At 54.8% G+C, this 57,671-nt stretch carries 49 protein-coding genes (1 of these 49 only partly in view); 21 read left to right on the forward strand and 28 right to left on the reverse strand.

Translation table 11 applies throughout. The features are described from left to right. Nucleotides 1-482 precede the first annotated feature (482 nt). Nucleotides 483-806: a DUF6482 family protein gene (locus JQR90_RS19780; RefSeq protein ID WP_010798896.1), complete on the reverse strand. Its 324-nt coding sequence runs from the start codon at nucleotides 804-806 to the stop codon at nucleotides 483-485. Between the two features lie 337 nt (nucleotides 807-1,143). On the opposite strand from JQR90_RS19780, the gene hemB reads away from it, so the two are divergent. Continuing rightward, nucleotides 1,144-2,118, forward strand: a complete 975-nt coding sequence (gene hemB / locus JQR90_RS19785) for a porphobilinogen synthase (protein WP_010798897.1) — start codon at nucleotides 1,144-1,146, stop codon at nucleotides 2,116-2,118. A 47-nt stretch (nucleotides 2,119-2,165) separates the two neighbouring features. On the opposite strand, the gene JQR90_RS19790 is transcribed toward hemB, so the two are convergent. Genes JQR90_RS19790 through JQR90_RS19805 form a run of 4 tightly spaced genes read right to left on the reverse strand, consistent with a single transcriptional unit; the run spans nucleotide 2,166 to nucleotide 5,903 of the window. Further along, a complete protein-coding gene (locus JQR90_RS19790; protein WP_010798898.1) occupies nucleotides 2,166-2,933 on the reverse strand; it encodes a heme ABC transporter ATP-binding protein in 768 nt (255 codons plus the stop codon). After that, nucleotides 2,933-3,910 carry a FecCD family ABC transporter permease gene (locus tag JQR90_RS19795; RefSeq protein WP_167670402.1) on the reverse strand — a complete coding sequence of 326 codons (978 nt, stop codon included), beginning with the start codon at nucleotides 3,908-3,910 and terminating at the stop codon, nucleotides 2,933-2,935. Before JQR90_RS19795 ends, JQR90_RS19790 begins: the two co-directional genes overlap by 1 nt. Before the next feature lie 50 nt (nucleotides 3,911-3,960). Continuing rightward, nucleotides 3,961-4,875 (reverse strand): heme/hemin ABC transporter substrate-binding protein, encoded by a 915-nt coding sequence (locus JQR90_RS19800; protein WP_051370265.1) that lies wholly within the window; start codon nucleotides 4,873-4,875, stop codon nucleotides 3,961-3,963. Continuing rightward, the gene (locus JQR90_RS19805; RefSeq protein WP_010798901.1) at nucleotides 4,845-5,903 is read right to left on the reverse strand and encodes a hemin-degrading factor; all 1,059 of its coding nucleotides are present in this window, start codon (nucleotides 5,901-5,903) and stop codon (nucleotides 4,845-4,847) included. Before JQR90_RS19805 ends, JQR90_RS19800 begins: the two co-directional genes overlap by 31 nt. Before the next feature lie 183 nt (nucleotides 5,904-6,086). Between JQR90_RS19805 and JQR90_RS19810 the strand changes: the two genes are divergently transcribed. Together JQR90_RS19810 and JQR90_RS19815 are read left to right on the forward strand one after the other, a co-directional pair. Continuing rightward, nucleotides 6,087-8,300 carry a TonB-dependent hemoglobin/transferrin/lactoferrin family receptor gene (locus JQR90_RS19810; protein WP_073449916.1) on the forward strand — a complete coding sequence of 738 codons (2,214 nt, stop codon included), beginning with the start codon at nucleotides 6,087-6,089 and terminating at the stop codon, nucleotides 8,298-8,300. Nucleotides 8,301-8,463: 163 nt separating this feature from the next. After that, nucleotides 8,464-8,676 carry a hypothetical protein gene (locus JQR90_RS19815; RefSeq protein WP_010798903.1) on the forward strand — a complete coding sequence of 71 codons (213 nt, stop codon included), beginning with the start codon at nucleotides 8,464-8,466 and terminating at the stop codon, nucleotides 8,674-8,676. Between the two features lie 43 nt (nucleotides 8,677-8,719). Here the strand turns inward: JQR90_RS19815 and JQR90_RS19820 are convergent, their stop codons facing one another. Then, entirely contained in the window at nucleotides 8,720-10,978 is a 2,259-nt protein-coding gene (locus JQR90_RS19820) for a xanthine dehydrogenase family protein molybdopterin-binding subunit (protein WP_010798904.1), read from the reverse strand. A gap of 188 nt (nucleotides 10,979-11,166) precedes the next feature. On the opposite strand from JQR90_RS19820, the gene JQR90_RS19825 reads away from it, so the two are divergent. Continuing rightward, the gene (locus tag JQR90_RS19825; protein ID WP_010798905.1) at nucleotides 11,167-11,940 is read left to right on the forward strand and encodes an SDR family NAD(P)-dependent oxidoreductase; all 774 of its coding nucleotides are present in this window, start codon (nucleotides 11,167-11,169) and stop codon (nucleotides 11,938-11,940) included. Between the two features lie 117 nt (nucleotides 11,941-12,057). Here the strand turns inward: JQR90_RS19825 and JQR90_RS19830 are convergent, their stop codons facing one another. From JQR90_RS19830 to JQR90_RS19850, 5 genes are all read right to left on the reverse strand, one after another. Continuing rightward, on the reverse strand, nucleotides 12,058-12,975 hold the full coding sequence (locus tag JQR90_RS19830; RefSeq protein ID WP_010798906.1) for an alpha/beta hydrolase: 918 nt from the start codon (nucleotides 12,973-12,975) through the stop codon (nucleotides 12,058-12,060). 50 nt (nucleotides 12,976-13,025) lie between these two features. Further along, nucleotides 13,026-15,260: a TonB-dependent siderophore receptor gene (locus tag JQR90_RS19835; RefSeq protein WP_010798907.1), complete on the reverse strand. Its 2,235-nt coding sequence runs from the start codon at nucleotides 15,258-15,260 to the stop codon at nucleotides 13,026-13,028. Between the two features lie 148 nt (nucleotides 15,261-15,408). Then, nucleotides 15,409-16,764: a sensor histidine kinase gene (locus JQR90_RS19840; RefSeq protein ID WP_010798908.1), complete on the reverse strand. Its 1,356-nt coding sequence runs from the start codon at nucleotides 16,762-16,764 to the stop codon at nucleotides 15,409-15,411. Then, entirely contained in the window at nucleotides 16,764-17,465 is a 702-nt protein-coding gene (locus JQR90_RS19845) for a response regulator transcription factor (protein WP_010798909.1), read from the reverse strand. The genes JQR90_RS19840 and JQR90_RS19845 overlap by 1 nt, the downstream gene beginning before the upstream one ends. A gap of 73 nt (nucleotides 17,466-17,538) precedes the next feature. Then, nucleotides 17,539-18,006 carry an MEKHLA domain-containing protein gene (locus JQR90_RS19850; protein ID WP_083603107.1) on the reverse strand — a complete coding sequence of 156 codons (468 nt, stop codon included), beginning with the start codon at nucleotides 18,004-18,006 and terminating at the stop codon, nucleotides 17,539-17,541. 385 nt (nucleotides 18,007-18,391) lie between these two features. Between JQR90_RS19850 and quiC the strand changes: the two genes are divergently transcribed. Beyond that, nucleotides 18,392-20,302: a 3-dehydroshikimate dehydratase QuiC gene (gene quiC / locus JQR90_RS19855; protein ID WP_010798911.1), complete on the forward strand. Its 1,911-nt coding sequence runs from the start codon at nucleotides 18,392-18,394 to the stop codon at nucleotides 20,300-20,302. A gap of 94 nt (nucleotides 20,303-20,396) precedes the next feature. After that, nucleotides 20,397-21,071, forward strand: coding sequence for a TetR/AcrR family transcriptional regulator (locus JQR90_RS19860; protein ID WP_019364568.1), 675 nt, complete (start codon nucleotides 20,397-20,399; stop codon nucleotides 21,069-21,071). 57 nt (nucleotides 21,072-21,128) lie between these two features. Here JQR90_RS19860 and JQR90_RS19865 read toward each other — a convergent pair whose 3' ends face one another. The 8 genes from JQR90_RS19865 to JQR90_RS19900 all read right to left on the reverse strand — a co-directional run bounded on the left by JQR90_RS19865 (nucleotide 21,129) and on the right by JQR90_RS19900 (nucleotide 28,100). Next, a complete protein-coding gene (locus JQR90_RS19865) occupies nucleotides 21,129-22,139 on the reverse strand; it encodes a TRAP transporter substrate-binding protein (RefSeq protein WP_010798913.1) in 1,011 nt (336 codons plus the stop codon). Between the two features lie 50 nt (nucleotides 22,140-22,189). Beyond that, the gene (locus JQR90_RS19870) at nucleotides 22,190-23,470 is read right to left on the reverse strand and encodes a TRAP transporter large permease subunit (protein ID WP_010798914.1); all 1,281 of its coding nucleotides are present in this window, start codon (nucleotides 23,468-23,470) and stop codon (nucleotides 22,190-22,192) included. Then, the gene (locus tag JQR90_RS19875) at nucleotides 23,470-24,018 is read right to left on the reverse strand and encodes a TRAP transporter small permease (RefSeq protein WP_010798915.1); all 549 of its coding nucleotides are present in this window, start codon (nucleotides 24,016-24,018) and stop codon (nucleotides 23,470-23,472) included. Before JQR90_RS19875 ends, JQR90_RS19870 begins: the two co-directional genes overlap by 1 nt. A 95-nt stretch (nucleotides 24,019-24,113) precedes the next feature. Then, nucleotides 24,114-25,442, reverse strand: coding sequence for an MFS transporter (locus tag JQR90_RS19880; protein WP_010798916.1), 1,329 nt, complete (start codon nucleotides 25,440-25,442; stop codon nucleotides 24,114-24,116). Nucleotides 25,443-25,483: 41 nt separating this feature from the next. Next, nucleotides 25,484-26,344 (reverse strand): shikimate dehydrogenase, encoded by an 861-nt coding sequence (locus JQR90_RS19885; protein WP_010798917.1) that lies wholly within the window; start codon nucleotides 26,342-26,344, stop codon nucleotides 25,484-25,486. Between the two features lie 5 nt (nucleotides 26,345-26,349). After that, nucleotides 26,350-26,796: a type II 3-dehydroquinate dehydratase gene (gene aroQ / locus JQR90_RS19890; RefSeq protein ID WP_010798918.1), complete on the reverse strand. Its 447-nt coding sequence runs from the start codon at nucleotides 26,794-26,796 to the stop codon at nucleotides 26,350-26,352. Nucleotides 26,797-27,172: 376 nt separating this feature from the next. Next, on the reverse strand, nucleotides 27,173-27,661 hold the full coding sequence (locus JQR90_RS19895; protein WP_010798919.1) for a DMT family transporter: 489 nt from the start codon (nucleotides 27,659-27,661) through the stop codon (nucleotides 27,173-27,175). Between the two features lie 10 nt (nucleotides 27,662-27,671). Continuing rightward, the gene (locus JQR90_RS19900; RefSeq protein ID WP_010798920.1) at nucleotides 27,672-28,100 is read right to left on the reverse strand and encodes a DMT family transporter; all 429 of its coding nucleotides are present in this window, start codon (nucleotides 28,098-28,100) and stop codon (nucleotides 27,672-27,674) included. 86 nt (nucleotides 28,101-28,186) lie between these two features. Between JQR90_RS19900 and JQR90_RS19905 the strand changes: the two genes are divergently transcribed. Next, nucleotides 28,187-29,134: a LysR family transcriptional regulator gene (locus tag JQR90_RS19905; protein WP_073449922.1), complete on the forward strand. Its 948-nt coding sequence runs from the start codon at nucleotides 28,187-28,189 to the stop codon at nucleotides 29,132-29,134. A 476-nt stretch (nucleotides 29,135-29,610) separates the two neighbouring features. On the opposite strand, the gene mqo is transcribed toward JQR90_RS19905, so the two are convergent. Beyond that, the gene (gene mqo / locus JQR90_RS19910; protein ID WP_010798923.1) at nucleotides 29,611-31,242 is read right to left on the reverse strand and encodes a malate dehydrogenase (quinone); all 1,632 of its coding nucleotides are present in this window, start codon (nucleotides 31,240-31,242) and stop codon (nucleotides 29,611-29,613) included. Nucleotides 31,243-32,023: 781 nt separating this feature from the next. Here mqo and JQR90_RS19915 point away from each other — a divergent pair. The 6 genes from JQR90_RS19915 to JQR90_RS19940 all read left to right on the forward strand — a co-directional run bounded on the left by JQR90_RS19915 (nucleotide 32,024) and on the right by JQR90_RS19940 (nucleotide 39,302). Further along, complete coding sequence (locus tag JQR90_RS19915) at nucleotides 32,024-33,178, forward strand: mandelate racemase family protein (protein WP_037031186.1); 1,155 nt, start codon at nucleotides 32,024-32,026, stop codon at nucleotides 33,176-33,178. A 67-nt stretch (nucleotides 33,179-33,245) separates the two neighbouring features. Then, nucleotides 33,246-33,509, forward strand: coding sequence for a hypothetical protein (locus JQR90_RS19920; RefSeq protein WP_010798925.1), 264 nt, complete (start codon nucleotides 33,246-33,248; stop codon nucleotides 33,507-33,509). A gap of 153 nt (nucleotides 33,510-33,662) precedes the next feature. Beyond that, nucleotides 33,663-34,397, forward strand: a complete 735-nt coding sequence (locus JQR90_RS19925) for an oligogalacturonate-specific porin KdgM family protein (RefSeq protein WP_010798926.1) — start codon at nucleotides 33,663-33,665, stop codon at nucleotides 34,395-34,397. A 184-nt stretch (nucleotides 34,398-34,581) separates the two neighbouring features. Next, on the forward strand, nucleotides 34,582-36,144 hold the full coding sequence (locus JQR90_RS19930; protein ID WP_122043879.1) for an MFS transporter: 1,563 nt from the start codon (nucleotides 34,582-34,584) through the stop codon (nucleotides 36,142-36,144). A gap of 133 nt (nucleotides 36,145-36,277) precedes the next feature. After that, nucleotides 36,278-38,008: a sodium:solute symporter family transporter gene (locus JQR90_RS19935; protein WP_010798928.1), complete on the forward strand. Its 1,731-nt coding sequence runs from the start codon at nucleotides 36,278-36,280 to the stop codon at nucleotides 38,006-38,008. 127 nt (nucleotides 38,009-38,135) lie between these two features. After that, the gene (locus JQR90_RS19940; protein ID WP_010798929.1) at nucleotides 38,136-39,302 is read left to right on the forward strand and encodes an oligogalacturonate lyase family protein; all 1,167 of its coding nucleotides are present in this window, start codon (nucleotides 38,136-38,138) and stop codon (nucleotides 39,300-39,302) included. A gap of 41 nt (nucleotides 39,303-39,343) precedes the next feature. Here JQR90_RS19940 and JQR90_RS19945 read toward each other — a convergent pair whose 3' ends face one another. Further along, on the reverse strand, nucleotides 39,344-40,078 hold the full coding sequence (locus JQR90_RS19945) for a FadR/GntR family transcriptional regulator (RefSeq protein ID WP_019364554.1): 735 nt from the start codon (nucleotides 40,076-40,078) through the stop codon (nucleotides 39,344-39,346). A gap of 332 nt (nucleotides 40,079-40,410) precedes the next feature. Between JQR90_RS19945 and JQR90_RS19950 the strand changes: the two genes are divergently transcribed. Continuing rightward, on the forward strand, nucleotides 40,411-41,382 hold the full coding sequence (locus tag JQR90_RS19950) for a dienelactone hydrolase family protein (protein WP_434140906.1): 972 nt from the start codon (nucleotides 40,411-40,413) through the stop codon (nucleotides 41,380-41,382). A gap of 40 nt (nucleotides 41,383-41,422) precedes the next feature. Here JQR90_RS19950 and JQR90_RS19955 read toward each other — a convergent pair whose 3' ends face one another. The 7 genes from JQR90_RS19955 to JQR90_RS19985 form a co-directional block, all read right to left on the reverse strand. Continuing rightward, nucleotides 41,423-41,986, reverse strand: coding sequence for a DedA family protein (locus tag JQR90_RS19955; protein ID WP_010798932.1), 564 nt, complete (start codon nucleotides 41,984-41,986; stop codon nucleotides 41,423-41,425). A gap of 338 nt (nucleotides 41,987-42,324) precedes the next feature. Next, the gene (locus tag JQR90_RS19960; protein ID WP_010798933.1) at nucleotides 42,325-42,960 is read right to left on the reverse strand and encodes a DUF6348 family protein; all 636 of its coding nucleotides are present in this window, start codon (nucleotides 42,958-42,960) and stop codon (nucleotides 42,325-42,327) included. A gap of 257 nt (nucleotides 42,961-43,217) precedes the next feature. Then, nucleotides 43,218-44,942: a ubiquinone-dependent pyruvate dehydrogenase gene (gene poxB / locus JQR90_RS19965; RefSeq protein ID WP_010798934.1), complete on the reverse strand. Its 1,725-nt coding sequence runs from the start codon at nucleotides 44,940-44,942 to the stop codon at nucleotides 43,218-43,220. 214 nt (nucleotides 44,943-45,156) lie between these two features. Then, complete coding sequence (locus JQR90_RS19970; protein ID WP_434140908.1) at nucleotides 45,157-45,402, reverse strand: hypothetical protein; 246 nt, start codon at nucleotides 45,400-45,402, stop codon at nucleotides 45,157-45,159. Nucleotides 45,403-45,518: 116 nt separating this feature from the next. Then, nucleotides 45,519-46,433: a DUF2242 domain-containing protein gene (locus JQR90_RS19975; protein WP_010798936.1), complete on the reverse strand. Its 915-nt coding sequence runs from the start codon at nucleotides 46,431-46,433 to the stop codon at nucleotides 45,519-45,521. Between the two features lie 152 nt (nucleotides 46,434-46,585). After that, on the reverse strand, nucleotides 46,586-48,550 hold the full coding sequence (locus JQR90_RS19980) for a DNA topoisomerase III (RefSeq protein WP_010798937.1): 1,965 nt from the start codon (nucleotides 48,548-48,550) through the stop codon (nucleotides 46,586-46,588). 173 nt (nucleotides 48,551-48,723) lie between these two features. Then, nucleotides 48,724-48,981: a hypothetical protein gene (locus tag JQR90_RS19985; protein ID WP_010798938.1), complete on the reverse strand. Its 258-nt coding sequence runs from the start codon at nucleotides 48,979-48,981 to the stop codon at nucleotides 48,724-48,726. A gap of 334 nt (nucleotides 48,982-49,315) precedes the next feature. Here JQR90_RS19985 and JQR90_RS19990 point away from each other — a divergent pair, with 334 nt between their 5' ends. The 7 genes from JQR90_RS19990 to JQR90_RS20020 form a co-directional block, all read left to right on the forward strand. After that, entirely contained in the window at nucleotides 49,316-50,332 is a 1,017-nt protein-coding gene (locus JQR90_RS19990; protein ID WP_010798939.1) for a zinc-binding alcohol dehydrogenase family protein, read from the forward strand. Between the two features lie 192 nt (nucleotides 50,333-50,524). Further along, nucleotides 50,525-51,352 carry a M48 family metallopeptidase gene (locus tag JQR90_RS19995; RefSeq protein ID WP_010798940.1) on the forward strand — a complete coding sequence of 276 codons (828 nt, stop codon included), beginning with the start codon at nucleotides 50,525-50,527 and terminating at the stop codon, nucleotides 51,350-51,352. Between the two features lie 216 nt (nucleotides 51,353-51,568). Beyond that, a complete protein-coding gene (locus JQR90_RS20000) occupies nucleotides 51,569-52,279 on the forward strand; it encodes a response regulator transcription factor (RefSeq protein WP_010798941.1) in 711 nt (236 codons plus the stop codon). After that, nucleotides 52,276-53,628 carry a sensor histidine kinase gene (locus JQR90_RS20005; protein ID WP_010798942.1) on the forward strand — a complete coding sequence of 451 codons (1,353 nt, stop codon included), beginning with the start codon at nucleotides 52,276-52,278 and terminating at the stop codon, nucleotides 53,626-53,628. Before JQR90_RS20000 ends, JQR90_RS20005 begins: the two co-directional genes overlap by 4 nt. Before the next feature lie 95 nt (nucleotides 53,629-53,723). Further along, nucleotides 53,724-55,940 carry a TonB-dependent siderophore receptor gene (locus JQR90_RS20010; RefSeq protein WP_010798943.1) on the forward strand — a complete coding sequence of 739 codons (2,217 nt, stop codon included), beginning with the start codon at nucleotides 53,724-53,726 and terminating at the stop codon, nucleotides 55,938-55,940. Nucleotides 55,941-56,006: 66 nt separating this feature from the next. Next, entirely contained in the window at nucleotides 56,007-56,927 is a 921-nt protein-coding gene (locus tag JQR90_RS20015; RefSeq protein WP_019364542.1) for an ABC transporter substrate-binding protein, read from the forward strand. Beyond that, nucleotides 56,924-57,671, forward strand: partial view of a FecCD family ABC transporter permease gene (locus JQR90_RS20020; RefSeq protein ID WP_010798945.1) — the 5' portion only. Its footprint extends 257 nt past the window's final position; the window shows 748 of its 1,005 coding nt (coding positions 1-748); its start codon is at nucleotides 56,924-56,926; the stop codon falls past the right edge of the window. The genes JQR90_RS20015 and JQR90_RS20020 overlap by 4 nt, the downstream gene beginning before the upstream one ends.

Consider the following 57,671-nt stretch of genomic DNA (forward strand, 5'->3'; position numbering starts at 1 on the left):
AGATAAGCTATAGCCCTGTCCAGACTGGGCAGATCCCGAACTCGCAAAGCCTGTCGACTACATGCAGCAAGCGGTGCAAGACGTGCTCAAGAAACATAGTTCGAAGAGTGGATTGACAAGTGCTTGCACACTCGCATCAGCTGAGCAGCTCTGTATGGTTACGCGGCTCGCCGCTACCTTTGAATTTCACACTCTGGAAAATCATTACGAGCGCGCTCATAAGCACACGTACGGGCGTTTTAAGAGCCGCTAACAAAACCTGATCAAGTGAGCGCAGGCAGAGGGTCTAAAATAGGCAATTTCAGCGAGTATCAGGCGTGTGCTTGCCTATACCAGCTAACCAGAAATGGGTTTTGTTAGCGGCTCTTAACCCTATGCGTGTATTTAAGAGGGTGATGCTAAGGCCGTAAAGAACTGTTTGGCTGGTGGTGTCCGTCGCTAGGATGGAACGACAGAGCCTGAATACATCAGGCTCAGCAGTCCTAGTTGTTTCTTTGGCCCATGGAGTTGCCATGCAGGGGAATGGGCTGCTTGGAAGCCTGGGGCGTGCTGTCTTGCCCGACCATCTCTTCGTAGACTGCAGGCTGAACCAGGAATAGCTGAACGTCTCCCTTCAGATTGACCAGTGTTTTTCGGCCTTCTTCGACCGAGGCGATATGCAGCGTTTCACCGTGATCGTTCACAACGGGATGGGATTCATTATTCATTAACGCATGTATGACGAAAGAGCCGCCCTCCATGGAAACGAAATGGATTTCCTTAACATCTCCGTCCTTCACATGCTTGGTCAATTCTGCCACTTTCATGAAGGTTCTCCAGTGCTGGGGTTGTTGTTCAAATAAGCGTTTCGCTATCGTTCTTTGAAAGGTGGTGGGTGGGCGAGTTCAATAGAGGAACGTCCGTCTTGTGATATCTGCACGGCCTTGTGGTGCCTATCATCTACCTTGCTACGATGAAAACGATGCGCGGCAACATGACGCGCTGAAGGGGCGACATAAAACGTCTGTTCAGTAGTATGCTAATGAAATGACGATCCGCTGAGTCCTTCGGCTCGACTTTCAGAATCCTTCCTATTGCCGTGGCCATCCCTCCGCTCGTCAGACGTCGAATCTGCTACAGATTTTGTTTATTGCGAGGTTTCAAGTGCCCAGTTCTTTCCCTCTTTCTCGCCCACGCCGTCTTCGCCGGTCCGATCAGCTTCGCTCGATGTTTCAGGAAACTGAGCTGAGCCTCAATGATCTAGTACTGCCGATCTTCGTCGAGGAAGAAATCGATGATTTCGTTCCGATCAAAGCCATGCCGGGTGTCATGCGTATCCCCGAATCCAGGCTGGCCAGCGAAATCGAGCGTTATGCTCGCGCTGGTATCAAGTCGGTCATGACCTTTGGCGTGTCTCATCACCTGTCTCATGATGGAAGCGATACATGGCATGAGGACGGTCTGGTTTCACGTATGACACGCATCTGCAAGGACGCGGTACCGGAAATGATCGTCATGTCCGATACCTGTTTCTGCGAGTACACCAGTCACGGTCATTGTGGCATCGTTCATGATGACCACATCGACAACGATGCCACGCTGATCAACCTGGGCAAGCAAGCCGTTGCTGCCGCGCAGGCCGGTGCAGACTTCATTGCGCCGTCGGCGGCCATGGATGGACAGGTGCACGCGATTCGCAGCGCTTTGGATGAAGCAGGCTTTATCAATACCTCGATCATGTCCTACTCCACCAAGTTTGCGTCGGCGATGTATGGCCCGTTCCGCGAAGCCGGTGGCAGCGCACTCAAAGGCAATCGCAATGCCTACCAGATGAATCCCATGAACCGCCGCGAAGCGATCCGTGAATCCCTGATGGATGAACAGGAAGGCGCGGACGCGCTGATGGTAAAACCCGCTGGTGCTTACCTGGATATCATTCGGGACATTCGTGAAGCCTCCAGGCTACCGCTGGGCGCCTATCAGGTCAGCGGTGAATACGCCATGATCAAGTTTGCGGCAGCCGCAGGGGCGATTGACGAACACCGTGTGGTACGGGAAAGCCTAGGCTCGATCAAGCGTGCCGGTGCCGATCTGATCTTTACCTATTTCGCCATGGATCTGGCCAAAGACGGTATCTAACACTGCGAATAGCGAGCCGGCACTCCTTTCGCCGGCTCCGCTCAAGGCTACAGGTAGATCACCAGCGGATGGCCATGCACTGGGTGCTCTTGAATCAAGACGTCCAGATCAAACACTGCCTTGAGGCGATCGGGGCATAAGACTTCTTCAGGGCTGCCCAAGCCCTCCATTTGACCATGCTTGAGCAGAAGCAGCCTGTCGCAGTAGCGGGCCGCCAGGTTCATGTCGTGCAGCACGACGGCTACGGCTAACCCTTGATTGGCCATCTGCCTGATCACCTTCAGAATGCTGTGCTGATGATGGGGGTCGAGGGCTGACGTCGGCTCATCCAGTAAGAGCACCTTGTCAGAGGTGGCAGGCCATAGCTGCGCGAGTATGCGGGCCAAATGGGTTCGCTGGCGCTCCCCGCCGGACAGGGTCGTATAGTGGCGTTGCGCAAGCTCGGCCAGGTCGCAAAGATCAAGTACCGTATCGACGATTCGGGTATCGGTATGGAGGCCTGTTGCATGGGGTAGTCTGCCGAAACCTGCAACTTGTCTTACCGTAAACGCAAAACTTAACGTCGAGGTTTGAGGCAGTACAGCCAGATTAAGAGCCCTCGCCTCGGGCGACCATGCTGTTAGGGGCGTTGCTCCAAGCATGATATTGCCTGAGGTCGGTCGTATGTCTCCACATAACGCGCCAAAGAGTGTGCTTTTCCCCGCGCCGTTGGGACCGATAACTCCCAGGATTTCGCCGCTGCGCAGTTCCAGATCAATGTCACGAATACGCCACCCGGTAGCATGCTGAACGCTTAATTCTGTTGCCTTGAGCATTACATGGCCCGTCGCAACAGCAGGAACAAAAAGAAGGGCGCCCCGATAAGAGCAGTCACGATCCCTATTGGCAATTCGGCGGGCGCCAGCAACAGGCGTGCAATGATATCGGCCAGAAGCAACAGGCTGGCGCCACCAAACAGTGCGCTGGGTAAGAGTACCCGATGGTCAGGCCCTGTAATCAAGCGGAGCAGGTGGGGCACGACCAGTCCTACGAAGCCGATCAGGCCTGCTGCTGCGACTGCGGCACCTACACCTAAAGCAGTACACAGGATCAGCTCGCCCTTGAGTCGCTCTACATCGATACCCAAGTGTCGTGCCTCGGACTCTCCAAGAAGCAACGCATTCAGGGCGTCGGCACGCCGGGGCAACCATAGCGCTACGGCCAGGCCAATCCCCACCAGCGGCCATAGCCGGGCATAGCTGGCACCGTTCAGACTCCCCAGATTCCAGGACGTCAGCAGGCGCAGCGTGGTGTCATCAGCCAGATAAGTGAGCAGGCCTATGGCAGCGCCTGCCATGGCCGTTAACGCAATACCTGCCAGGAGCATGGTGGCGACGTGTGCCTGACCGTGCCGGCAACCCAGCCGGTAAACGATGGCAGTAATCACCAGGCCGCCCATGAAGGCAAACAATGACAGCAGATAAGGCTGGAGCCCAATCGGCAGGATGAAGAGGTATTCGCCACCGACAATTGCCAGGGCTGCGCCCAACGCCGCTCCACTGGACACTCCAATCAGGCCAGGGTCTGCAAGGGGATTGCGGAAAAGCCCCTGCATGGCAACGCCCGTCAATGCCAGCACCGCACCAACCATCAGGCCCATTAGGGTGCGAGGCAAACGAATCTGTCCAACTACCAGTAGAGCCTGGTCACTGGCGGTAACAGGTAGACCGGAAAGATGAGCCAGCGCGCGCAACGTTTCGCCCAGGGGGAGGCGAAGCGGCCCCAGCGCCAGTGACAGCCACAGGCTGAGCAGGGTCAAGCCGATCAGCCCTATAAGCAATAACCGAGGCGATGCGCGCAGGCTCATGGTTGTCCGGCTGCCGGCTCTGGAAGATCTTGCAGGTAAAACTGTCCGGCTAGGTGCTCCGCTACTTCCGGCAGACGAGGTCCCAGTCCGCCTACCAGTACGGTGGCATCAATAGGCAGTAGGTTTCCTTCACGCACGGCCTGACTTTGCTCTAGGGCAGGATTCTGCTTTAACAGCGCCTGCGCAGCAGTAGCGCCCTCAAGGCGGCGGTCGGCAATAATGATATACGCCGGGTCAAGCCCAGCCAGCACTTCGCTGGAGAGCGCCTTGTATCCTGGCTGCGTCGCCAGGTTGATACCTCCTGCCTGCTTGATCAGCCAATCGCCGAGTGTACCGGGCCCTGCGATCAACGGCCGATCTCCCGTGCCTCCAATCAGTAGTAGCACGCCAGGGCTGGCGTGATGCGCCTGAGCTGCATGAATGCGGGATTCCAGGCTGTGCAACGCATCACTGTAGCGGGCAAATTGCCTTTGGGCCTCTTCCGGTCTCCCCAGCCAGGTACCCAGTGCTTCCAGGGTACGGTGCAGGGTGTCCAGACTGGCTTCGGCCGACAAGGTCTCTACTCGCACTCCTGTTCTGCGCAGTTGATCAAGCACGGGAGGCGGCCCCATCTCTTCGCTGCCTACCAGTATGTCTGGCCGCAAAGTAAGAATGCCTTCAGCGCTGAGCTGGCGTTGATAACCTATCCTGGGCAGTGCTTGAAGCGATTCGGGGTGCTGGCTTGTAGTGTCTACGCCAACCAGTCGGGATTGACCGCCCAGTACGGCGATCCATTCAGTCAGCGAGCCGCCTGCACTGACCCAGCGTTGGGGCTGCTCGGCAGATAAAACGACCACGGCGGTAGCCCAGAGCAGAAGTCCGATGGCAAGACGAATCTTTTTCACTGAGCAGACTCCGCCAGGGCTGTCCATTGTGCACGTTCGGGTTGGCCAGGTTTACGTGCGCCAAACATCTGCATGATCAGTTCTCCGTTGTGGTCATACACCTCAAGGCTGGTAATGATGCCGTCCACACTCGGTTTACGCACGCGCCAGAGTGTATGGATACCCGACGTTTGCAGGTGCAGATTGAAGGCACTGTCCAATACATTGAACCAGGTGTCTACCCACTTGAGTGTTGTGAGGGTTCCGGTATGGATCTGAATACAGTGCTGGTTGCCCACAAATATCATGATGGGTAATTGCTGTGCCGCGGCAGCGTTCATGACCTGGGGCAGCGCGTCCACATTCAATGATTCAGCCCACTCCTTGCCCGCCAGTCGTAAGGCCTGGGTTCTGGCGATGCCCAGTCGCTGCAGGAGCGCATGGAAGTGGTGGGTATCCTTTAGCTCCGCCCACCCTGAGCGCAGGGCCTCGATATCAACCTTCTGATCGGAACAGGGCGGTACGCGCGCTTTCAACGGTACCCGTGTCAGTTCGCAGCTTTGCTCAGTTTCCTTAAAGCGTGTCTTCAGCGCTTCCCAGGCATCCTTATGACTGTTCTCAGTCAGATAGACTTTATGAATCGCCATCCCTTGTGCATCAAAGACCTGAAGGCTATGTAACAGGCCGCGCGAAGTCACTTCGTCTACCGCAAACGCAAATGTCCAGCCTGAGAGAAACAGCCGTAAATCGATGTCGGGCGAGACGACCAACCCCATACGACCATTTCCTGATATGGCCAGTTCGCGGTAAGGCCCCTGGCGCTCATGGACGCAGTATTCATTGCGCGTAAGCGCCATGACAGGTCCCAAGTTGGCAAGCTCACCCAGTAGCGCTTTCCATTCAGGACGCAGGCGGATCACATCGTTCCCAATTCGACTGGCTACAAGCTCCGCCTCGCTGACCTTCAGCTGTTGGGCGGCATCACGTGCACGTATAGAGGGTTTTTCCAGGCGCAGACGTTGCCACTCCTTAAAGAGATCGCACGCAACGGCAGGCTCTAACGTAGACAGGCTCATAGGGGATTTCCTTGAAGGTTAGGGTAGAGCGGCATGGCTAGACATCCGTCTAGCGAACCAGTGCGAGTATATTAAAACGATAATCATTTACAATAAAGATGATATTAATTCTCATCTTTGGCTTTACAGATATCGCTCGGATAGTAATGATTATCAAATGCATTAAACAACACCGAGCCCTCTATGAATATGTCTCCGCCGTTTCCGCTTCGCCCGTGGATTGTCCTGTTGTGCCTGACACCTGGCTTTACAGCCGCCGCCGAAAGCGCCAGCGCTCTTCCAGTCACTACCATTACTGCAACCTTTACCGAACAGCCGATTACCGCCGTTCCCACTACCGTCACGGTCAAGGAACAGACGGATATAGACCGGGAAAATATCAATACCATCAGGGATCTGGTGCGGCATGAGCCGGGTGTCAGTGTAGGAGGTACAGGGCACGCAGCTGGCATTAACGGTTTCAATATCCGGGGGATCGACGGCAACCGAGTCTTGACCCAGATTGATGGCGTGACGGTACCGGACGCGTATGCGTTTGGTCCTTATGCCAATACCCGGCGAAATTATGTTGATCCCGACCTTGTCAAGCGGGTAGAGATTCTGCGTGGCCCGGCTTCTGCTCTGTATGGAAGTGATGCCATCGGTGGTGCTGTCAGCTACTTCACGCTTGATCCAGAAGATCTGCTCAGAGAGGGTAGGAACTATGGTGCCCGGTTCAAGACAGGATACAGCTCCGCTGATCGTAGTTGGTTGACCTCCGGTACAGTGGCAGGCCGGACCGGCGATTTCGATGCGCTGGTGCATTATGGCAAGCGCAGTGGGCACGAAACGGAGTCGTATGGGGGCCATCATGGACTCGGTAGCAGCCGTACCGCAGCCAACCCGGAGGATCACGACAGCTACAACGTGCTGGCGAAACTAGGCTATCACTACGGTGACGACAGCCGTTTGCAATTGACCTATGAGCATTATCGCTCACGTTTGGACGGTGATATCAAAAGTGCACCGACCCGTATTTTCGGCGTACAGACGCGCAGTTATCTGGGACGTAATGTCGTTGATGTAGAGGAACGAGAGCGCTTCAGTCTGGAAAACGCACTGAGCCTGACTACCGGCTTCGCTGATCGTTGGACCACGTTGCTCAGCTACCAAAACGGTGGGACGGATCAGCGCACTTACCAGCCCAATAGCAGCGCCAGCTATTACCGTAAGACCACGTATGAAGAGCATACTTGGGCATTCGATAACAAACTCGACAAGCATTTCGCCATGGGCGAGAGCGAGCATCTGGTAACTTATGGACTGCGTTATGAGCACCAGGAGGTCAACGGCTTGCGGACAGGGACATCCAACCGTGGTGTGGCTAATCTTTATGCCAGCGATTTTCCATCGCCTGCGGTGGACACCTGGGGAACGTTTGTTCAGGACCAGATCGATATAGGGGCCTGGACCTTTCTGCCAGCGTTACGCTATGACCATACGACGCTGAAGCCGGATGCCAATACAGCCTATCTCGCCGGGTTGGCCAGCGGTACGGCTTTCGATGATAGCGAAAAGAGCTGGCACCACGTTTCACCAAAACTAGGCGTGACCTATCGCTTCAATGATCATTACAGTGCCTTCGGCCAGTACGCCGAGGGCTTCCGCACACCAACACCCAAAGCGTTATATGGCAACTTCACCAATGAAAGCGCAGGTTACCAAGTGGTGGGCAATACCGACCTTGATCCGGAAACCAGCCGTGGCGTTGAGTTGGGGTTTAGAGGACACTTCGATCAGGGCAATTTCAGTGTCGCGGTGTTCTATAACAAATATCGCGATTTTATTGAAGAGGATGCCTTGGGCGGAGGGGGCAGTTATGCTGTTTTCCAGTCCAGCAATATCAGTCATGCCACGATCAAAGGCGCCGAAGCCAAAGGGCATCTGGAACTGGACACCGTTGGCCTGCCTGAGGGCGCCTACAGCGAAGGCACCATCGCCTACGCCTGGGGCCGCAACGATGACACTGGTCAGCCGCTCAATAGCGTGAGTCCGCTGACAGGGGTCTTCAGCCTCGGATACGACGATCGTGCAGGTCAATATGGCGGTCGTCTCGACTGGACACTGGTACAACGCAAGAAGCGTGTCGATGACGCGCGCTATCACGCTGCCGACGGTAGTACGCAGTTTCGCACGCCGGGGTTTGGCGTACTGGATCTTACGGCTTACTACAAGCTCACCCGCGATCTCACGGTCAACGCTGGACTCTACAACCTCACCGACAGGAAATACTGGCTGTGGGATGACCTACGAGGTTATGACACAACCGGAGAGGGAGGAATGCTGGCGCCAGCCAATATCGACCGCCTGAGTCAACCTGGCCGCAATGTATCGATGAATATTGTCTGGGAAATTTGAGCATTTGGGGTAAGGGGCGTCAGTCAAAACAGGAGCTGACCGCCTCTACCTTCGAATTGGAGGCGGGTCTACAAATATCTTTGGACATAGGTCTCACTTTAGGGAAAAATCCGCTCGCCTTGTTGCTTATGGCCTCGAAGTCCACTTTGGTGAGGAAGTCATTATGCGTTACTACGTTATTATCTGGCTGGGTATCGCCGCCTGCTTTGCCTTTATGCAAGCGGATCATGCGCTTCCTGCCGTTCTAAGTCTCATGGCCAGCTGGTTGGTTGCCTTGTTCCTCAAGCCAGCGCCGACACGAGTGCGTGGATTCTCTCCCGTGATTGATACGACGCCCCCTCGTGCGGTTGCTGATACGCCGGCAGGGCAAGTCTGAGCGCCTATGACAAGCCTGACAGTGTTATCGGCTGGTAGCTTGTTTACAGAATAAGCCGCTTATCCAAGGTTAGGGGTAAGGTTCGAATCCGCTGTCCCGTTGCATGGAAAATGGCGTTGGCGACAGCAGCGGCTACGCCAACGACAGCAATCTCGCCAAGACCCTTGATGCCAAGGGGATGGCCGCGGCGGTCATCTTCTTCAATCATGATGATATCCAGATCCGGCACATCTGCCTGAGTGGGAATCAAAGCCTCGGAGAGGTCTGCATTCATCCAGCGGCCGTTGTGCCGGTCAAGACGCGTCTCTTCCATCAATGCCTGTCCCAGCCCCCATACCATTCCGCCCAAGAGCTGACTATGGGCAAGGGTTGGATTCACGATGCGACCACAGCCAAAGGCGCCTACCAGACGCTCAACCCTGAGAGTACCCAGTTGCGGATCTACCAGCACTTTGACGAATTGTGCGCCAAATGCAGCGCGTCCTACCTCGGGTGGATTGATCTGATCTGCGGTACCGGCCTCGGCTTCAAGGTAATCCAGTTGGTGACGCGTCAGTAACGATACGAATGACTCCTGGCGACCTGTCTGTGAAACAAGGCCGCTTTCCTGGAGCTTCAGTTCTGCCGGGTTTGTCATATGAAGCGGCGAGGCGGGATCTGTACTGGCCAGCGTACCCAGCTTCAGGCGCAACGCATCGGCTGCGGCGTGAAGCGCTGCGCCAAGACTCAGGGTTGTCGACGAGCTGGCCGTCAATGAGCTGTAGGGCAGTCGTGTGTCTCCCCATTCCAGTGTGACACTGCCCAACGGCAGCCCCAGCGCTTCGGCGGCAAGTTGTGACAGGGCCGTGGCGCTGCCCTGACCGATCTCATGGGTTGACGAGGAGGCGACCGCTGTTCCGTCTGCCCTTATCCGCATACGGGCGCAAGCGGCCATCTGCGCGACATGGTAAATGGACGTCGCCATGCCGTAGCCGACCTTGAATCGGCCCTCCTGCTGTGCACCCAGACGAGGATCGCGTGATTGCCAGCCAATACGTTCAGCCGCCGCCTGATAGCAGTCCTTGAGGGATTTGCTTGACCATTCATGACCGCTCTGCGGTTCCTGGTCAGCATAATTACGTAGGCGGGCCTCCAGAGGATCGATACCCTGCTGATAAGCCCATTCATCCATAGCGCTTTCGATCGCGAACTGGCTTACCGCCACGCCAGGCGCACGCATCCAGCTGGGGGCATTAACGTCGAGCCGCGCGGTTTTATGCTGCGTGCGCAGATGCTTAGAGGCGTAGAGCTTGGGCGTCATTTCGCCAACGGGCTCGATGAAGTTAGATGTAGTGGAGTTCTGGATCAAGGCGTCCTGCATCAGTACCTGTAATCGGCCATCCTTCCCGCCGCCCAGACGGACCCGCTGCCGCGTGGCCCCGCGATAGGGCATCATGGAAAAGGTCTGGCGTCGTGTCAGGGCAAGCTTGACGGGTCGCCCGGTCCGCTTTGCCGCCATGGCCGCCAAGAGCGGGTGAACATTACCCTTTTTGCCTCCAAAGGCGCCACCCACGAAGGGCACGATTATCCGGACCTTGTCGCGTAATGCCTCTTCAGGTGAGCCGGTTTTCATGACCTCCATGAAATCCTTTTGCAGGCCCATGTCAAAGGCCTGAGCCAAGCCATATGCATCGCCATAGGAATATTGCGTGCCAAGGTACAGTGTCAGTCGCCCATGGCTATCCCACGCAGCGATTGCGGCGCCAGGCTCCAGGGCGTTGTGATGGTGAGAAGCCGTCTCGTAGACCTGCTCGAATGTCTGCTCGGCCATTGCAAAGGCGGTATCCGGATCGCCTCGCTCCGTTGTGCCAGGCTCTCCGACCCCCACCATTTGTGGCCGTTCGGCCTTTTGTTCATCCAAAACCAGTAAGGGCGGCTGCTCGGGGGCTGCATAACGTATTGTTACACAGGCAGCGGCGCGCTGTGCCTGCTCAGCAGTGTCAGCGATCACCAGCGCAACAGGCTGCCCGTTGTAATGCAGCCGGCTATCCTGGAGCGGCTGAAAACGCGTCAGCTCTCCACCTGGCAGGGTATGAACGGGTTTGAGTCTTGGCGCGTCCAGGTGCGTCATCACACAGTGCACCCCTTCCAGTGCAAGCGCGGCGGCCGTATCGATAGCCTCAATGCGTCCTGTTGCTTGCGTACTTTGAACCACGGCTGTATGAGCCAGTGGTCCGTCTACCGGCCCATGGGCAAGATCCGCCGTGTAGCAGGCCTTGCCGGTGACTTTGTCATACGCTTCGAGACGGTGGGGCGCTTTCATTGCAGAAACCTCATAACAGAAGCCAGCCTCTCTCTAATGGGGACACCATGGTCAAAATGGCGGTTCCAGTAGGTGCCTTGTTCCTTTGCCTGACGAGTGGGGCAGTAGAGGTGGGATACACACGGTCCATCGTAATAGCCGTGAGGGTATGGCCCTCATACATCTCAACCCACCCATAAGGAGACGATATGAGCAAGCTGGCAGGTAAAATCGCAGTTATAACCGGTGCTGATTCGGGTATGGGAAAGGCCATGGCAGCCGTGTTCGCGCGGGAAGGTGCTCATGTGGCGATCACGTATCACTCCGATCAGCAGGGTGCTCAGGACACCCTCGAGCAAGTCCGCAACGCAGGGGGCCGCGGTCTGGTAAGGCAAGTGGATGTCAGAGACGAACACAGTGTGTCGGCCCTGTTCAAGGCAGTGGACGAGGAGCTGGGGACACCCGATATTCTGGTTAATAACGCCGGTACGGGCAAAAGCAAACCCATTACCGAACTGACTACTGAGGAATTCGATCTGGTGATCAAAACCGATTTATACGGGCCGTTTTTCTGTGCCCGTGAGTTCATCCGGCGCCGCCAGCAGGTCGGTGGGCAGGGAAAGATCCTCAATATCACGTCTGTTCATGACTCAATCCCCAGCCCCAACAATGTGCCTTATGGCGCTGCCAAAGGTGGGCTTCTTACCATGACGCGCAGCCTTGCGCTGGAACTTGCGCCGCTCAAGATCAATGTGAACGCTATTGCGCCAGGGCTTATCCGAACCCCGATGACAGAGGCTCGAGTCGACGATCCCCAGAAGCGCGAGGAAGAGCTGCCCAATATTCCCTGGAAGCGTCCCGGCTATCCTGAGGAGATTGCCGAGCTGGCGCTATATCTGGTCAGCCCTGAGTCCGACTACGTCACCGGTCAGAACTTTACGATTGATGGCGGGCTGGAAATGAATTGGGGGCAGGGTGCTTAGTGGCGTACTTGGTGTTGGAATACCTACGGATCTGGTTGGCGATGCTGTACCAACCAGATCTGGTGTTATCTTGAAGACGCAAACCCTAGCCTCATACCTATTAGCTAGCGCCTTTCGTCAGTTACAAGCATTACCTGCTGAATAATGCGTCAGTGTCCAGCTCAGCGATCGGTTGAACATCGCGCCATGGCCTAGCCCCTCAAACTCACGGTATTGACCGCTCACCCCCGGGGTCTGAACCAGCCGCATAGTAAGTGCTTCTGCTGTGGAAGTGGTTACCCGAGATGCCGATTCCGCCGGCAGCCTGGACGGATAGGCGGGTTCGTCTTTACCACGCAAGACAAAGAGGCATACAGAGGTATCTGCGAGGCGTTTGTCAAAGCCGGCTTCTTCTTGCAAGAGCTGGCCGTTACCCCACCACAGCGAAGGACTGGCCGCATAGTAGGACCGGAAGTTGCCGGGACGCGTTAACAGGGCATGCAGTACCAAGAGCCCACCATACGAATGGCCCCAGATCGCTTTATGGTTGGGGTCAAGCATGACCCGCTTTGCCAGTTCAGGCGCCAGCGTAAGGTCCAGCCAGTCTAGAAAATGGTCAGCTCCGCCAGTTGGCGAGCCGGTCAGGCTATCGTGGGTCGGTCCAAGCGCCTGGGTAGGCAGAGTAAAATCGTAGCTTCGCGTGTCCGGGTCGAATCGCAGAGGCGTGTCGTGTCCAATAATCACCAGAACAGGCGAACTACCTTCTGCCAGTTGCTTCAAGTTATCCTCGCTCAATGCTCCGAGGGCAGCATTACCGTCCAGCAGAAACAGGGACGGATAGCCGGACGCGGGAACAGGCCGATGCGGCGTAGCGATCCAGATATGGTAGCCGCGCTTTCCATCCTGACTTCGTAGGTGGAAGTCGCTGAATCCGTAGGGAAGGCTAGACTGCGACAGGATATGGCTGTCCATGGGTTCTTCAAGATTAGGCCGGGCCAGTGAGGGCAGGCTGACAAGGCATGCCAGCACCGCCGCCAGTATGATTGGGATACGCATAAGGTCAATCCTGGCCCCGCTGCGGAGCTATTACGCGGCGGGGCTGACGGTCAGAACGAAACGGTTACGCTGGAGAAGAAGGTGCGGCCTGGCTCGTTATAGGTAGCAGCCCCTGCACCTGCAATGTTATTGACGCCTTGGGCATTACCCTCACGGAACAAGCGCTTGTCGAACAGATTCTCTATACCTGCCGTCACGCTGACGTTCTTTGTTAGCGCATAGGTGCCATTGAGACCTGCAAGGGCATAGGGCGAGAGCTGGTTGTTGGACGAGCCTGTTACGCGATTACCCTGATAATCGTACTTCTTGGGTTTTTGTTTGCCATACCAGGTCACGTTGAGCTGAAGTGAAAGGTCTTCCTGCACCTGCCAGTCCAAGGTGGAGTTAAGGGTGTACTTGGGTGTCACTGACAGTACGTCCCCGGTCTCCTTGTTTTTGGATCTCAGCATATAGGTGAAGTTATTACGCCAGGTCACGTCCTCGGACAGCGGCAGCGTAAGCGTACCTTCAAGGCCTTCTACCAATGCCTTAGGGATGTTTTCCCACTGATAAATATTAGAGTTGGCGTAGCTGCCGGTACCACCGTTCGCACGCCCTGTAGGGTTCAGGCCGGACTCGATTTTGTTTTTGTAGTCGTTACGAAAGTAGGTCAAACCGGCGACAACGCCGTCATGCTGGTATTCAAGTCCCAGCTCCTTGTTGATGCTGGTCTCGGCCTTAAGGTCTTGATTACCTTGTAGATAGCAGCTTGTGCTCTGTCCATAGCAACCCTGACCACGGCTATAGAGCAGGTAGTTGGGATTGAGCTGGTAGAGGTTCGGCGCCTTGTAGGCGCGGGCGATACCTGCCTTGAGCGTGACGGTATCCGTCAGTGTTTGTGAGAGGTTGAGTGCGGGACTCCAGTTGTCGCCAACTACATCATGATGATCGAAGCGCAGTCCGGGTGTCAGAATCGTGCCTGGCCTGAGTTCAATATTGTCCTCGGCGAACAGTGAGAAGATTTCTGCCGATGCGGTACTGTTGCGGTTGCTACCCGAAAGGCCGGGGACACTGCCACCTTCACTAACGCTCTGACTGGTGGATGTGGCGTCGTCAAGCTCCTGGCGGATCCATTCGCTGCCCAGCGTTAGCACATGATCGACCTCCGACGTCTGCAATGGCATATTCACCTCGGCATGGGCGGTGATATCTCGCAGCACGGAAGTGTTTACATTATTTCCGGAAAAGATACCTTCTGTACCGCCGGCCAGACCTTCCTGAATGCGGCTGTTACGGGTCTTGGCATATTGCAGATAGGCCAGGCTGCTTCCAAAGTCCCAGTTACCCTTATGGGTAACAGCGTAGGTCTCACGGTAGAGCCGGTTGGTTTCGTGGCCCATCAGGTTTTTTACGTAACTGTTGCTGTTGGTATTTTGCGTGTCGCCCGTATAGATATTGCCTTGACGGCTGAATCCCGCCTCGAATTCCAGCGTCTGATCAGGTGTAAGCTGCCAGCTGAGCAGCCCATTGATATCCCTGTTGCGTACACCCTCTCGGCCTGCCGGTAGTGTGCCAACCTGGTTACCGGTACGGGTAGACTCATGGCCCGAATTGATGTCCCAATCATCCGAGTCCGTCTTGGCGACGTTGCCATAGACGCGATAGCTCAACGTCTCGGTAAGAGGGCCGCTAAGACCAAAGTCGGCCCGTTCGGTTGCGCCCTCATCGCTGTGCTGGGGAAAGCTGTGGTAAAGCGTGGCTGAACCATGAGTCTCCTGGGTCGTGCCCTTGGTGATGATATTGACCACACCGCCGGCCGCACCATTGCCGTACCGTGCGGCAGCCGGTCCGCGAATGACCTCGATGCGCTCGACCTGATCCGCAGGCACCCAATTGGTGTCACCCCGAGTATCACGTTCGCCTCGCCATCCATAACGCACGGCGTTGCGGCTGGCGACAGGCTTACCGTCTACCAGGATCAACGTGTTTTCCGGACCCATGCCACGGATATCGATCTGGCGGTTGTTACCGCGCTGGCCGCTGCTGGAATTGCCGGTTAGGTTGACGCCTGGCATGGTTCGAATGATCTGTGAGAGGTCGTTGACGGGAGGGCGCTTTTTGATGTCCTCAGCGGTTATGATCGAAACCCCTGGCGCTTGCTTGAGCTCCTGTTCGGCGGTACCGAGGACCACCTCATCGTTTAACTGCGTGATATTTTCCTCAGCGTGAAGAGCGGTAACATGAGCGTACAGACAGCTCAGAACGGCTAGACCAAGGCGGGTTCGGCGGACGGGAATCGAGGGCATACGCAAACTCCTGTAGAAACGACTTCCGTATCACGCCAGCAGCAAAATGCCTGCCATTGGGCGTTTGGCGCTGATGGGATAAGAACGCAGTCGGTGTGTTTGCGCAAATGATAGTCATTGCTATTTGCCAGTAAAGCGCATTAACAATCTAAACACTTTGCCCAGCAGGAAGGCGCAACGTCATGCGCAGGCCACGACCTGTATTTCGGGCCCAAAGGTCGCCGCCTTGAAGACGAACGTTTCGCTGCGCGATGGCCAGCCCCAGGCCAAAGCCGCTGCGGGAGGAGTGTTCTTCTGCGAGCCGGTAAAAGGGTTGAAAAATGTTTTCCAGTTCATGTTCAGGAACGCCAGGTCCCTGATCATCAAGATGAATCAACCAGTAAGCGCCTTCACGTGCTCCGGTCAGTTGCACGCGTCCGCTCGAAGGGGAGTGTCGGATAGCATTACGCAAAAGGTTTTCCAGCGCTTGCATGATGCCATTGATATGTACACGGACTACACAGGTCGGGTCCACCGTGTACACCAAACGGTCTGGTGCCCAGCCGCTTTCAAAGCAGGCGTTTTCAACCAGCGCCTCCCAGATCCCGAGAAGCGATACGTCCTCCTGATGAAAGCGGGGGCGCTCGGTATCCAGCCAAGCGAGGTCAAGTGTGTCATTTACGAGTTGCTGCATATCTTGCACATCACTTTCGAGGCGACGTTTGAGTTGAGGCAAGGCTAGATGACTGTCGCTGGCCACCCGCAGGCGAGCCAGCGGCGTACGTAACTCGTGGGAAAGGTCGCGAAGCAGTCGGCGCTGCTGTTCTATCTGATCCAGTAGCCGGTGCGTCAGGTGATCGAAGGCGCGGGCCAACTCGCCCAATTCATCGTGCCGTCTGCTCAGCGGCGCACCTAATGGGACCTCAAGGTCATCTGCTTCAAGGGCTGCAGCACGCTCGCGCAATCTTGAGAGCGGTACGATTAGATGCCAATACAGAAGCAGGCCAAGAGCGAGCGCCAACAATACCGGCATTACACCGTGAGTCACGACATGGGTCCAAGGGGTGAGCCCTGTGGGCAAGAAGCGCTGCGGTAGTTGAAGAACCAGGCGACCCTGCTCGGGATGGAGAGGGAACTCGATGCTGACGTAGGGGAGCTCATCCTGCAGCCGGCGACTCATGGGCCAGTCCAGCTTGCGCATAAAGGTAAGGCGAGCATATTCCTGGGGTGTCAGTGGTGTCTCACCAAGTGCTCGGAGGTCCGGCCCTATCACCCGTGCCCAGGTGTTTTCCTGAGTTTCGAGCTGACGTTGCCAGGTTTCTATCGCCTCGGCATTCTGATCTCGCAGCCATAGTTGCTCTGCCTCGGCAGCATAACGGGATAGCAGTGCCCGAGCGGAAGTGTCGAGAAAATAACTGCTTCGCTCAACCTGCAATCCCCACGTCCACACCAGCCATACCAATAGCAGGCAGAAGGCGGCCAGCATTAGACCCAGTTTCCAGAAAAGCGAATGACGCAGGCGCATCAGGGCTGTATCCGTGCCACGTAACCTTTTCCCCAGACAGACTGGATCACCACGCGCTGGCAATGGATACGCTGGAGTTTGCGGCGCAGGTTACAAACATGCACATCAAGTCCGCGATCAAGTCGGGTATAGCTGCGACTGAAGACCTCTTGGTAAAGATAGGCCTTGCTGAGTGTTTCATCCTGATGCCTTAGCAGCGTTGTAAACAGTCGGTATTCAGAGTGTGTGAGCTCAGCCCATTGGCCCGCCAGACGGATATCCTGTCGCTGATCATCGGTGTGTGGCAGCCCGGGAGCCGCCACGGGTGGGTTAATATTTCGCTGCCGCTCCAGGGAGACTCGACGCAAAAGCGCATCTACACGGGCATCCAGCTCGGCAAGGCTGAACGGCTTGGGGAGGTAATCATCCGCACCCCGTGTAAAACCAGTGATTCGATCTTGTTCAGCGCCCAGCGCGGACATAAGTATGACCGGAGCAGCACTTTGAGTTCTAAGCCTTTCTAGCGCTGTTAGACCATTGAGTCCTGGCAGCAGGATATCCAGCAGTACCAGATCGAAGCGCTGTGTACAGGCCATGTCCAGACCATTGTCACCACGGCTTTCGTGGACAAGGGTAAAGCCCCGGGACAACAAGTGCTGCTGGATGCCTTCGGCCAGAGCCGGGTCATCTTCAACCAATAAAACGTGAGGCTGTGCAGACATAAATGCAGATGAGAGTCATTAACGGATACCTAGTATCCGAACGTCTACATCCGAAAGCAAATGCCGATTACCTCTACAGGTCTTTTGACTGCGGAATCAGCACGGCCTGTCCCTGATAACGCCCCTCCGCATCATGGAGCTGCCAGAGCGTTGCGTTCTGTATCAGAAAGCATTGGCCGCTCTTCATGACCCGAACACCGCTATAACCGCTGGAATAACCGTCGCGCTTCACCTGATCGATGAAGCGCTGCCGCTCCTCGCGATCCTGTGGACCGGCAGACAGGCGTGAGGGGAGCTGGGTAATTTCCTCCCAGCTATAGCCAAAGCGCTGTTGCGCCGCTTGGTTGGCGTACATGAACACAGGGTCATTTTCGGCGTTATGGGCCAGGACGCAGAAAGGGGCGGAGTAGTACAACCAATCGGCTGCAGCTTGCCCAGAGAGCGGCTCTGGCACGAGGCGTTTGCCCACGTGTTGCTCATAGGAGGTAGCCAGTAACGTAAACAGCAGGACATCAGTCTTCATAGGAGTTGCTTCTTTCATAAAGGCGTCGTGCATGAACCCTGAAGGAAGTGCCAACGTACAAAAGCCGCCCTCATGTGAAAAGAGCTAGCCCTGTCAATCTGTTCAATACCAGAAGGCTGCCTCTTTTTCCCGGGACATGATCACCTCCCTTGGGCGAGCCATACCGTGTATCGATGTTTAAGTTTGCTTACCGCTACCCAGCAGTACCTGAAATAGCAAGGCAGATATGTTCGTTTATCGAACATAAACTAACCAGTGAGTACAAAATAATTTATAAAAGGAGCACTATGAAGGTGAAAGCTATCCAGAGTTAATACCTATCACCGCTGTAGGCGCAAAGAAAACCGATCCGGGCAGCCGAGCGGCCTGGGTCCTACAATATGCCTGCCAAGAGGGACTGATTATGCAGCGCTCGATCGCCACGGTTTCCTTGAGTGGAACCCTGCCTGAAAAACTGGAAGCCATTGCTGCCGCAGGCTTCGACGGTGTGGAGATTTTTGAAAACGATCTGCTCACTTACGGCGGAACGCCGCGAGAAATCCGTCGATTATGCGCTGACCTGGGACTCGCTATCACATTGTTCCAACCTTTCCGCGATTTCGAGGGGTGTCCGCGTGACCGTTTGCCCCGTAACCTGGACCGGGCCGAGCGCAAGTTTGACCTGATGCAGGAGCTCGGTACGGATCTGATACTGGTGTGCAGCAACGTAACGGTCGACTCGATAGGCGAGGAGGCTATTCTGGTGGATGACCTTCGCCTGCTGGGTGAGCGGGCGGGTGCACGCGGCATGCGCATAGGATACGAAGCCCTCGCATGGGGGCGGCACGTCAAGACCTGGCATCAGGTCTGGTCGATTGTGCAACAGGTCGATCACCCCAGCGTGGGCGTATTGCTGGACAGTTTTCATACCCTGTCATTGAAGGATGATCCTGCCGGTATCGCCAGTATTCCGGGTGACAAGATCTTTTTTGTGCAAATGGCTGATGCGCCGATTCTCAATATGGATGTACTGGAGTGGAGCCGGCACTTCCGTTGCTTCCCGGGGCAAGGCGAATTTGATCTGGCCGGTTTCCTGGCGCCGATCCTGCGCTCGGGGTATACCGGTCCGCTCTCACTTGAAGTATTCAACGATGGTTTTCGCGCAGCACCTCCACGGGCCAATGCGGCTGATGGTTTCCGTTCCTTGCTTTACCTGGAGGAACAAACCCGCAACCGCCTGGCCAATGAACCGCCTGCCGATCCGGTTGCGCCGGAGCTGTTGTTCGATCCGGTGCCGCCGCTCGAGTTTGACGGTATCGAATTTCTGGAGTTTGCCGTAGACGAGCCACTTCGTGCAGAGCTTACGCAATGGCTAACCCGTCTGGGTTTTGCTCAGGCCGGGCAGCATCGCTCTAAGAACGTTACCTTGCTCAGGCAAGGCAGCACCAATCTCGTACTCAATGCCGAGCCTTATTCGTTTGCCCATAACTTTTTCGAAGTTCATGGACCTTCGCTGTGTGCCAAGGCCCTGCGGGTCAGTGATAGCGCAAAGGCCATGGAGCGTGCCTGCCAGTATGGTGCGCAGCCATATCGCGGCCTGGTAGGCCCGAACGAGCGTGAGATTCCTGCGGTGCGTGCACCGGATGGAGGCCTGATCTACTTTGTCGCCTCTGGCACGGATGGGCGCTCGATCTACGAAACAGACTTCAACCTGAGCGCAACCTCGTCCACGGACGATGTGCTCAACACCATCGATCATGTGGCCATGGCGCTGCCCGCAGACAGCCTCGACACCTGGGTACTGTTCTACAAGAGCTTGCTTAATTTCAAGGCTGACGATGAAGTTGTGCTGCCGGATCCCTATGGCCTGATGAAAAGCCGTGCGCTGCGCAGTCCCTGCGGGTCGATACGTATGGCGCTCAACATTTCGGAAAATCGTAATACAGCCATCTCTCGAGCCTTGTCGAGCTACCGTGGATCAGGCGTCCACCATATCGCATTCGAATGTGATGACATCTTTGCGGCCGCTGCCCAGGCCAAGGAGGCCGGAGTGCCGTTATTGGAGATTCCGTATAATTACTACGACGACCTCTCAGCGCGGTACGGCTTTGACGATGACTACCTGAGCCGGTTGGCCTATTACAATGTGCTCTATGATCGGGACGCACAGGGAGGCGAGCTGTTCCATGTTTATACGGAGCCGTTCGCGGATCGCTTCTTTTTCGAAGTTCTACAACGCAAAAACAGTTACAGTGGCTATGGTGCTGCCAATACGCCGGTCCGCCTGGCGGCCATGGCTCAGGCGCGCATCCGAAAGACGGCCGGACGTCTTTGAAGGTAGGGCTGTGCCCTACGTGGCATAGCCCTACCTTAATCCAATAACAACAACTACCATAAGGTTTTTGAACCTGCCAATGACACAACCAATAATGGCTGCCGAATCCCTTAGCCCCGATGCTGTAAAAACGCAGTCTGTTCCCCGACTGCCACGAAAGAACAACCCCGAAGAAACCAAGCAGGAAATCCTCCTGGCGGCGGTTGCCGAGTTTGCGGAAAACGGCCTGAGCGGGGCGAGAGTCGATGCCATTGCCGAGCGCACCCGAACATCGAAGCGCATGATCTATTACTACTTCGAGAGCAAGGATCAACTCTACTCTGCAGTGCTGGAAAAGCTCTACGGGGAGATCCGCTCGACCGAGTCGCAGATGCATCTGGATGCGCTCGAACCGGTAGAAGCCATTCGGCGACTGGTCGAGTTCACGTTTGATTACCACGATCTGAATGTCGATTTCGTTCGGATCGTGTGTATCGAGAATATCCATCAGGGAAATTACATTCGCCAGTCACAGGCCATTACCTCAGTCAACTCGTCGATTGTTCAGACCATCTCTAGGATTCTGGTGCGTGGCGTAGAACAGGGCGTTTTTCGGGAGGGGCTGGATCCGCTTGAGTTGCACATGATGATGAGCTCGTTCTGCTTCTATCGGGTGTCCAACCGCTATACCTTTTCCTCGATCCACCAGATCGACCTGACGGATGCAGATAACCGGGAGCGGCACAAGGAACTCATTTGCGACGTGGTGCTGCGCTATGTCTGCAAATGACTGATTGGTGCGCGAATACCGCTGCATCAATTTATGCAGCGGTATCGAGAAAGGGGCTTACTGTGATTTACGCGCTTTTTGTATTTCATCATCCAGCATCTTGACCAGTGCGGGATCGACATCCTTCGCCAGTTTTTCGATGACCGGCTTCGTTTTCTCCCGGAATCGATCCATCTCTTCCGGCGTAATTTCATTGACGGCCATGTGGCCTTTCAAGGTTTGATAGGCACTGTCCTGAGCCTGTCTGGAGACCATGCGCTGATAGGCCTGAGCCTCAGCGGCGGCCTCGGTAATGACCTTGCGCTCGTCCTCGTTCAGCTTGTTCCATGACTTTTCGCCTATGATGAACGATTGCGGGTTGTACACGTGGCGTGTCACCGATAGGTATTTCTGCACCTCGTAGAACTTGCTGCCCAGAATCACGGTATTAGGGTTTTCCTGTCCATCAACGGTTCGCTGCTCAAGGCCCGTATACACTTCGGGGAAGGGCATCGGAACGGGGTTTGCGCCCAATGCGGAAAATGTCTCCAGATAGCTGGGTGACTGTATGACACGGATCTTCAAGCCTTGCAGATCCTCCCAGCGGGCGATGGGCTTCTTGCTGTTGGTTATGTTGCGAAAGCCCAGGTCCCAATACCCCAGGGTATGCAGGCCCTTGCCTTCCAAGCGTGAGGCCAATGCCTGGCCCACCGGACCATCCATGACCTGCTGAGCCTCCTGAGCGTCATTGAAGAGGAAGGGGAAATCCAGAATCGCGAAGTCCTTTACCTGGGCCGCCAGGATACCGGCATTGAGGACGGTCAGGTCCAGTGTGCCGCCCTGAATGGCCGATACGGTTTGCAGATCACCGCCGAGCGTGCCGCCTGGAAAGAGCCGCACCTTGATCTTGCCCTCGCTCTTTTCCTTCACCAGATCTGCAAATTTCTGTGCGCCCTGACCCTGAGGATGTTCCTTCACATTCTGGAAGGCAAACCGTAAGGTCTGGTTACGTACCTCGGCAGCTACCGTGCTGGCATACAACACACCGATTGCGCAGGCGGTAGCCAAAGCTGTTTTGATCATCGTCATCTTGAAAGCTCCATCTTGTTTTTGTTGTTTGCGAAACGGGGTGCAGTGACTTAGCCCGCCAGGAATTTCATTGGACCTGTCACTAGCACCGGGAAAATGACCAGCAGGAGCAGTACCAGCAACTGCGCCAGGAGAAACGGCCAGACACCGCGGATGATTTCATTCATCTGGATCCCGGAGACGCCACATACGACGTTTAGGACGGTTCCGACCGGAGGTGTGATGAGTCCTATGGCGGTGTTGATCAAAAAGAGCACGCCAAAATACACAGGGTCGATACCCGCTTGAACAACGGTTGGCATCAGCACAGGCGTCAGGATCAGGATGGTGGGCGTCATGTCCATGACGGTGCCGACAATAATAATCAGCAGCATGATCATCAGCAGCAGTACGGTGGGGTTGTCCATGAACGGATCGAGCAGGTCAACCAGCTGGCCGGGGAGGTCGGCTATGGTCACCAACCAGGACGAAACCATGGCGGCAGCGACCAATAGCATGACGACCGAGGTGGTTTTTGCCGCACTCAGGATGAGCTCATACAGATCGCTGAGCTTCAGTTCCTTGTAGATCACCGTTGCCACGAATAGCGCATAGACCGCAGCAACCACAGCGGCCTCGGTCGGTGTAAAGACGCCGAACTTCAAGCCAAATACGATGATCAGCGGCAGCCCCAATGCCCAGCTGCCTTCGATGAGCGCCTGCGCAATTTCACGGCCGGAACGCTTGGGTGAGGTTTCCACGACCTCCTTGCGAGCGATCCACCACCAGGCAACCGCCAGAGCCGCACCGAGCATGAGCCCCGGCACAATACCGGCCAGAAACAGCTTGGAAATGGAGACACCGGAGGCGACACCGAAAATGATGAAACCAATGCTAGGAGGAATGATGGGCGCAATGATGCCCCCTGCTGCGATCAGGCCTGCCGACCGTTCGCGGCTGTGTCCAGCCGAGACCATCATCGGTACCAGAAGGGCGGCAAGGGCGGCGGCATCGGCGACGGCAGAACCGGACAGCGAAGCCAGAAGGCACGAGGCGATAATCGCCACATAGCCAAGTCCACCTCGCTTGTGCCCTACCATGGACATCGCAATGTTCACGATCCGGCGAGACAGGCCACCTGCATTCATGATCTCGCCTGCGAGCATGAAAAACGGTACCGCCATCAATGGAAAACTGTCGGCACCGTTAAGCAGGTTTTGCGCAATGATCTGAGCGTCAAACAGATCCAGGTAATACATCATGGCGGCGCTTGCGACGAGCAGCGCAAAGGCGATCGGCATGCCGATGACCATACTGCCGACCAGAGAGCCCAGGAAAACGGAAAGAATCATCAGCTGCGCTCCCCTGAGGCTGTCTTGGGCGGGGTTACGAACGGTGTCTGCTTGTCCTTGGAGGAGGGCGAGGATACAGACGGCAGGGGAAGGAACAGTGCGGCATAGAGTTCGTACACCATGATGCCGACCGAGGTGATCCCAAAGACGAGCCCAGCCGAATAGAACACTGCCATGGACAGTCCTGATGCCGGCGCCAGTACGTCTTTATTGATGACTGCCTGTTGCCAGCTGCCCTGGATTATCAGCCACAGCATGTACAGCACGATCAGGTGAGAAAGGGTGAGACACAGGCGCTTGCCGCGGGCTGGCAGGGCTGCGAGCAGGCTACCCATGCCGATATGCGAGCGCTCCTTGAGGCCGAGGATAGCCCCAAGGAACACCATGAATACAAACAGCCAGCGCGACAGTTCTTCCGATACGCTGATGCCGGAATTGAAGGCGTATCTCAAGACAACGTTGCCGAACACCAGAGCCACCATGCCAAGCATGCACAGCACCAGTAGAAGTTTGATGAAGCGAAAGTACAGGTCGATTATTGTTTTCATGACCATGCCTTTAGGTTTCTCTGCGTGTGTTGTGTTTGTTATGAATCACGAGAAACAACGACAGCCAGGCCCCACGCGTCCCTGCGCCGGGCCTTTTAAAGTTCTATACGCTTCACCTCTCCTAAAATGAAGATGTACGAAAACGCACCGATTAGGGCAAGAACACCGATAAACAGCAGTGCTCCCACAAACGAACCCGTGGTGGCTACGATAAAGCCGACCACCAGCGGCGTAATGATGCCGGCCAGATTGGCCGCCAGATTGAAGATGCCGCCGGTAAGGCCCATGAACTTCTTGGGCGCGATGTCAGAAATGACTGCCCACCCCAGGCCCACCATGCCTTGTCCAAAGAAGGCGATGGAGAGAATCGCGATGACTAGGGTGTCATTGTCGACATAGTTCGCCGCGATGATGGTAGAAGCCAGCAATAGCCCGCTGATAATGGGTAGCTTGCGGCCTACGCTGGCGTTACCGGTGCGCTTGATGATCCAGTCGGACAACCAGCCACCAAACATCACACCTACGGCCGCGGCAATGAACGGCAGTACTGCAAAGAACCCCATCTTTACCCAACCCATATGGCGCTCGGTGGCCAGATAGGTGGGGAACCAGGTCAGAAAGAAAACCAGGGTGGCGTTACCGGCAAACTGACCGATGCACGCTCCCCAGATCTGCCGGTACTTGAGCAACTGGCTGACATTGCTCCATGTAAAGGGAACGCGCTCCTGCGAGGGGGCTGACAAGCCACCGCCAGCCTGGATGTGCTCCCGCTCCGCCTGATTCATGGCAGGGTCTTCATGGGGCTCACGGTAGCGCTTCCACCAGAGCAGGCCGAAGGCGATGCCAATGCCTCCGATGATCATAAACAGCGCGCGCCAGCCAAAGTGCGCGAGAATCATGAATAGTACCGGACTGAGAAAGGCCAAGCCGATGTATTCACCCACGGTATAAATACTCGTGGCACGGGCACGCTCTTGCTGAGGGAACCAGGTACTGACCACTCGGCTGTTGGTGGGAAAGCACGGTGCTTCGGCAAACCCCAGCATCAGGCGCAATCCCAGCAGGGTATAGAAGCCTGAAGCAAATCCGTGCAGCAGCGTAGCGAACGACCAGGAGGTGATCGAGGCAAAATAGGTGAATTTCGATCCGAACCGATCGAGAAATACGCCACCGGGTACCTGAGCCAGCACATACGTCCAGGAAAAAGCAGAGAAGATCAGACCCATAACCGCCGCATCAATCCCAAGCTCTTGGGTCATGACCGGCGCCGAGATACCCAGAATGGTCCGGTCCAGGTAATTGATCATGGTTCCGACCGCTAGCAGGGCAAGAATCACGAAGCGTGCCCGGGTTGGCTTTTGGGATGTGGTTCCAGCATGAGAAGGGGCTTGCGCTATCTGGCCTAGTTTACTATCGGCATGCATTGTTATTGTCCTGTGTCGCTTGGCACGAAATAGAAGGCTTGTCAGTCACCCAGGCTGGCGAAATGCGCCTGCATTCTCTGGGAATCAGCGTGCTGCCCGGTAAAGAGCTCAAACGCCTTCACAGCCTGGAAGACCGCCATGCGGCTACCGTCCAGCGTCTGGCAACCGATCTCGCGGGCGTGCTTGAGCAGTTCGGTTTCCAGTGGAAAATAAATGATCTCAGCTACCCACACCTCGGGCCTGAGCAGTTCGGCCGGTAGCGGCATGCCTGGCAGCTTGGCCATACCCACCGGTGTCGTGTTGACCAGCCCTTGAGTCGCCTGCATGGCGGCGGTCAGGTCTGTTCCCACGCACGCACGATCAAGACCGAAAATAGCCTTGAGGTTGTCGACGAGCGCGTGGGCTTTGTCCTTATCGACATCAAAGACCGTCAATTCAGCTACCTCCTCGCGGAGTAAGGCATGAGCAACGGCTGCCCCGGCACCGCCAGCTCCCATCTGCACAACGCGCTCGCGTGAGACGTCTGGCAGCCCTTGGCGAAATCCTTCCGCAAACCCGAGACAATCAGTGTTATGACCTATCCGCTTGCCCGCTTTGAACACTACGGTATTGACGGCGCCAATACCCAAGGCCTCCTCTGAAAGCTCATCCAGCAGTGGGATAATGGCCTGCTTGCAGGGAAAGGTGACATTCAGACCTGTGAATCCCATGCGCTCGGCTGCTGTGAGAAGTTCAGGCAGAGCGGACGCCTCAAGGCCAAGCGCATCGAGGTCGATCAGCCGATAGAGGTAGCGAATGCCTTGCGCATCACCCTCATGCTCATGCATGGAAGGCGTACGGGAGGATTGAATACCTGAGCCAATCAGACCGGCCAGGACAGAAGGAGAAAATAGAGTGGACATAATGGTCACTTCTTGTTCGTGAAGACGTGAGCGAAGTACTCGATGGCCATGCGATAGCCCGCCACACCAAAGCCGCATAGGACCCCTACGGCAATGGGTGAGACAAAGGAGTGATGCCTGAAGGCTTCGCGCTGATGAACGTTGGAGAGATGGACTTCCACCACGGGCAGCGCTACCGCTGTCAGGGCATCTCGGATCGCAACGGAGGTATGAGTCCAGGCCGCGGGATTGATGATGATTCCAGCATGGGCGGTTCGCGCCTGGTGAATCCAGTCGATCAGCTCACCTTCGTGGTTGGTTTGGCGGAAATCGATCTGTAGGCCGAGCGTATCGGCTGCTTCATGACAAAGCTGAGCGACATCGTTGAGGGTCTCGTAACCATAGATCTGTGGTTCACGGGTTCCCAGCAGGTTAAGGTTTGGGCCGTTGAGGATGAGAAGAGAGCAGGTCATCCAGAGCACTCCGTGTTGTTCTTATGATGTTTGGGCACGCTGAATAACAAAGTGTACTAACTGGTTAATACAGTCAATCCGCCCAGAAGGTACTTTTTATTTATTGCCTGGGGGAATCGACTTACTAATGACAGCATCATCAAAAGAGGTCGGAAAAAAGTCTAAAAAATCAAAAGGTTATTGATGGAACGCGAATTTCTCTGTCGAGAAGGAGATAGTGTGCTGAGATACAAAAACGTGCGGTTATCGTCCATGATGAGAAAAGAGAGAAGCCTGCCCTAGGCGCTTACCCAACGAACAAGCATCCCTATAACTCTAGGGAAGGAGGAGGAGCGGATGGCAGAAGGCATCACTCAGGACACCTCCTGCCAGTTTGTCAGGTACGCTCCTCCACGGGATCAGCCTGGGGCGAACATTCCTGTATCCGATTACTCTGGTAGATCAGCACCAGAGCGCCAAACAGCAGTGCGATAGCAACCAGTCGAGACACGTCCAAGGGTCGCTCGGCATTCCCCAGCCAAGCAAAGTGATCGATGAGAAGGCTCATCAGCAGCTGACCAGTAATGACGGCTACCGTAGCGGCAGCGGTGCCAACGCGAGGGATGGAAAACACCATCGCGAGCATATACACAACGCCAAACAGCGCACCGATCAGCTGCCATTTTGGAGCAGTGAAAAGTGTCATGGGATGAGGGGGTTCGAAGAAAAACACCAGCAAAAATGTAAGCAGGGCACCGCTGGTAAAAGTCAGCCAGGCGCTTTCCAGCACGCCTACCTGCGCGCCAAGCCGGCCGTTGATAGAGGACTGGGCACTGAGTACGGCGCCACTACCCAATACGGCAAAAAGAACCAGAAACTGGAGCATAGGATATACCTCAGTGAATCAGCCAGAGAGCGACCAAGATCAATACGAACGCCATTACGCGATACCGGTCGACGGGACGGCGTGTGCTGCCTAGCAGACCAAAATGATCGATAACCAGACTGGCTCCTACCTGGCCGCACAGGATGCCCACCATGGTCATCCCGACACCGATCAGCGGCGTGGCGACGGTTAGTACGACAACATAGATAGGTCCTAAAATGCCGCCGACTAGCAGCCAGCGTGGCTGACTGAATAATTGGGCCATTTTCGGGCGAGCAAAAATCAGTGCAAATGTGAGCAGTGCGGCGCCAACGAGAAAAATCGACAAGGTAGCGGAGAAGTGACCTACTTCCCCTCCCAGCGGCCCTAACAGGCCTGCCTCCATCGACAGACCCATGCCGGCGATCAGCACAACTAACAGGATCAGAGCGTGTTGCATGTTTATCCTCAAGAAAAAACAATGCGCTACGCTAGTAAGTTGTCATAATTGGAACAATCGGCTTCCAGACAAATAACTATTGTTTTATGAGCAACTCGCCTTCCATGCTGGCCTTGCGGCTGTTCGTCAGGGTCGCGTCGGTCAAGAGCTTTACGCAGGCAGGTGCAGAGTTCAATTTGCCTGCCTCATCCGTTTCGCGCCATATCTCTGCGTTGGAGGCGACGTTGGGGCAGCGGCTCTTGTATCGCCACACTCGGGCAGTCCGATTGACCGAGGCAGGGGAGCGTTATTACCAACATGTTCGGGACGCCCTGCTTCAGCTGGATATGGCGGCGGAGCAGATTGGTGGAGACACTTCAGAGCCGCAGGGAACACTTCGGCTCAATGCTGCCGTCGCCCTGGGGCGTCTGCATCTGGTTCCATTGCTGGTAGAGTTTCAAAAGCGATATCCAAAAATAGACGTCGAGCTGACATTAACGGATGCGTTTATTGATCCTGTGCAGGAAGGGGCTGACATTACTTTCCGAGTAGGACGCCTGGAAGATTCCAGCCTGGTGGCGCGCAGTTTAGGAGAGCAACGGTTCGTGGTGTGTGCTGCGCCGATGTATCTGGAACGGCAGGGTATACCGCAAAGTCCCGGGGCGCTTGAGTATCATAACTGCCTGGTCTACAAGGGAATGCGCGGTGTGCGTCAGTGGTATTTCCGCTCTACAAGCCAGACACCCTTTCAGGCCTATCAGGCCAAAGGTAGCTTTAGAAGCAATAATGCCGAATGCCTGCTTGAGGCGGCGGTGCTTGGGGAGGGGATCGTACTGTTCCCGACATGGCTCGTGCATCAAGCGCTAAGCAGCGGTGCACTGGTAGCAGTGTTGACGGACTGGGAAGCGTCAGAAGATCTCGAAACCCATGCAGTGCATGTGATCTATCCGGAAAACCGCATGCGCTCAGCCAAGGTGAAGGTTTTTCTGGATTTCCTGTTTCATCACGTCGGTCAGCCACCCTACTGGGACAATGGCTTGCCCGTTCAGCGTTGAGAGCGCTTAATCCTCGATGCCTGTACCCGCACGACTGACTTTGGGATGCGCGTGAAAGGCTAGGCAGACGTTGGCTATGTGGGAGAGCGCGATACTGTTAATCGGCTTCACGACTATTTACCGCTTCAGTCGCGTTACAAGTATCTGATCCTGTACCAGTAGTCTGATATAGACGCTCTACAATGCCCTTTCAGCCTAAAAGCCCGTTCGCAGGCGAACTCATTCATCTTTCGTCTTACCAAGCTTGTATCTGCATCTCGTTAAAGACTTCAAGTAAGGTTTTCAAGATGAGCGAAGACGATATCGAGTTCATTGCTTCCTGGCTGGGACTCATTCTTTTTGCGCGGATTGTACTATTCAGTCTGGGCTATGGTTGATGGCCCTAACGCTAGGCGGAATGCGCCATGAAGACGCTTGCAGACGGACATAAAAAACGGCACCCGAAGGTGCCGTCTTAACCAAGGTAAACGAGCTGTTTAAAGCGCAGCCGTTTTTGCCTCAGTCGGCTGATTTTCTTTAGCCTTGTTTTCAGACGCTGCCTGCTGGGTAGCGGTAGCATCTTTAAGCTGGAGTACACCAGCTGTGTAGCTGCGGACTTCCTTGATCAGCGGAGCATTGTTATCCAGCGACTGACCGTAGGATGGAATGATTTCCTTAAGCTTGCTCTGCCATTCTGGCGTCGCAACCTTGTCCTTGAATACTTTTTCCATCAGATGAAGCATGATGGGCGCAGCAGTCGAAGCACCTGGCGAGGCACCTAGCAGCGCAGCAACGGAACCGTCCTGTGCGGAAACCACTTCGGTACCAAACTGCAATATGCCATTGCCGTTCGCATCTTTCTTGATGATCTGTACGCGCTGGCCGGCGGTCCAGAGCTTCCAGTCTTCCTTGCGAGCGTTCGGGTAGTAGTCCTTCAGCGCAGCGAAGCGGTCTTCATCAGACTGCATCAACTGACCAACCAGGTATTTGACCAGATCGAAGTTGTCCATTCCCACCTGCATCATGGGCCAGGTGTTGTTGCTGGTCATGGAATGCATGAGGTCCATCAGCGAGCCGTTCTTCAGAAACTTGGTCGAGAAGGTTGCGAACGGTCCGAACAGAATGACGCGCTTGCCATCCAGCGTACGGCTATCAATGTGCGGCACCGACATGGGCGGCGAGCCCACAGATGCCAGGCCGTAGGCTTTTACCTCGTGACGTTTGGCGATTTCCTGATTTTCAGTTACCAGGAACTGGCCGCCAACTGGGAAACCGGCATAGCCATTGGCTTCAGGAATACCTGTTTTCTGCAGCAGCATCAGAGAAGCGCCGCCTGCACCAATGAAGACGAAGCGGGTGTTTACCGAGGTTTCCTTGCCGCCATTGGCCAGGTCTGCAACGGTTACTTTCCAGGTGTTATCGGGGTTGCGCTTGATATCGCGTACTTCGCTGTTCACTGAAAGCTTGAACTGCGAATGATTTCCCAGCGAACCTACCAGCTGGCGAGTGATTTCACCAAAGTTTACGTCAGTCCCTGCCGGCATCCAGGTCGCTGCCACTTTCTGCGCAGGGTCACGACCTTCCATGATCAGCGGTGCCCACTGCTTGATCTGGCTGTGGTCTTCCGAGTACTGCATGCCCGCATACAGCGCGTTTTTCTGCATGGCTTCATAACGCTTGTGCAGGTAGTTGACGTTGTCGTCACCCCAGACAAAGCTCATGTGCGGCGTGGTATTGATGAACGATCTGGGGTTCTTCAATACACCGTTCTTGACCTGGAAAGACCAGAACTGACGGGAAATCTCAAAGCCTTCAGTAATCTTCGGAGGCTTGGTGACATCGATGGTGCCGTCCTTGAGTTCGGGCGTATAGTTCATTTCCGCGAAGGCAGAATGGCCCGTTCCGGCATTGTTCCAGCCGTTGGAGCTTTCTTCGGCTACCTTGTCCAGACGCTCGTACATGTTGATCGTCCAGGTGGGCTCAAGCTCTTCCAGGTAGGTAGCCAGGGTAGCGCTCATGATACCGCCGCCGATCAGCACAACATCGACAGGAGCATTATCGTCGGCCCAGCTGTATCCGGACATCGCGAACATGCTGGAGCACAGAGCAGCGAGAACACGCTTTTTCATGCAAATTTTCTCTAGTTAGGCATACAAGCAAATGAAATCAGATAGCGCTGTCTTATCGGCCATCTACACATTTGCTTGAGTAGGCAAGGCACACTTCTTTTTGAATCTGTAACGCATCAAGTCGAATGAAAGGTCGGGTCGATTCGACATGAAACACGCGTACAGCCAAAAAAATTCAAGGTCCGGATCAAGAGGTGGCAGGACATCCACTCGAAAATGTCACTACATTGCGTTGGGTGTAGCGGATACATCATGAGAGGTTTATCTGGGCGCTCAGTGAAACGTGTCCAGTAGAATATCGCGAAAAAGCCGCGACGGAAAGTCACACCTTAAAGTTCCGGTCAATAAGACTAAAGTTTAATGTCTGGCAGGAAGTCGGCAGGACATTATCATCGACACGTGCAGGTCGTCCGGTATTGCTCTGCTCGTTCTGTCCTCCCTCCTGTACCAGCCTGCAATCAACACCTAGGCTTCCTATCCTCGCGTGGTAAGACGACCATGTTGTCTTCTGCAGGAGACGCTGACCGGTCAGTCATCACCTTTTCAGATTTGAAAAAATAAATTACTTGATCTGCTTATAAGCTTACTGAGGTTACATATCCGCCAGGATTAGCCTTTTAGAGCCTATTTGGCGTCATTTTTCAATTCTATTAAAGTCTCAAGCTGGAAGCTGTAGCCTCCTTGACAAAATAGCGCTCAAGAAAAATACTGTGTCACGTGGTATGACGACATACCGGAAATTGCTCCAAAAAGAACAATAGTCATGGACAGCCTTCCTCTTATGAATATCTCCCGTGTCAGTGTCGATGTGTTTTCCTATCCCACTCGCCGTGCTGTCGATAGCGCAGGGCATTCCCATCCGGGAGATGAAGTCCAGGCCCGTATGGCATTGTTGAAGATCACCACGGAGGACGGTTGCGAAGGTTATGCCTTTGGCGCTCCGGAACTGCTTCGCCCATACATCATTGACAATTTTGTACGCAAGGTACTGGTTGGACAGAACGCGCTTGATCGTGAACGACTCTGGCAGGATCTGGCGCATTGGCAGCGGGGAAGTGCAGGTCAACTTACCGACCGCAGCCTGGCCCTGGTGGAGCAAGCGCTCTGGGATTGGGCTGGCCGCAAGTTCCAGGTCCCAGTCTACAAGCTGTTGGGTGGCTACCGAGACAAGGTCTTGGCCTATGGTTCTACCATGTGTGGCGATGATTTGCCGGATGGCCTGTCAACACCTGACGAATATGCGCGTTTTGCCGAAAAGCTCGTAGCCCGTGGTTACAAGGGTATCAAGCTGCATACCTGGATGCCGCCCATCTCCTTCGCACCCGATGCCAAGATGGACGTAAAAGCTTGTGCCGCTGTACGTGAAGCAGTAGGCCCGGATATTGCCCTGATGCTTGATGGCTACCACTGGTACAACCGTACTGATGCCCTCTACATCGGACGTGAAATTGAAAAGCTGGATTTTGCCTGGTTTGAAGAGCCTATGATGGAGGAGTCCGCAGAGTCGTATGCCTGGCTGGCTGAAAACCTCACCATTCCTGTATTGGGGCCTGAAAGCCTGGGCGGCAAGTATCACAGCCGCGCGGGATGGGTGAGTGGAAAGTCCTGTGACATTCTACGCGCCGGGGTAGCTGGCGTAGGCGGTATTGGCCCATGCGTCAAAGTCGCTCACCTGGCTGAGGCGTTCGGATTGGATTGTGAAGTTCATGGTAATGGTGCACCCAATCTGGCTGTCGTGGGTGGAATCAAGAACTGCTCCTGGTACGAGCGCGGGCTATTGCATCCGTTCTTGGAGTATGACGACGTACCTGCCTATCTCAACAGTATCGTCGACCCCATGGACAAGGACGGTTACGTCCACCTGCCTGACCGTCCTGGCCTGGGTGAGGACATCAACTTTGCCTATATCGAAGCCCATATCGTGAGCCAGCACTGATCCACGGTTGTGCCTGGGCTAATCATGCCCAGGCAGGTCTTGAACAATTATAAAAAAGGACTGAGCTATGAACCTGAACACCTTTCGCCTCTCGCATGTCTTCTTCGAGTGCCTGGCCCGTATCTCCAGGCGAGTACCGGAACTGTATAACCTGGGGCTGGCTGGTACAGCGCACATTCATGCTCAGTCCTCCTCGTGCATCGCCTCGATACCCTGCCGTATCAACCGGCTACAGGCTTTCCGCTCCTGTTCTCTTGTTGCTCTGCCATTACCTCTGGCGATGACCGGCCGATGTAATGGTCGGCGCGGCTGGGCCAAAAGTCCTGCCTAAGCGCCGCTGGCAGGCCTGGCTTGCCGTTCGCGTGTTAACCATCTGAACCAATCGTGCCGCCGAATAGATCGGGAGCCGTACACCCCTGAATGCCGGGCTGTTACCGCTTAAGCCTATTCAATCTCTCTGTACGTTATTAACAAGAATAAGATCATGAAGATAACAATAAAGACGCTAGCTGTTGCGACCTCTCTGGGAATCACCGTTTTGGCAGGCAATGCTCAGGCTGCCGATTCGGGTTATATCAACTATCGGCACCAGTATCTGGAAGACTCGAAGCTTCACTCTGATCGCGTTCTGATCGGTATACGTCTGGACAATGGACTCGGTTTCGAAGGGGAACTGAAGTACAAGACCGGAGGCAGCCGTAAGGACGTCGCGTTTGATAACACCGTAGGGGATGGTCACGAATTTACGGCTGATTATCGATACTCCCTCACTCCTCAATGGACGATTGCACCCTTTATAAGTTTGGTTGCAGTGGAAAACGCAACGACTTATCGAACCGGCGCGCGCCTGGGTTACAAGGTAAACAACCAGTGGACAATCAGCGGACGCTATCGCTATGAGGCTCGCAAGCTGGATCGCAACCAGATCGACGAGTCCGTGCCTGATAGAGCCAAGCGTGACCAGCACGTTCATCGCTTCGATGGCTGGCTGGGCTATGCCCCGGGCGGGAAATGGTCATACGAATATAACTTGGTTTATTTCAAGGCCGACTATACCCGTTATAACGGTAAGAAAAATGATTATGAACAGGCATTGGCTTTTAAATATAAATTGGATAAACGCTGGCAACCGTTCTTCGAAGTAGGTGATGTAAAAGTTAACTCTACTGATAGTGATCGCCAAATGCGCTTACGTGTAGGGGTGCATTACAGCTTTTAAAAAGTAATCGCTATAAAACGCAAAATAAATAATCGTGAAGTTGCAATGAAGATGATTTGAAATACAGACCCACGGGTTTGCATCTCAAGTAACTCATTGACGTTGCCTTCATTCGTGCTTCTGAAACAACAAGAACATCATTTCAGAACAACGAAGTCATGTTCTCTTTTATTCGGTGAATAATATGAGAAGCGATACTGCTGGGCACCACGTAGGGCGGAAAATCACGCTAAGGCATCAATTGGCGTATGGAGGAGGCAACTTACTGGGTAGCGGAGCACTTGCTATCAGCGGCGCCTGGTTATTGTATTTTTATACGACGTTCTGTGGTCTATCGATGATCCAAGCGTCACTGATCTTTTCCATTGCAACCGTTATCGATGCAATCAGTAATCCTTTGATGGGTTATCTCACCGATAACTTCGGTAATACCTGGCTGGGCAGGCGTTTTGGACGTCGCCGCTTTTTCCTGTTGATTGGCGTACCGCTGATGGTGTTCTACCCACTACTTTGGGTGGAGGGATTCGGCTTTTGGTATTACCTCAGCACATATGTAATTTTTGAGCTGATCTATACCTCCATCATGGTCCCCTATGAAACCCTGGCGACCGAGATGACGGACGACTTCGCTGTTCGTTCGAAGCTGACAGGTTATAAGGCTATCTTCGGAAAGATTGCCAACTTTCTGGCCGCCTTCATCCCCGGCCAATACATCCTGATCTATGGAAAGAACTCCGCTGAGCCATTTTTCCTGACTGGATTAACCTACGGCGCGATTCTCATGGGTGCAGTGGCCTGTCTGTATTTCTCAACATGGGAACGCAGTAGCGAAGAAACCCAGATCCGCAAGGCCAAGCAATCCTTGGGCCGTACGCTGCTGTCACTGGTGCAGGACACGTACTCGACCTTTGCGCTGAGGATTTTCCGTAAGCACCTTGGCATGTATCTGTTTGGATTTGGCGCAGAGTGGCTGTTTGCTACGGTATTCACGTACTTCGTGATCTTTGTTTTGCAGTACGACCCAACTATCGTTGCAGGACTCAACAGCTTGAGTTCGATCATGCAGCTGTTCTCCACCGCACTTTTCATAGCGTTTTGTGTAAAGTGGGGCTTCAGTAAGCCGTACATTCTTGCCTTGTCCGTCGTGATGTTTGCCGTTGGCTGCTACAGCCTGTTGCACTTCTTTGACCTGCCAACCCATGTCGCCACCATTGCGATCTTCACTATCACCGTTATTTTCGGTATCGGCACGGGCGGCGTGTATTACATCCCGTGGACGGTCTATACCTTCCTGGCGGATGTGGACGAAATCTATACCGGCCGTCGTCGCGAGGGCATCTATGCAGGTTCGATGACGTTCTGCGGCAAGATCGTCCGCTCCATCATTGTCTTCATTATGGGGGCTATCCTGAGCTACTACGGGTTCCAGTCCAAGGCTCAGACCCAGCCGGAAACGGCTGTGACGGCCATCGCCCTGGTGTTCTGTATCGGTGTTGTCAGTCTTGCCTTGATCGCAATCGTCTATAGCACGCAGATGCGTCTGAACCGTCAGACGCACAAAGTGGTCCTGGATGAAGTGGCTCGTGTGAAGGCAGGTGGCAACCCTATGGACATCAAGCCTGATGCCCGTGCGGTGATTGAAGATCTGGTAGGACATCCTTACGAAGAGTGCTGGGGTAACAATGCACTCTGCAGGAAGATGCAGATTACGCCAGAATTCGCACCAACGCCCAAGACAGCCATGTAACCGCTATGGCACCGGTACTCAGTGCCGGTGCCTGCTTACTCTCCTGACAAGGCATTCGCCCGCCATAAAAAGACTATTCCGCTTGGTGGGCCGAAATGTAAACAGTGCTGATCCTTGCAACTGGACTGTCTAGATGAATGCTTTGGATATCACCGTTATTGCTCTGTATCTGCTGTTCATCGTATGGGCAGCCTGGTGCTTTCGTCGTTACGCACAGAGCAGCAGTCAGTTCATCAATGGCGGTGGTTCCATGCCCTGGTGGATGGCCGGGGCGACTGCCTTTATGACGCAGTTCAGCGCTTGGACGTTTACCGGCGCAGCAGGAAAGGCCTTTACCGATGGCTTTCCCGTTCTGGTCCTGTTCTGGGGCAATGCTCTGGGATTTTTCATCGCCTGTCTGTTCTTTGCGGCACGTTACCGCAAGCTTCGGGTTGAAACCTCGATGCAGGTGATTGCCCTGCGTTTTGGCAAGCCGACCGAGCAACTCTTTACTTGGCTGCAGTTCCCGCTCTCAACCCTTACGGCCGCCATCTGGCTTAATGGATTAGCCTACATCCTCGCCTCGATGACCGGCTTTGGCATGGTACCGACCCTGCTCATCACCGGTACGGTCATTACCTTCATTTCCGCCAGTGGCGGTGCCTGGACAGTCAACGCAACCAACGTCATCCAGCTGGTTCTGATCTTGGCAATTACCCTGGTAACCGGTTGCTTTGCGCTATACACAGGCGGTGGACCAGGCAATATCGTCGAGCGCTTTCCCGTGGATTTTTGGCAGGGGCACGACATGAATTTGTGGCAGATCCTGTTGTTCTGGATTGCCATGATCCTGATGCAGCAGGTGCTGTCGACCAACAACGCGATTACCTGCTATCGCTTTCTGGTTACTCGAAACGAGCATGAGGCTCGGCGGGCAGCCTTTCTGGCCGGGGTTCTTTTTGTGGTCGGCCCTGTCCTATGGTTTATTCCGCCGTGGGTAGCCGCCACGCAAGGTGCAGATCTTGTGGGGCAGTACCCTCAACTGGGCGAGCAGGCAGGAAACGCGGCCTATCTCTACTTTGTTCAACAGGCAATGCCAGCCGGTACGGTCGGGCTTACATTAGCCGCGATGGTGGCTGCGACCATTGCTCCCATGAGCACTGCGCTCAATCGCAATGCGGGGATCTTTATTCGTAATGTTTATCAGCGTCCTGCCCATGGGGAGGCCCACTTGCTTGCCATGGGCCGCTGGGTGACGCTGCTCAATGGCGCCCTGGCCACCCTGACAGCGTGGTGGATGGCCGAGCAGGAAGGCATAGGGTTCTTCGAGCTGGCAATGATGGTCAGCTCCCTGTTTCTTCTGCCCCTTTCCATTCCTGCTCTGTTGGCTGTGGTCGTACGACAGACCCCGGATTGGGCGGGTTGGAGTACGGTGCTGGTCGGCGCAGCGGTATCGCTGATCTTTTATATTGGCTTCAACCCCGTGGCGCTTCCTGCGTGGTTGGGTGCGTATACGCTCACCGAACGTGAGGCGAGCGATCTGAAGTTTGGGGTGACGGTTCTGGCGCATGTGGTTTTCACGGGTGGTTTTTTTATCGGGACCCGCGTCTGGTATAGCCCTACCCGTAACACCGAGAGGCGGCAACAGCTCACGCTATTCTTTCGCAATATGTATCGCCCCCTGCAGCCCGATGAGATTGCCTGCGTCGATCCTTCCCAAGCCAGGAGGCTAGGCGCCCTGGTAACAGGTATGGGGCTGCTTTTACTTCCGCTTCTGCTATTGGCTGAGGCTCCCCAGGGGCGCTGGTTGCATGCCGCTATTGTAGGAACGGTACTGATATCAGGATTAGCACTGCGACATTGGGCAGGCAGTAGTAGAACATAAGCAGATAATAAGTGTTTAACGCTCATAATTAAGACTTCGTTATCGATAGCGAAGAGGGCGAATCCATATTGTTGAGCAACTCATAAACAGTCCAATAGAACATCATTGAAAACAACAGAGGTGTGTTATGGCAAAGGGTTCCCATATTGAACTGGATTACCATACGTATAGTGATGAAGGTACTGGTGCTGAAGTAACACGCCTTACACCCACCGATACAGTGTGTCACCGGAACTATTTTTATCAGAAATGTTTTACCAATGATGGTACCAAGCTGTTATTTGCAGCCGAGTTTGATAATAACCGTAATTATTATCTACTTGATATTCAGAAAAAACAGGCGGTACAGCTAACGGAAGGCGCTGGTGATAATACTTTTGGCGGCTTTTTATCTCAGGATGACCATTATCTCTATTATGTGAAAAACGAGCATCAGTTACGCCGTGTGGAGTTGGCAACGCTGGAGGAAACAACGGTCTATCAGGTAGCCGATGATTGGGTTGGGTATGGTACATGGGTAGCGAACAGCGCCTGCACCAGCCTGGTTGGAATCGAGATTGCCCGCTCGGACTGGACGCCGCTGACCGACTGGGAAGTGTTCCGGACATTCTTTACCAGTAACCCCCGTTGCCGGCTGATTCGCGTCGATTTGGGCACAGGAGAGGCTCGTGTCGTTCACGAAAACACGATCTGGCTCGGGCATCCCATTTATCGCCCCTATCACGATCATACTGTTGCGTTCTGTCATGAAGGTCCTCATGACATGGTGGATGCCCGGATGTGGCTGGTCGATGAGGACGGCTCCAATGTACGCAAGGTGCGGGAGCAGAAGCCGGGGGAGAGTTGTACCCACGAGTTCTGGGTGCCGGATGGCTCCGCCATGATCTATGTCATCTATCCAAAGGGCCAGCAGGCGCGGCAGATCTGGCGATTTGATCCCGACACCGAAACCAATGAGATGCTGATGGAGATGCCGGCCTGCTCGCACCTGATGAGCAATGAAGACGGCACGATGCTGGTAGGTGACGGTTCCGGTACGCCTGTCGATGTAAAGGACACTCAGGGGTATACAATCGAGAACGACCCCTGGCTTTATGTCTTCGACGTGAAACGCCAGCAAACTGCGCGCCTGGCTGCGCACAATAGCTCCTGGCGGGTACTGGATGGCGACAGACAGGTGACCCATCCACATCCATCGTTCACGCCGGATAATCGCAAGGTGTTATTCAGCTCTGATTTCGAAGGCAAGCCCGCCGTGTATCTGGCAACGCTGCCCGACACGTTGTTTACCTGATTGACATGTCATGCCCAGCCAGTGGCTGGGCATGAGGGCCCTTACTCGTAAAGTGTATGGCGAGCCTCGTGAGCCTGATAGAGGCGTACACGACTGTTGCTTAAATGCAGGTACATGGCCGCCCGTGCCGAATCAGGGCTCTGCAGCGCAATGGCGCTGTAGATTTTTTCATGTTCGCGATACACCAGATCAAGATACGCGACGCGATCCTTCTGAGCGGCATAGGCCGAATTCATCTTGGTACGTGGAATGAGCTTTGTACCCAGATGCTTCATGATGTCGAACATATAGGCGTTGCCGGATGCCTTGGCAATGCGCAGATGAAACTGTGAGTCCGCATGGATGGCAATGCCTGTTTTCGGGCCACTGTCTTTCATGGAAAGCAGGGCCAGCTCGATCTCCTTGAGCTCCTGCGGGCTGCGATTCTGTGCTGCCAGCCCAGCCGCCTCGACTTCCAGGCTCATGCGCAGCTCCAGCAGACTCAACACATCCTGCAGCGTGGAAATGGTTTCTGGTCCCAATTGCAGAGTAGGCGGAGGCGGCATATCAACAATAAAGGTGCCGACACTGCGGCGTGTTTCGACCAGACCCGCCGCTTGCAGTCGCAGCAGCGCTTCTCGCACCACGCTGCGACTGAATCCTTCGCTACTGGAAATTTCCAGTTCCGAAGGCAATTTTTCTCCCCGCTTGAAAACCCCATCGCGAATGTATTGCGACAAACGGGCAACCAGTTCTTCAGCTAGACGTTTTGGCTTTTGGGAAGGCCTGTCGATCATAAAGGGCTCATTTGTTTTTCTGGGCTCGATGACTTCCGCAGCAAGCATACACATTTCGGCTGATCCGCTCAGAAGAAAAGCATGGCAAACCGAACACCTTTGTGTGCCGTTGTGCAAGGAAGATGGCTTTCGATGCCATTGAGCTTTGATGCCTGAAACATGCCTGAAGGCACGTTGGAATCAGAGCGATCTGCGTCACATGAAAATTGATGGTCTCGGTTACTGACTGATCAGTCAGGCTGCTCGGACCGTAAGGCAGAGCAGGGTATAAACCTACCGGGTTGTTTTGTTATGGTCAGGTACAAGCCATAGCCATAAGCGAGACAACAAGAATGAAACGTTCCGCCCTTGCCACCCTGGCGGTACTTGGAAGTCTGGTGGCAGTTGCCCAGGCCCAGGAGCACTCGGATATTCCCGCGCGCCAGGAGTTTTATGCCTATGCCTCCCAGACCCTGAGTGATACCCAATTTCTTACCGGGCAGTCAGGCAGGCCTGTCACCTTAACTGCCGGATTGAGCCTGCCAGCTGGGGAGGGGCCGTTTCCGGCGGTCATTCTCCAACATGGCTCCGGTGGTATTGGCGATAACATTGCCTATTGGCAGCGCACCCTTAACCAGCAGGGAATCGCCACGTTTGTGCTCGATGGATTCACCGGCCGCGAGCTGATCAGTACCGGTAAGGACCAAGCTCAGCTGGGACGGCTCAATTTCATTCTGGATGAATACCGAGCCTTGGCGCTGTTGGCCAGTCAGCCTCGTATCGATGCCTCCCGTATCGTATTGATGGGCTTCTCTCGAGGCGGCCAGGCGTCGCTTTATGCCAGTCTTGCTCGCTTCCAGAAGGAATGGATGGCGGGAGACGCCCGCTTCGCGGCCTATATTGCCTTCTATCCTGACTGCTCCATTTCCTTCAAGGATGAAGACAAGGTGGTAAACAAACCCATTCGGGTCTTTCATGGCGAGGCAGATGACTACGATCCCTTGTCCCGGTGCACTCCTTACCTGGATCGCCTGGCCAAGGCAGGCGCCGATGTAAAGGTGTTTCGCTATCCTGAGGCCCACCATGGTTTCGACAGTCCTGCCTCTCAGCCTGTACGTGTAGCACAAGGCAGTCAGACGGTACGGGCATGCCAGATTGTCGAGGGTGAGCAGGGCGCGCTGATCAATGAGGAAACGGGGGAGCCGTTCCGCTATACCGACGCCTGCGTCGCGCATGATCCCCATGTAGGGCCCAATGCCGATGCCACACGGCAAGCCACAGAGGATGTATTGGCGTTTCTGAAAAACGTATTGGATAAACCGTAAAACGAATTACCCAGCCTCTTGCCAAGGCTGGGTGACAGGATCAGGCGTGGCGACGCCGACGGACGAACCAGATTGCGGCAACGATAGCCAGTAAGGTGGCGGCTATTCCTGCCAGCCATAGTCCGGCATGTGGCTGGGTTGCAAAAAGCCGTTGCACGAACTCTCCCACACCGTAGCCAATACTGACCATGATGGTTGCCCAGAGAAAGGCGCCAACGATATTCAGTGGTACGAAGCGTCTGGCAGGGATGCCGCTGGTGCCGATGATGATTGGGCCAATGGTTCTGAAGCCATACGCAAACCGCGTCCCGATTACCCATAGCGATGGATAGCGCTGAATCAGTTGGCGTGCTCGCTCGATTCGGTGCTGATGACGGTGAAACTTCTTCAGGACGGGATCGCCATATCGCCTTCCGATGAAGAAGAGGAACTGATCACTGATCATTGCGCCAATGGCCGTCATCAGGATGGTCAGGAAAAAATTCAGATAACCATGGCGGGCAGCCACACCTGCCAATATGGCCAAGCCGTCGCCTTCGATAAGCGGCCCGACCATGACGGCCAGGTAGCCGTAGTGGGTTATCCATTCGTTCGGTTCAAGCATGTTGCGGTCCTGATAATCCAGGTATTGTCTCAAAAACAATACCGTCCAGGCGTTGGTCGCGCGTACCAGGCCTCGTTGAGATAGCGATCCGGGAATTTTGGCATAACCGCGTTTCGAAAGGGCAAATGAACCCTCTGCGTATCGCTATACGAAAGGATTTCGCAAACGGATCGCCATTTTGCCAAGCTAGCTAGAGAGTTACTGGCACCTGATCAAGGGAAGCACCGTTGATGATCACTTAGCGAGATCCTTGATGGCTTACAGGTATGATTCACCGATACTGCCGATAGCGCCAAAGCGGTTCATTGAATAAACCGCTCTGGCGCTAGGCTGTTGAGTTAGACTGCCCGCAGCACCACGAAATTGCGTACGCTGAAGTAACCATCGTCACGGCTCCACGGAAGCGCCTGCAGGTTCGAAGCACCTTCTTCCCAATGAATATTGTCACTGAGTGCCTCAAAGCGGTGCTCCTGGTTGTAGTTGCAGAAGAACGTACGAAACCAGTGGGTGTTGCCTTTCAACGGCATGTTTTGAATGGTGGTATGAATCGACGGCACCAGATTCTCCGGCAGCTCGCTGGTGCTTCCTTTGGCGGCGCGGATTCCGAGGTTGCCTACATAGGCCCGGTAGCGGCGCTCATTGATCAGCCAGTTTTCAACCGAAACGTGTTCGGCTGCATCGACTTCCCAGAACGCTGCCAACAAGACATGCAATGAGTTGGCGATAAAGTTTTCGAAGGCATTTGCCAGCCCCTCATCACCCTCACCGATACCTGCAAAAATCTCTTCGACCAGCACGCCCTCTTCGACCATCACATGAATATCCAGGCGCCCGCTGCCTTCGCCGGGATACCAGCGGGCACGTATGGCCGGGAGCTGATTGTTGGGCGCTACCCAGCCATCATATACAGCACCGGTCAGGCCGTGTTTTTCCAGAATCAGTTTGAGTGCGTCGGTTGGGTTCAAGGTCGTCATAGGAGTAGCCGTCAGTAAATAAGGAAGAGCATGCCGAGTTTGCCGGGGCTCAGAACTGACGAGAGTCAATAGGCCGGGCCGCAGAGTAAAACCTGCCGGCGATCACGCGTGGCTCATAAAGGCGCGGATCATAGGGAGCGCAGCGGCAATGAGCAATCCAAATGCCTTTACATTATTGGATCTGAGTTCTCGCTCATCTTTTGAAACATTCAAGTTCACCACACGGTGTGCGTGGTGAACTTTTTTGCACAGCGGCGCTAGCGCACCAGATTGGTACGTGCCAGCTCCAAGACTTCATCGCCACGGCCATTCATAACCGCTCGTAACAGATAAAGGCTGAAGCCTTTGGCCTGCTCGAGCTTGATGGCGGGCGGCATGGCAAGCTCCTGCGTAGCCGTCACGACATCGACCAGTACCGGGCCGTCATGGGCCAGGGCCTCCCGTAAAGCAAGTTCCAGCTGTTCGGCGCTGTCGACACGAATTCCCTTGACGCCCATCGCATTGGCCATCGCAGCAAAATCCGGGTTCTGCAACTGGGTACCAGTATCCAGATAACCGCTGGCTTTCATTTCCATGGCGACAAAGCCCAATGTGGCATTGTCATAAACCACCACTTTGACCGGTAGACCCAGTTGGGCCAGCGAGATGAAATCACCCATGAGCATGGCGAAACCACCGTCACCGGACATCGAGATAACCTGGCGCGTGGGATAAGCTGCCTGAGCCCCTATCGCCTGAGGCATGGCATTGGCCATGGAGCCATGATTGAACGAGCCGATCAGGCGGCGTTTGCCGTTCATTTTCAGATATCGGGCAGCCCATACCGTTGGGGTTCCGACGTCTGCCGTGAAAATGGCATCCTCATCCGCCAGCTCACTCAGGATCCGGGTCAGGTACTGCGGATGAATAGGTCGACCGGGTTGGGAGGGTTTGGCCAGATCATCCAGTCCCTCACGAGCCTTGGCATAGTGCTTGAGCGAATCTTCGAGGAAGTGCCGATCGGTACGACGCTCCAGTCGTGGCAAAAGCTCACGAATGGTTTCGCCTACATCGGCGGCGATTCCCAAGTCCAGGGCGGTTCGGCGGCCTAATGCCTGAGGGTTGATGTCGACCTGTACAATCTTGGCATTGGTTGGGTAGAACTGACGATAGGGAAAATCAGTGCCGAGCAAAATCAGCGTGTCACAATTGAGCATCGCATGGTAGCCGGAACTGAAGCCGATCAGGCCCGTCATGCCAACGTCGAACGGATTATCCCATTCGACATGCTCTTTACCCCGTAACGCATGAACGACAGGTGCACCGAGCGTATCGGCCAGCGCAACGACTTCGTCGTGGTAGCCCGCACAGCCGCTACCGCACATCAATGTCACGGCTTTGCTATCCGCGAGCAGGGTGGCGAGTCTGTTGATATCCTGCTCCGAAGGCATCAGGCGAGGCGGATTGAGAACCGGCCAGGCGGTCTTCCCGACGTCCCCTTCCAGCAGCGCCACATCGCCGGGAATCACGATGACCGCAACGCCGCGCTGGAGGATGGCGGCCCGCATGGCACGATGCAGGACTTCGGGCATTTGTGCCGGGTTACTGACGAGCTCAACGAAATGACTGCATTCCTTGAAAAGCTCCTGAGGATGGGTTTCCTGAAAGTAGGAAAGACCAATTTCCGATGAGGGAATGTGCGCAGCGATTGCCAGAACCGGTACGTGGTTTCGGTGGCAATCATAAAGTCCGTTGATCAGATGCAGGTTGCCTGGCCCACAACTGCCTGCACATACCGCCAGCTTGCCCGTAGCTGCTGCTTCCGCCCCGGCCGCAAAGGCTGCGGTTTCCTCGTGGCGTACATGCATCCAGTCAATGGTTTCCATCTTGCGCAAGGCATCGTTCAGGCCATTCAGACTGTCTCCGGTGACGCCCCAGATACGCTGTACGCCTGCCTGCTCCAGTGTGGTAGCCAACTGCTGGGCAATGGTGATCTTAGCCATAACGATTCGTCCTTTGACAAAGTAAATGATCGATGGCTCAAGGCAGCATAGGACGTGGCTGGGTTCGGTTTAACGCCAGGGATTGCAGCCATCCAGATGATGAGATAGCGATGCTGCAAACAAGTACGCTCTAGATCAGCCTGCCATCGAAGCTCTTTCGAAGCAGGCGTTCCAGGCTAAGTTCAATCGATTTCTGGAGGAAGATAGGGCAGGACTAACCCTTGGCGGATTGAATGGCGTCCAGCAGGGCTTGGTCAGACGTCTTGTCAATCCATGCTTCAGGCAAGCTCACGCGTACTGACTGCTCACCACCACTAGGCGTACATACCACGGTAACGTTGCCTTCGGAATCTTTGGTAAGACTCTTGGCCGCTTTGGCCGTTTTCTGGCTTCCTCCCGAGAAAGCCTCTACACAGGTCCACGTGGTATTGCCTTCGTCCTGAACGGTGCGTTGTTTCATGGTGTCACTCTATCGACTGCCTGCACGGCGTTACGCTATAGACGTAGCGCGCATGGTTAGAGTTCTTGACCTCAACGCCTTGCAGGCTTTCGGCAATCCAGAGTCATACCCGACCCTCACTCTTCAAGCAGCTCCAGCAAGTCATCCGAGGGTGCCGTGGGGGTTTCAGGCTGACCTGATGGAGTGGGCGTGTCAGCCGACGCTGGCGAAGCGGCGGGCTCGGTTGTGGGAGAGGCTGGAGCGGCGGCTGGCGCAGTAAATTGCTCGAAGGCTGACGTGTCGATAGGTGTAATGGGCGGCGCTTGGGGCGGCAATGGTACGGGTACAGAAGAAAACCCCGCATCATGATCCGGGCGTGTCTCAGGAGCAGGTGCCGCCGAGGCTGGCTTCGGTGCCAGCGCCTGTGCAGGTTGGCTGGGCTGTGCAGAAGAGGGCGTGCTGGCGAGTGGGCTCGGCGCGGGCGCTGCTTTTGTTTGATGTATTCCTTTGTTGGCCTTTTGGGCCTGAGCCGGCAAGAAGCTTTCTACCAGGGAAAAATAGCGGCTATAGAACTTGCCTGACGTAACCGTCTCGCTGGCGACCTTGACCATGGAGTCGTTTGTCGAGCCGATAGGCATCGAGACTGATCCAAGCACACCTACTCCCAGGCTCGCCGAGTTATTGAGCTTTTTTAGCGCATAACGGTCCTGAAGCGCGTTGGCAAAAATGGTTGAACCATGATCGTTGGGGGTATTGGCCGTGCAGACAACATTAAAGCTGATTTCGAGGTGGTTCTCTCCGGTCTGCTGAAAGCTCTTACGGCCACTGACGAGCTTTGGATCATTGCTGGTAATGATATAGCCCTGACTGAGCAGCGCACGTCGAGCTGCTTCGCAGGCAGCCGTATCGTTTACCGGATAGCTACGCGAAAACGTACCCGAGTCATCGAAATTTTCGTGTTCGTACACGGCAGGCTTGTTGTTCGAGCAGCCAGCCAGGCCGGTCAGCATAGTGGCCAGTGCCAGTGCGCCGATACCAATCGATTTTGACATTGCAGATCCTGAAAGCAGCCAACGCCAGACAAGAAGCGCATGGCGTACAACGGGCATGAAGAGAACGCATTAAACAGAATGCAATGCTACTACGGAAGAGTAAGGCTAAAAAGATATCAATTAGGCGCTAGGTGACCGGATGTGTCCTCTTATCAAGCCGGGCTGACAGGCTGGCGTGACCGCTTGCCATTACCTGATGCCGTCTTGGTTGAGGCCTTGCGCGGGGCCGCCTTGCGCTTCTTCTTGAACGGCGTGGACTTACGTCCCGCTGGAATAGCCGGCCCGCTAAAGGTCAGGTTCAGCCCCATGCAGCGCTCGACCTGTTTGCTCATCCAGGCGGATTGCTTGGTCACGAACTCTTCAAGGCTCATCTCTCCGGTTTGAACCATATCCAGCGCTTGCTCCCAGATAGCGGTTGTACCGGGATCGGCAATAGCCCGAGGCACAGCGTCGATCAGACTGAAGGCAGCAGGCGTGGCGAGCAGAGCCTTACCCTGCTTGGTCAGATAACCGCGGTCCAGCAGCCCTTGAATGATCCCGGCGCGTGTCGCCTCCGTCCCAATACCCGTGGTGTCCTTCAGCTTTTGCTTGAGCTTGGGGTCGTCCACCAGTTTGGCTACATTCTTCATGGCCTTGATCAGGTCACCTTCGGTGAAGGGCTTGGGCGGTTGTGTCCAAAGGTCTTTAAGCTGAACATCCACCACAGCGCATAACTGGTCTTTGGAAAGCATGGGCAGCGGCTGTGGTGCTGGCGCTTCCTTTCCCTTTGCTGGCGTAAGTGCTTCCGGCAGGGCTCGCTTCCAGCCTGGCTCGACGATGCGCTTGCCTACAGCCCTGAGCAACTGTCCTGCGCAGTCAAAATCGGCTTGAGTACGGTCGTACTCATGGTTTGGGAGAAATTGCGCCAGGTAGCGGGCGCGGATCAAGGTATAGACTGCCTTGTGCTTGCCCGTCAGTCGATCCAGGCTGCTGATAGCTGCGGTTGGAATGATGCCGTGGTGTGCGCTGACCTTTGCATCATTCCAAGCCCGCGAGCGGCGCCTCAGGTCCAGGTGCGCCTTGAGAGGCAGAAGGGAGGAGTCGGAGCGCTCAAGCGCCGCCATGATGGCTGGGGCTTCGCCATGCTGGCTCAAGGGAAGATAGCCGCAATCGCTGCGCGGATAGGTAATGACCTTATGGGTTTCGTATAGCGCCTGGGCAATATCCAGCGTTTCCTGGGCGCCCAGGCCAAGCTTTTTCGAGCACACCTCTTGCAGCGTGCCCAGATCAAACGGCAATGGAGCAAGCTCACGCATGCGTTCGGTCTGTACCTTCATCACCTGAGCAGTGTCTGTCTGGCGCATCGCCTCTGCTGCACTTTGGGCGATATCCTGGCGCAGGCAGCGGCCCTGATCGTCGCAGATATCCTCAGGAGCCTTCCATTGGGCCGTAAACTGATGGCCCTCGGCAGACAACAACACATCGATTGCCCAGAACGGTACAGGCACAAAGTTGGCAATGCTGCGATCACGGTCGACTACCAGTCGCAGGGTAGGGGTTTGCACACGTCCTACGGGCAGGACGCCCTGATACCCTGACCGTTGGCCCAGTAATGTAAACAGACGGCTCATGTTCATGCCGATCAGCCAGTCGGCACGCGAGCGACCCAACGCCGAATGATAGAGGCTGAAGGTATCGGCGCCGGGTTTTAGCGTAGCCAGCGCTTTACGAATGGAAGCATCATCCAGCGCCGACAACCACAGACGCTGGATAGGTCCCTTGTAGCGACAATGTTCGACCAATTCGCGGGCAATCATCTCGCCTTCGCGATCAGCGTCTGTTGCAATGATCAATTCTCGGGCTTCGCCAAGCAGCCTTTTGACCGCCTTGAATTGGCTTGCGGTCTTGGGCTTGACGAGCATTTTCCACTTTTCCGGGATGATAGGCAGATCTTGCAGATTCCACCGCTTATACCGATCGTCATAGGCATCTGGCGGAGCTGTTTCAAGCAGGTGGCCAATACACCAGGTTACAGTAGCCTGTGGGCCTGTCCAGCAGCCTTCGCCACGGCGAGTAGCGCCCAGCACCTTGGCAATGTCTTTGGCTTGGGAAGGTTTTTCGCACAGGAAGAGCCGCATAGCTATCGTCATTCAAATCAACAATAGCGTAAGCATGCTAAAACCGCAGCGCAGAGGCAATCGAAATCTGTATATGCATACAGATAATGCACGCTGCCAGCTTTATTTGGCGAATCGATAAAGTACGAAGTGGGCCGTCGATCACACTGTCATTCGGCCCAACCGGTTCTGCATTAGAACTTCAAGAGATCCACCATGTTAAGAATGGCAGTGGAGAACATCAGGGTAAAAAGGCATACCAGTGAGAGTTTAAGCTTTTTCAAGCCTGACTCCTGACGCTGGCGCTTGGCCTTTGTTAACGCCTTGATGGCTGCAGAGGGACGAATACCGTTGTTCAGCATCCAACCCAGAATTTCATTTTCAGGCCGTCCTCTCATTACCGCTGAGGTAGCCAGTCGCGTTAGCCCTTCTGAGCACGCTTCGTCACGCATGAGTTAATCCAGTGATTTCGACCATCTGAGCGTAATGCGATATGCATGACGATTCAATGATGGCCGTATTACAAAAACGCATATTTATCGCTTACTTCGTCGGAAGTTGAGCCAGGTCAACCCGGCAAGTCAGCAGTCCCTTGGATCTACCTTGAAGGTAATCGACTCATGTGACCAGAACTTGACGACTATGTTGCAAGGCAGGGTGATATTCCTGGCTGAATGTAAACGCTATATGCACCTTGACGATCCGACCCCTAACAGTAGACTCTAAAATGAAACGTCGTTTCACAATGGCGAAACCTTTGATAATCACAACAATGAAAGGATCCCTATGAAAGCTCTCATGATCGAACAGGAGTTGCAGTGCCGCTTCCATGAGGTCGAGGCCATCGAGCCAGGGCCTGGAGAGGTTCAGGTAGCGGTTCGCCATGTAGGACTCTGCGGTAGCGATCTCAATACCTATAAAGGGTTGAATCCGTTGGTGGCACTGCCTCGTATTCCTGGCCATGAGATCGGTGGAGAGATCATCAAGGCAGGACCGGGCGTACCGCTGGACTATCGTGCAGGGCGGCGCGTCATTGTGGTGCCCTACACTGCATGTGGTCACTGCACCTCGTGCCGTCAGGGACGCGTGAATGCCTGCAAGACGAACCGGACACTCGGCGTTCAGCAGAACGGCGGGTTGGCCGAGCAGATCGTACTGCCCTACGAGAAGCTCATCCTGAACGATACCTTGCCAGCACGGCACCTGGCGCTGGTTGAACCCCTATCGGTAGGTTTCCATGCCGCGAGACGCGGGCGGGTTGCCAAGGGGGACAGAGTGGTGGTCATTGGCTGTGGAATGATAGGCATGGGCGCTGTGGCCGGAGCTGTGTCACGGGGTGCAACAGTCATCGCGATGGATGTCTCCGAGACCAAGACCGAAATGGCGCGTAAATACGGTGCTTCACATACTATCGTGGCCTCGTCTGGTCATGTGGACAAGCAGATCGAAGCACTGACTGACGGTGACGGGGCTGATGTCGTCATCGAATGTGTGGGCCTGCCGGCCACGTTTACCCAGGCGATCGATATCGTGTCCTTTTCTGGACGTGTGGTGTACGTGGGGTATGCCAAGGAGCCGGTTTCCTACAAGACGCAACTGTTCAACCTGAAGGAGCTGGACATCATGGGCTCCCGTAATGCAACAGCCGAAGACTTTACAGCCGTCGTTCGCTATCTGGAGACCTTGGAGCACTCTCCAGATGATCTGATTTCCAAGGTGTTTCCCTTCCAGGATGCCGAGCAGGCCCTGCCGTACTGGGATGCGGAGCGCGCTTCAACCTTGAAGATTTTGATCGAGCGATAACCTTTCAGATACCACGACGCCGTATCGCTTCTGCTTTACGGCCTCGCTTGCGCCTGCGTCAATTATTCATCCGGCGGTGGTATATGTTTCTAGAATTTAAATCGATTACACTAACGCACCAGCCATAGGCTGTTTTTGATTCATTTATCGTGCTGACAAGTAGGTCGGCTCAACATACGCTAGGGAAAGCATATGCGTCGTGTCTTATTCATAACGGGTCTTTCGTTTTCGCTTTTTCTTACTGGCTGCCAGGTAGTCAATACAACCAGTGGCGGAGCAGTAGGGGTCGAGCGTAAGCAATACATGTTCAGCATGCTGTCTGCCCAGCAGGTTGATCAGATGTACGCAGAGTCGTATTCCAGTTCAGTCAACAAGGCCAAATCATCCGGTGCGCTCGCCAACGAGACAGCAGAGGGCAAGCGTGTCCGTACGATTGCCAAGCGGCTGATCGATAGGGTTAGCTACTTCCGTCCCGATGCTGCTGCCTGGGATTGGCAGGTCAACCTTGTCAAAAATGATGAACTCAATGCCAACTGCGGTCCGGGCGGCAAGATCTTTGTTTATACCGGTCTGATCCAACAGCTAAAACTTACCGATGATGAGCTTGCAGCGGTAATGGGGCATGAAATTGCCCATGCGCTCCGTGAGCACAGCAGGGAAAAAATGTCTCGGGCGTATGCATTGCAACTAGGCCAAAGCCTTGGTGGCGCCTTGCTAGGCCTTAACCAATCGTCAATGCAAATTGCGAATAAGGTAACGGAAGTTGGTTTATCTCTCCCGTTCAGTCGATCAAATGAAAACGAAGCAGATCTGATTGGCCTGGAGTTGGCTGCCCGGGCGGGCTATAACCCCAATGCGGCGTTGAGCCTCTGGCAGAAATTTGCACAAGCCTCAGCCAGGATGGGCAATAAGACACCTGAGCTTCTGAGCACGCATCCCTCTGATGAGAGCCGCATGGCCTCGATTCAAGCAGCCGTCCCCAAGGTGATGCCCTTGTACCAAGCCAGCCGCAAGTCTTGAGTTCGATCTTTATCCATGGCTTATATGGATAAGGATATGCACTGCGATATCCTTATCCAGGCGATTTTAAGACATTAATTAAGATCCGCCCGGGTATCTTAACGAGCAGCAATACCCTTCTTCTGCTTTCGAGTTAACATCAGTGTTAACACCTGTCTACGTGAAAAAAGCCTCGGACGGGTACTTTTGAAACCCTTTGGCTGTTCCCCAAACGCTATGAATTCCTTTGTTTCCCTGCTCAATATTCTTGTCGTTGAAGACGATCCGGTGTTGGGTATGCACCTGCAGGCTCAGCTATCGGCGAGGGGACATGCGGTAGTGCTATGCAGTGATGCCTGTCGAGTCGCCGCACTGTTGAAAGAGCAGGTGTTCGATCTGGTAGTACTGGATATTCTGTTACCCAATGGCAATGGGCTTCACCTACTGGAGCAGATTCGTTCCTATAGTGCCGTGCCGGTTATCCTGGTCTCGGCGCTGGGTAGCGAGTCTGATCGTATCGTCGGCTTTCAAAAGGGAGCAGATGATTATCTACCCAAGCCCTTTAGCATGGCGGAGCTGGATGTGCGAATCGGAGCGCTGCTCCGGCGCATTGCGTTTGAGCGCTCGGCCATGGAGACAGCGCCAACCGTGCAGGGAGAGCTGTACTTCGATCTTATCCGGACCGATGTGGTTTATAAGGGGCAATGGGCGGAACTGACCACAACGGAATTTCGTATTCTCGAGCTATTGAACCGGCACGCTGGAGAGGTACTCAGCAAACCAGTGTTGTATCAGGAAGCCCTGCAACGTGCCTACTCACGCTACGATCGTAGTCTTGACATGCATGTCAGCCATATTCGCCGCAAGCTCCAGAGCATTGATTACTCGGCTTGCGAAGTTCGTACAGCCTGGGGGAAAGGCTACGTGCTGGTGTGTTCGTCTTCATGATACGACTCCCGTATCGGCATTCCCTGTTCTGGAAGCTGTCTGGTCTTACCATCGCCGCCTGTCTGGTCATCGTCTGGCTGAGCTTAAGCTGGGGACGCAGCATGGAGCACAGTCATTACGAACTGGCACAAGCCGATAAAGAGGAACTGCTGAATTATGCTGCTTCCGTTGAACAGGCATGGAGGACACAAGGCAAGGAGGGCGTTGAAACTGCATTACGACGTATCCGAGAGGGAGAACAGGTTTGGGCTGTAGCAGTTGATCGTCTTTATCAGCCGTTAGGTCAGCGCGCTCTGACGCCTAGTGATGCCGATCGGTTCAGCTTTATGCGCCGTCTGGATTGGCCGTTGAGTGGCCGTGCTACCGAATTGCCTGTAATGGATATTCCATTTCCTCAACACCCTGAAGCGGGCCGTTTGGCAATGGAATTGCCCGAGCGCATGTGGTCCGGCAAGCCTTCCGTTCTGGGCCGTCTGGTGATCCATGGGCTGTTTCCCATGGCTACCATGTTTCTGTTATGTATTCTGCTCTATCGTCAGCTCATGGTGCCTTTGAGATGGCTCCAAGAGCAGGCATCCTCTGCTTGTCGCTCAGGCAGAAAGCCTACAATCGGCGTAAGCGCTCGCAGCGATGAGCTGGGTGAGCTGGGACGCGCCTTTGATCACATGGCGGAGCGGCTGGAAGGTCATGTCGACTACCAGCAACGACTTCTGCGAGATATGTCCCATGAGCTGCGCACACCGCTGTCACGGCTGCGTGTGCTGTGCGAGTCCTCCGAGGATGCGAATACGTTGCGTGCCCGCCTTGAGCGTGAGTTAGCCGGTATGCAGGAGCTGGTCGAGACCACACTAGAGCTGGCCTGGCTGGATACGGATAGGCCCTCGCTGCTATGCGAGCCGATCAGCATGCAGTCGCTCTGGAATATCCTCATTGAGGATGCCTGTTTCGAGACTGGTTGGTCACGAGACGCTTTTGTATATCGCTTACCAGACAATTGCTGTGTACAAGCTCATTTGAATAGTCTGGCCCGTGCCCTGGAAAACCTCTTGCGCAACGCGATTCGTTACTCACCGGAAGGAGGATATGTGATTCTGGGGGGGCATTGTGAGGGCAGCGAGTGGTTGCTGTGGATACAAGACCAAGGTCCGGGGGTTGCAGAAGGTGCGCTCGACTACATCTTCGAGCCGTTTACCCGGCTCAATGGTGCCCGGCCTGGCGGTGACGGATTCGGCCTGGGTCTTTCCATCGCCCGATCGGCACTGATGATCCAGGGCGGCGCTATCTGGGCTGAAAACTGCAATCCAGGGCTTCGTGTAACCGTGCGCTTGCCTGCTGCTGAAATTGTATAGATTGTAAAAAAGCTTTCTTCTCAAATGGGAATGAATAGCATTTGCGCCAACTTTGGAGCGGTCTCGTTTCGAGATTTGTAGAACAGGAGTTGGTCATGCTGCGTATTCCTCATTCATCCACGCGACTGAGCATCGTACTGTGTGGGGCTCTTGCCAGTCATTCCGGCCTTGCGCTTGCCCAGTATGGCTCCAGCGAGCCGGTTGAGATGGAAGCTACCACGGTTATGGGTACCGCCGAGGAAGAGGCCAGGCAGGCCTTGGGTTCCTCAGTGATTACTGCAGAGGATATTGCCAGGCAACCACCGGCCAATGATCTGTCGGAGATTATTCGGCGCCAGCCCGGTGTCAATCTCACAGGCAACAGTGCCAGTGGCGCGCGCGGTAACAATCGGCAAATCGACTTGCGAGGTATGGGGCCTGAGAACACGCTGATTCTGATCGATGGCCTGCCCAGTACCTCCCGAAATGCCGTCCGCTATGGTTGGGACGGTGACCGTGATACGCGGGGTGAGACGAACTGGGTTCCAGCTGAAGAAGTCGAGCGTATCGAAATCCTGCGTGGCCCGGCGGCGGCCCGTTATGGCTCCGGTGCCATGGGTGGGGTCATCAACATCATTACCAAGCGTCCTACGGAGCAATGGCATGGCTCGATGACGTTTTATGCCCTGGAACCCGAAAGCGGCTACGAAGGCAACGGACGCCGTGCCAATTTCAACCTGAGCGGTCCGTTGACGGAAGCTCTGGCATTTCGAGTCTATGGCAATATCGCCAGGACTGATGCAGATGCTTTGAGCATCAATGAAGGACATCAGGCCTCGGAAGGTAGTGTCACGGCGGGTCGGGAAGGCGTACGCAACAAGGACATCAATGCGCTACTCAGCTGGCAACTTGATCCGCAGCAAGTCCTCGATTTTGAAACTTCCTACAGCCGCCAGGGCAACATTTATGCCGGCGACACGATGCTCAATAACTCTGGCGGCAACGATGCCTTTGTTCGAAGTCTGTATGGCCATGAAACCAATGTACTGCAGCGCTCCAGCTTTACGTTGAAGCATAAGGGAACGTGGGACTGGGGTAATTCCACTCTGGGCCTTTCCTATGATTACACCCGCAACTGGCGTCTGAACGAGGGACTTTCAGGCCGTACAGAGGGTGGGCCAAGTGAAGGGGATGGCGCGTTTATGTCGCGCCTGCGCAATACCCGCGCCTTTGGCAATCTTGATCTGCCTATCGACAGCGCAATGCCTCAGGTCTTAACCATTGGCGCCGAGTATTTACACGAGTCGCTAAGTGACCCTGGTTCTCTGCGTGCTCAGTCTTCTGATCCTGAGCCTGGCCAGATAGCAGGTTTTGATCGCACCCAGACCAAGACGACAGCCAACAGCTACGCCTTTTATGTTGAAGATAATGTGCAGGTTACAGACCGGACGGTGCTGACCCCTGGACTACGCTTCGATGACCATCAGACCTATGGTGATAATTGGAGCCCAAGTCTTAACTTGTCCCATGAGATCACGGACCGACTGACGTTCAAGGGTGGGATTGCGCGTGCTTACAAAACACCGAATCTGTATCAGAGCAATCCAAACTATCTTCTGTACAGCCGTGGTAACGGCTGTACAGCGATTACGTCTGGAAACGGAGGCTGCTATCTGGTCGGTAACGAAAACTTAAAGCCTGAAATCAGCATCAATAAGGAGCTGGGTCTGGCTTATGATGTCGGAACATGGAGAGCCAGTGCGACCTATTTCCGTAACGATTACAAAAACAAAATCGTGGGCGGAAACGAATTTATCTATCGATTGGGCGACACCGGGCCTCGTGTACTGGAGTGGGAGAACACCGGTAAGGCGGTTGTCCAAGGGGTTGAAGGCAACCTGTTCATTCCGCTGACTGATACCGTGGATTGGAACACCAACTTTACCTATATGATCGAATCCAAGGACAAGCAGACAGGCGATCCTTTAAGCATTATTCCCAAATACACCATCAACAGTACGCTGGACTGGTACGTCACTGAAAAACTCTCTGCACAGCTTAATGTTACCCATTATGGAAAGCAGGAGGCTCCTTCATACTCTCGGCGTACCAATACGGATTATGAGGCTGCTGCCCAGAAGGACATTGATCCGTATACGTTGGTAGGCGTCAGCAGTGGTTATGAGTTTAACGAGCATTACAAAGTGCGTTTTGGTGTGAATAATCTGTTCGACAAGCGCATCTATCGAGAGGGCAACGCTTCGAGCGCCGGTGCGGTTACATACAACGAGCCGGGTCGTGCGTATTTTGCTTCCTTTACCGCCTCGTTTTAATGTTATTAAATCGGGCCGCCTGGCTAACCCGCTGCCCGTGCCGTATTTCTATTGTGGAGTTGTGTCATGAAGCGTGTTGATTCCAGTATTTTCCGTCTTAGTGTTCTTTTGTGCAGTCTCGTGCTAACTACCACAGCAGGTTCGGCTTTGGCGGCTACTGTTTCCACTGCCCACGGCGAGCTGAAAACCCCGGATACACCTAAGCGGGTCGTGGTGCTGGATGAGGCGGCTATGGATACCGCGCTGGCAGTAGGTATTAAACCAGTCGCTACGCTGGCGAGTCGTGGTGGCACCAGCGTATCAAACTATCTGCAGGATCAGGCGGGGCAGCCCGCTATCGTGGGTACGGCTCGTGAAATTAATCTGGAGGCAGTTTTCAACCAGAAGCCGGACCTTATCCTGGCGCGACAGGATTTACCGCAAGAACAATATGCCAAACTTAGCCTGATTGCTCCGACGGTAGTACCAAAAGGAGGGGAGTCGTTAGCTGACTGGCGAGCCAACGCAGAGCTTTATGCCCAGGCGCTCAACCGTAGTGATGAATTGAAAAAGCAGTTCGATCAGATAGACCAGCGTGTTGCCAAATTGAAGACGCAAGTCAAACCAGGGCAAGTGTTGTCGGTTGTTCGTTGGAATCCTCAGGGACCGATGGTCATGTCGAGCCATCTCTTTGCAGGCCAGTTACTGGAGCAACTAGGCTTTGCCAGTACGCAACTGGCCTCAGAGCTCAAAGATCGTCCTCATAGCGATATCTTGAGCCTTGAGAACCTGTCAAGCGCTGATGGAGACTGGATTTTCCTGGCTACCTTGAATGAGAAGGGTGACGAGGCCTTGGAGGCTGCTCGCAAGCAGCCTGCCTTTACTCGCTTGAAGGCCGTTCAGGCGAAGCAGGTGGCCACGGTTGATGGGCAGGTGTGGAGCAGCGGGTCAGGTCCGCTGGCTGCTGAGCATGTACTGGATGACGTGGAGCGTATCGTTCTCAAATGAAGGTGTCCGCTTCGCCTCGTTTGGGTGTTCCGTTCATTGCCTGTTGTCTAACGCTGCTGGTGATTCTGCTCACCAGCTTGCTGCTTGGTGCTGGGGAAGTTTCCGTGCTCCGTAGCATCAATGTCTTGCTTGGGGGTGGGGACGATGAAGCTCGCTTTGTTGTCCTCGAGCTGCGTGGGGCGCGCACGTTACTGGGACTTCTGGTGGGTATGGCCCTTGGCGTTGGTGGAGCCGTTTTGCAAACGGCAACCCGCAATCCGCTTGCGGAGCCCGGACTCCTGGGTGTTAGCGCTGGTGCATCCTTTGCCATGGTGGTTGCCATTGCGCTCGGCGCCAGCGCAGCTACTGTCAATCTTGGCATGGCCATTACTGGAGCCATGCTTGGATGCCTGCTCGTTGTGGCGGTGACTCAAGTGCGCGGATTTGACGCCGACCCTGTTCGCTTGATCCTGGCGGGAATGGCGCTCACAGGAATTCTGGGCGCCGCCAGTACCTTACTGCTCCTGTATGACCAGCGTACTGCCGATGAAATTCGGTTTTGGGTCATTGGCGCCTTGGCAGGCAGGCCCGCAGATACCCTGTCCTGGGCGCTGCCGGGCACACTGGCAGGCCTGTTGGTCGTGGCCCCTTTGGTCAGACCCCTGGCCGCCTTGAGCTTGGGAGAGCGTATGGCCATTGGATTAGGGCATCACCCTCAATTGACCCGATTGATCGCACTACTAGGCGTTGCCATTTTAGTAGGGA

Source organism: Pseudomonas sp. JZ114 (assembly GCF_051027705.1).
GTDB lineage: Bacteria > Pseudomonadota > Gammaproteobacteria > Pseudomonadales > Pseudomonadaceae > Chryseomonas > Chryseomonas luteola.

What these genes read in the sequence shown, in the direction of transcription:
- JQR90_RS19850 (WP_083603107.1), bottom strand. Translation starts at nt 18,006, where the DNA reads ATGAAAGAAGCAACTCCTATGAAGACTGATGTCCTGCTGTTTACGTTA.
- JQR90_RS19990 (WP_010798939.1), top strand. Translation starts at nt 49,316, where the DNA reads ATGAAAGCTCTCATGATCGAACAGGAGTTGCAGTGCCGCTTCCATGAG.
- JQR90_RS19900 (WP_010798920.1), bottom strand. Translation starts at nt 28,100, where the DNA reads ATGCAACACGCTCTGATCCTGTTAGTTGTGCTGATCGCCGGCATGGGT.
- JQR90_RS19920 (WP_010798925.1), top strand. Translation starts at nt 33,246, where the DNA reads ATGAACCTGAACACCTTTCGCCTCTCGCATGTCTTCTTCGAGTGCCTG.
- JQR90_RS19950 (WP_434140906.1), top strand. Translation starts at nt 40,411, where the DNA reads ATGAAACGTTCCGCCCTTGCCACCCTGGCGGTACTTGGAAGTCTGGTG.
- JQR90_RS19975 (WP_010798936.1), bottom strand. Translation starts at nt 46,433, where the DNA reads ATGTCAAAATCGATTGGTATCGGCGCACTGGCACTGGCCACTATGCTG.
- JQR90_RS19915 (WP_037031186.1), top strand. Translation starts at nt 32,024, where the DNA reads ATGAATATCTCCCGTGTCAGTGTCGATGTGTTTTCCTATCCCACTCGC.
- JQR90_RS19830 (WP_010798906.1), bottom strand. Translation starts at nt 12,975, where the DNA reads ATGCGTATCCCAATCATACTGGCGGCGGTGCTGGCATGCCTTGTCAGC.
- JQR90_RS20000 (WP_010798941.1), top strand. Translation starts at nt 51,569, where the DNA reads ATGAATTCCTTTGTTTCCCTGCTCAATATTCTTGTCGTTGAAGACGAT.
- JQR90_RS19815 (WP_010798903.1), top strand. Translation starts at nt 8,464, where the DNA reads ATGCGTTACTACGTTATTATCTGGCTGGGTATCGCCGCCTGCTTTGCC.
- JQR90_RS19980 (WP_010798937.1), bottom strand. Translation starts at nt 48,550, where the DNA reads ATGCGGCTCTTCCTGTGCGAAAAACCTTCCCAAGCCAAAGACATTGCC.
- JQR90_RS19905 (WP_073449922.1), top strand. Translation starts at nt 28,187, where the DNA reads ATGAGCAACTCGCCTTCCATGCTGGCCTTGCGGCTGTTCGTCAGGGTC.
- poxB (WP_010798934.1), bottom strand. Translation starts at nt 44,942, where the DNA reads ATGGCTAAGATCACCATTGCCCAGCAGTTGGCTACCACACTGGAGCAG.
- JQR90_RS20005 (WP_010798942.1), top strand. Translation starts at nt 52,276, where the DNA reads ATGATACGACTCCCGTATCGGCATTCCCTGTTCTGGAAGCTGTCTGGT.
- JQR90_RS19960 (WP_010798933.1), bottom strand. Translation starts at nt 42,960, where the DNA reads ATGACGACCTTGAACCCAACCGACGCACTCAAACTGATTCTGGAAAAA.
- JQR90_RS19955 (WP_010798932.1), bottom strand. Translation starts at nt 41,986, where the DNA reads ATGCTTGAACCGAACGAATGGATAACCCACTACGGCTACCTGGCCGTC.
- JQR90_RS19935 (WP_010798928.1), top strand. Translation starts at nt 36,278, where the DNA reads ATGAATGCTTTGGATATCACCGTTATTGCTCTGTATCTGCTGTTCATC.
- JQR90_RS19940 (WP_010798929.1), top strand. Translation starts at nt 38,136, where the DNA reads ATGGCAAAGGGTTCCCATATTGAACTGGATTACCATACGTATAGTGAT.
- JQR90_RS19790 (WP_010798898.1), bottom strand. Translation starts at nt 2,933, where the DNA reads ATGCTCAAGGCAACAGAATTAAGCGTTCAGCATGCTACCGGGTGGCGT.
- JQR90_RS19805 (WP_010798901.1), bottom strand. Translation starts at nt 5,903, where the DNA reads ATGAGCCTGTCTACGTTAGAGCCTGCCGTTGCGTGCGATCTCTTTAAG.
- JQR90_RS19880 (WP_010798916.1), bottom strand. Translation starts at nt 25,442, where the DNA reads ATGCATGCCGATAGTAAACTAGGCCAGATAGCGCAAGCCCCTTCTCAT.
- JQR90_RS19995 (WP_010798940.1), top strand. Translation starts at nt 50,525, where the DNA reads ATGCGTCGTGTCTTATTCATAACGGGTCTTTCGTTTTCGCTTTTTCTT.
- JQR90_RS19840 (WP_010798908.1), bottom strand. Translation starts at nt 16,764, where the DNA reads ATGCGCCTGCGTCATTCGCTTTTCTGGAAACTGGGTCTAATGCTGGCC.
- JQR90_RS19970 (WP_434140908.1), bottom strand. Translation starts at nt 45,402, where the DNA reads ATGAAACAACGCACCGTTCAGGACGAAGGCAATACCACGTGGACCTGT.
- JQR90_RS19870 (WP_010798914.1), bottom strand. Translation starts at nt 23,470, where the DNA reads ATGATTCTTTCCGTTTTCCTGGGCTCTCTGGTCGGCAGTATGGTCATC.
- JQR90_RS19810 (WP_073449916.1), top strand. Translation starts at nt 6,087, where the DNA reads ATGAATATGTCTCCGCCGTTTCCGCTTCGCCCGTGGATTGTCCTGTTG.
- JQR90_RS19925 (WP_010798926.1), top strand. Translation starts at nt 33,663, where the DNA reads ATGAAGATAACAATAAAGACGCTAGCTGTTGCGACCTCTCTGGGAATC.
- JQR90_RS19875 (WP_010798915.1), bottom strand. Translation starts at nt 24,018, where the DNA reads ATGAAAACAATAATCGACCTGTACTTTCGCTTCATCAAACTTCTACTG.
- JQR90_RS19865 (WP_010798913.1), bottom strand. Translation starts at nt 22,139, where the DNA reads ATGACGATGATCAAAACAGCTTTGGCTACCGCCTGCGCAATCGGTGTG.
- JQR90_RS19820 (WP_010798904.1), bottom strand. Translation starts at nt 10,978, where the DNA reads ATGAAAGCGCCCCACCGTCTCGAAGCGTATGACAAAGTCACCGGCAAG.
- JQR90_RS20015 (WP_019364542.1), top strand. Translation starts at nt 56,007, where the DNA reads ATGAAGCGTGTTGATTCCAGTATTTTCCGTCTTAGTGTTCTTTTGTGC.
- JQR90_RS19945 (WP_019364554.1), bottom strand. Translation starts at nt 40,078, where the DNA reads ATGATCGACAGGCCTTCCCAAAAGCCAAAACGTCTAGCTGAAGAACTG.
- JQR90_RS19825 (WP_010798905.1), top strand. Translation starts at nt 11,167, where the DNA reads ATGAGCAAGCTGGCAGGTAAAATCGCAGTTATAACCGGTGCTGATTCG.
- mqo (WP_010798923.1), bottom strand. Translation starts at nt 31,242, where the DNA reads ATGAAAAAGCGTGTTCTCGCTGCTCTGTGCTCCAGCATGTTCGCGATG.
- JQR90_RS20010 (WP_010798943.1), top strand. Translation starts at nt 53,724, where the DNA reads ATGCTGCGTATTCCTCATTCATCCACGCGACTGAGCATCGTACTGTGT.
- JQR90_RS19780 (WP_010798896.1), bottom strand. Translation starts at nt 806, where the DNA reads ATGAAAGTGGCAGAATTGACCAAGCATGTGAAGGACGGAGATGTTAAG.
- JQR90_RS19845 (WP_010798909.1), bottom strand. Translation starts at nt 17,465, where the DNA reads ATGTCTGCACAGCCTCACGTTTTATTGGTTGAAGATGACCCGGCTCTG.
- JQR90_RS19835 (WP_010798907.1), bottom strand. Translation starts at nt 15,260, where the DNA reads ATGCCCTCGATTCCCGTCCGCCGAACCCGCCTTGGTCTAGCCGTTCTG.
- JQR90_RS19800 (WP_051370265.1), bottom strand. Translation starts at nt 4,875, where the DNA reads ATGGACAGCCCTGGCGGAGTCTGCTCAGTGAAAAAGATTCGTCTTGCC.
- quiC (WP_010798911.1), top strand. Translation starts at nt 18,392, where the DNA reads ATGCAGCGCTCGATCGCCACGGTTTCCTTGAGTGGAACCCTGCCTGAA.
- JQR90_RS19930 (WP_122043879.1), top strand. Translation starts at nt 34,582, where the DNA reads ATGAGAAGCGATACTGCTGGGCACCACGTAGGGCGGAAAATCACGCTA.
- aroQ (WP_010798918.1), bottom strand. Translation starts at nt 26,796, where the DNA reads ATGACCTGCTCTCTTCTCATCCTCAACGGCCCAAACCTTAACCTGCTG.
- JQR90_RS19895 (WP_010798919.1), bottom strand. Translation starts at nt 27,661, where the DNA reads ATGCTCCAGTTTCTGGTTCTTTTTGCCGTATTGGGTAGTGGCGCCGTA.
- JQR90_RS19985 (WP_010798938.1), bottom strand. Translation starts at nt 48,981, where the DNA reads ATGCGTGACGAAGCGTGCTCAGAAGGGCTAACGCGACTGGCTACCTCA.
- JQR90_RS19860 (WP_019364568.1), top strand. Translation starts at nt 20,397, where the DNA reads ATGGCTGCCGAATCCCTTAGCCCCGATGCTGTAAAAACGCAGTCTGTT.
- JQR90_RS19885 (WP_010798917.1), bottom strand. Translation starts at nt 26,344, where the DNA reads ATGTCCACTCTATTTTCTCCTTCTGTCCTGGCCGGTCTGATTGGCTCA.